43 protein-coding genes and 1 tRNA gene (2 of these 44 running past the window's edge) are annotated in these 57671 nt (G+C 39.5%); 23 read left to right on the forward strand and 21 right to left on the reverse strand.

Features of this window, described 5'->3' with window-relative positions; translation table 11 throughout:
* The 7 genes in view from murD to mraZ are tightly spaced (at most 15 nt apart) and all read right to left on the reverse strand, a layout consistent with a single transcriptional unit that may run on beyond the window.
* On the reverse strand, positions 1-1193 hold the 5' portion of the coding sequence (murD, locus tag QE382_RS19825; RefSeq protein ID WP_307187444.1) for a UDP-N-acetylmuramoyl-L-alanine--D-glutamate ligase. The gene continues 181 nt to the left of window position 1, outside the view; 1193 of the gene's 1374 nt are visible here — the first part of the coding sequence; it begins with the start codon at positions 1191-1193; its stop codon lies beyond the left edge, outside the window.
* A 2-nt stretch (positions 1194-1195) separates the two neighbouring features.
* Complete coding sequence (mraY, locus tag QE382_RS19830; protein WP_307187445.1) at positions 1196-2440, reverse strand: phospho-N-acetylmuramoyl-pentapeptide-transferase; 1245 nt, start codon at positions 2438-2440, stop codon at positions 1196-1198.
* Between the two features lie 4 nt (positions 2441-2444).
* The gene (locus tag QE382_RS19835; protein WP_307187446.1) at positions 2445-3905 is read right to left on the reverse strand and encodes a UDP-N-acetylmuramoyl-L-alanyl-D-glutamate--2,6-diaminopimelate ligase; all 1461 of its coding nucleotides are present in this window, start codon (positions 3903-3905) and stop codon (positions 2445-2447) included.
* Positions 3905-6022, reverse strand: a complete 2118-nt coding sequence (locus tag QE382_RS19840; protein ID WP_307187447.1) for a PASTA domain-containing penicillin-binding protein — start codon at positions 6020-6022, stop codon at positions 3905-3907. The genes QE382_RS19835 and QE382_RS19840 overlap by 1 nt, the downstream gene beginning before the upstream one ends.
* 8 nt (positions 6023-6030) lie before the next feature.
* Entirely contained in the window at positions 6031-6444 is a 414-nt protein-coding gene (locus QE382_RS19845) for an FtsL-like putative cell division protein (RefSeq protein WP_209576664.1), read from the reverse strand.
* A 15-nt stretch (positions 6445-6459) separates the two neighbouring features.
* Positions 6460-7374 (reverse strand): 16S rRNA (cytosine(1402)-N(4))-methyltransferase RsmH, encoded by a 915-nt coding sequence (rsmH, locus tag QE382_RS19850; protein ID WP_307187448.1) that lies wholly within the window; start codon positions 7372-7374, stop codon positions 6460-6462.
* A 4-nt stretch (positions 7375-7378) separates the two neighbouring features.
* Positions 7379-7840: a division/cell wall cluster transcriptional repressor MraZ gene (gene mraZ, locus QE382_RS19855; protein WP_205399503.1), complete on the reverse strand. Its 462-nt coding sequence runs from the start codon at positions 7838-7840 to the stop codon at positions 7379-7381.
* A gap of 434 nt (positions 7841-8274) precedes the next feature.
* Here mraZ and aspS point away from each other — a divergent pair, with 434 nt between their 5' ends.
* Together aspS and QE382_RS19865 are read left to right on the forward strand one after the other, a co-directional pair.
* Positions 8275-10026, forward strand: coding sequence for an aspartate--tRNA ligase (aspS, locus tag QE382_RS19860; protein WP_307187449.1), 1752 nt, complete (start codon positions 8275-8277; stop codon positions 10024-10026).
* Positions 10027-10122: 96 nt separating this feature from the next.
* Positions 10123-11511, forward strand: a complete 1389-nt coding sequence (locus tag QE382_RS19865; protein ID WP_307187450.1) for a LutB/LldF family L-lactate oxidation iron-sulfur protein — start codon at positions 10123-10125, stop codon at positions 11509-11511.
* An 83-nt stretch (positions 11512-11594) separates the two neighbouring features.
* On the opposite strand, the gene QE382_RS19870 is transcribed toward QE382_RS19865, so the two are convergent.
* Together QE382_RS19870 and QE382_RS19875 are read right to left on the reverse strand one after the other, a co-directional pair.
* The gene (locus QE382_RS19870; protein ID WP_307187451.1) at positions 11595-12101 is read right to left on the reverse strand and encodes a hypothetical protein; all 507 of its coding nucleotides are present in this window, start codon (positions 12099-12101) and stop codon (positions 11595-11597) included.
* A 127-nt stretch (positions 12102-12228) separates the two neighbouring features.
* Entirely contained in the window at positions 12229-13137 is a 909-nt protein-coding gene (locus QE382_RS19875; protein ID WP_307187452.1) for an energy transducer TonB, read from the reverse strand.
* A gap of 71 nt (positions 13138-13208) precedes the next feature.
* On the opposite strand from QE382_RS19875, the gene QE382_RS19880 reads away from it, so the two are divergent.
* Positions 13209-14030, forward strand: a complete 822-nt coding sequence (locus QE382_RS19880) for a hypothetical protein (protein ID WP_307187453.1) — start codon at positions 13209-13211, stop codon at positions 14028-14030.
* A 68-nt stretch (positions 14031-14098) separates the two neighbouring features.
* Here the strand turns inward: QE382_RS19880 and tsaD are convergent, their stop codons facing one another.
* Positions 14099-15100: a tRNA (adenosine(37)-N6)-threonylcarbamoyltransferase complex transferase subunit TsaD gene (tsaD, locus tag QE382_RS19885; RefSeq protein WP_307187454.1), complete on the reverse strand. Its 1002-nt coding sequence runs from the start codon at positions 15098-15100 to the stop codon at positions 14099-14101.
* A 52-nt stretch (positions 15101-15152) separates the two neighbouring features.
* Here tsaD and QE382_RS19890 point away from each other — a divergent pair, with 52 nt between their 5' ends.
* Entirely contained in the window at positions 15153-19532 is a 4380-nt protein-coding gene (locus QE382_RS19890) for a translocation/assembly module TamB domain-containing protein (protein WP_307187455.1), read from the forward strand.
* Between the two features lie 27 nt (positions 19533-19559).
* Here the strand turns inward: QE382_RS19890 and QE382_RS19895 are convergent, their stop codons facing one another.
* The 3 genes from QE382_RS19895 to QE382_RS19905 all read right to left on the reverse strand — a co-directional run bounded on the left by QE382_RS19895 (position 19560) and on the right by QE382_RS19905 (position 21363).
* The gene (locus QE382_RS19895) at positions 19560-19751 is read right to left on the reverse strand and encodes a hypothetical protein (RefSeq protein ID WP_307187456.1); all 192 of its coding nucleotides are present in this window, start codon (positions 19749-19751) and stop codon (positions 19560-19562) included.
* Between the two features lie 136 nt (positions 19752-19887).
* Positions 19888-21213: a trigger factor gene (locus tag QE382_RS19900; RefSeq protein ID WP_307187457.1), complete on the reverse strand. Its 1326-nt coding sequence runs from the start codon at positions 21211-21213 to the stop codon at positions 19888-19890.
* A gap of 68 nt (positions 21214-21281) precedes the next feature.
* Positions 21282-21363: transfer RNA gene (locus QE382_RS19905), tRNA-Leu, on the reverse strand.
* A gap of 149 nt (positions 21364-21512) precedes the next feature.
* Between QE382_RS19905 and QE382_RS19910 the strand changes: the two genes are divergently transcribed.
* The 4 genes from QE382_RS19910 (at position 21513) to QE382_RS19925 (ending at position 25312) form a co-directional block, all read left to right on the forward strand.
* The gene (locus QE382_RS19910) at positions 21513-22124 is read left to right on the forward strand and encodes a V-type ATP synthase subunit I domain-containing protein (RefSeq protein WP_307187458.1); all 612 of its coding nucleotides are present in this window, start codon (positions 21513-21515) and stop codon (positions 22122-22124) included.
* Positions 22121-22423, forward strand: a complete 303-nt coding sequence (locus QE382_RS19915) for a winged helix-turn-helix domain-containing protein (protein WP_293886333.1) — start codon at positions 22121-22123, stop codon at positions 22421-22423. The genes QE382_RS19910 and QE382_RS19915 overlap by 4 nt, the downstream gene beginning before the upstream one ends.
* Positions 22424-22476: 53 nt before the next feature.
* Positions 22477-22968: a hypothetical protein gene (locus QE382_RS19920; RefSeq protein WP_307187459.1), complete on the forward strand. Its 492-nt coding sequence runs from the start codon at positions 22477-22479 to the stop codon at positions 22966-22968.
* Positions 22969-23230: 262 nt separating this feature from the next.
* The gene (locus QE382_RS19925; RefSeq protein WP_307187460.1) at positions 23231-25312 is read left to right on the forward strand and encodes a S9 family peptidase; all 2082 of its coding nucleotides are present in this window, start codon (positions 23231-23233) and stop codon (positions 25310-25312) included.
* 415 nt (positions 25313-25727) lie between these two features.
* On the opposite strand, the gene QE382_RS19930 is transcribed toward QE382_RS19925, so the two are convergent.
* On the reverse strand, positions 25728-26675 hold the full coding sequence (locus tag QE382_RS19930; protein WP_307187461.1) for an MlaD family protein: 948 nt from the start codon (positions 26673-26675) through the stop codon (positions 25728-25730).
* Positions 26676-26736: 61 nt separating this feature from the next.
* Entirely contained in the window at positions 26737-27537 is an 801-nt protein-coding gene (locus tag QE382_RS19935; RefSeq protein ID WP_307187462.1) for an N-acetylmuramoyl-L-alanine amidase family protein, read from the reverse strand.
* Positions 27538-27694: 157 nt separating this feature from the next.
* Between QE382_RS19935 and QE382_RS19940 the strand changes: the two genes are divergently transcribed.
* From QE382_RS19940 to QE382_RS19950, 3 genes are all read left to right on the forward strand, one after another.
* Positions 27695-30370, forward strand: coding sequence for a putative LPS assembly protein LptD (locus QE382_RS19940; RefSeq protein WP_307187463.1), 2676 nt, complete (start codon positions 27695-27697; stop codon positions 30368-30370).
* 332 nt (positions 30371-30702) lie between these two features.
* On the forward strand, positions 30703-31962 hold the full coding sequence (locus QE382_RS19945) for a competence/damage-inducible protein A (RefSeq protein WP_307187464.1): 1260 nt from the start codon (positions 30703-30705) through the stop codon (positions 31960-31962).
* Positions 31963-32074: 112 nt separating this feature from the next.
* Positions 32075-33424 carry a dihydrolipoamide acetyltransferase family protein gene (locus QE382_RS19950; protein WP_307187465.1) on the forward strand — a complete coding sequence of 450 codons (1350 nt, stop codon included), beginning with the start codon at positions 32075-32077 and terminating at the stop codon, positions 33422-33424.
* A gap of 77 nt (positions 33425-33501) precedes the next feature.
* Here QE382_RS19950 and QE382_RS19955 read toward each other — a convergent pair whose 3' ends face one another.
* Positions 33502-34878 (reverse strand): MATE family efflux transporter, encoded by a 1377-nt coding sequence (locus tag QE382_RS19955; RefSeq protein WP_307187466.1) that lies wholly within the window; start codon positions 34876-34878, stop codon positions 33502-33504.
* Positions 34879-35118: 240 nt separating this feature from the next.
* Here QE382_RS19955 and QE382_RS19960 point away from each other — a divergent pair, with 240 nt between their 5' ends.
* From QE382_RS19960 to QE382_RS19990, 7 genes are all read left to right on the forward strand, one after another.
* Positions 35119-35640, forward strand: a complete 522-nt coding sequence (locus QE382_RS19960) for a Sec-independent protein translocase subunit TatA/TatB (RefSeq protein WP_307187467.1) — start codon at positions 35119-35121, stop codon at positions 35638-35640.
* An 85-nt stretch (positions 35641-35725) separates the two neighbouring features.
* Positions 35726-37963 carry a Tex family protein gene (locus QE382_RS19965; RefSeq protein ID WP_307187468.1) on the forward strand — a complete coding sequence of 746 codons (2238 nt, stop codon included), beginning with the start codon at positions 35726-35728 and terminating at the stop codon, positions 37961-37963.
* A 174-nt stretch (positions 37964-38137) separates the two neighbouring features.
* The gene (locus QE382_RS19970) at positions 38138-38851 is read left to right on the forward strand and encodes a hypothetical protein (RefSeq protein ID WP_307187469.1); all 714 of its coding nucleotides are present in this window, start codon (positions 38138-38140) and stop codon (positions 38849-38851) included.
* A 5-nt stretch (positions 38852-38856) separates the two neighbouring features.
* Entirely contained in the window at positions 38857-39135 is a 279-nt protein-coding gene (locus QE382_RS19975; protein WP_307187470.1) for a hypothetical protein, read from the forward strand.
* Positions 39136-39664: 529 nt separating this feature from the next.
* Positions 39665-40009: a PadR family transcriptional regulator gene (locus QE382_RS19980; protein ID WP_307187471.1), complete on the forward strand. Its 345-nt coding sequence runs from the start codon at positions 39665-39667 to the stop codon at positions 40007-40009.
* Between the two features lie 49 nt (positions 40010-40058).
* Complete coding sequence (locus QE382_RS19985; protein WP_307187472.1) at positions 40059-40616, forward strand: hypothetical protein; 558 nt, start codon at positions 40059-40061, stop codon at positions 40614-40616.
* The gene (locus QE382_RS19990; RefSeq protein WP_307187473.1) at positions 40613-41932 is read left to right on the forward strand and encodes a serine hydrolase domain-containing protein; all 1320 of its coding nucleotides are present in this window, start codon (positions 40613-40615) and stop codon (positions 41930-41932) included. The genes QE382_RS19985 and QE382_RS19990 overlap by 4 nt, the downstream gene beginning before the upstream one ends.
* A gap of 620 nt (positions 41933-42552) precedes the next feature.
* Here the strand turns inward: QE382_RS19990 and QE382_RS19995 are convergent.
* On the reverse strand, positions 42553-43164 hold the full coding sequence (locus QE382_RS19995) for a zinc ribbon domain-containing protein (RefSeq protein ID WP_307187474.1): 612 nt from the start codon (positions 43162-43164) through the stop codon (positions 42553-42555).
* A gap of 427 nt (positions 43165-43591) precedes the next feature.
* Between QE382_RS19995 and QE382_RS20000 the strand changes: the two genes are divergently transcribed.
* From QE382_RS20000 to QE382_RS20020, 5 genes are all read left to right on the forward strand, one after another.
* Positions 43592-46774 (forward strand): SusC/RagA family TonB-linked outer membrane protein, encoded by a 3183-nt coding sequence (locus QE382_RS20000; protein ID WP_307187475.1) that lies wholly within the window; start codon positions 43592-43594, stop codon positions 46772-46774.
* A gap of 141 nt (positions 46775-46915) precedes the next feature.
* Positions 46916-48463, forward strand: a complete 1548-nt coding sequence (locus QE382_RS20005; RefSeq protein WP_307187476.1) for a SusD/RagB family nutrient-binding outer membrane lipoprotein — start codon at positions 46916-46918, stop codon at positions 48461-48463.
* A gap of 96 nt (positions 48464-48559) precedes the next feature.
* Positions 48560-48985 carry a tetratricopeptide repeat protein gene (locus QE382_RS20010; RefSeq protein ID WP_209576724.1) on the forward strand — a complete coding sequence of 142 codons (426 nt, stop codon included), beginning with the start codon at positions 48560-48562 and terminating at the stop codon, positions 48983-48985.
* Between the two features lie 419 nt (positions 48986-49404).
* Entirely contained in the window at positions 49405-51735 is a 2331-nt protein-coding gene (locus QE382_RS20015; RefSeq protein ID WP_307187477.1) for a TonB-dependent receptor, read from the forward strand.
* A gap of 1 nt (position 51736) precedes the next feature.
* On the forward strand, positions 51737-52918 hold the full coding sequence (locus QE382_RS20020; RefSeq protein ID WP_307187478.1) for a PepSY-associated TM helix domain-containing protein: 1182 nt from the start codon (positions 51737-51739) through the stop codon (positions 52916-52918).
* 141 nt (positions 52919-53059) lie between these two features.
* Here the strand turns inward: QE382_RS20020 and QE382_RS20025 are convergent, their stop codons facing one another.
* The 4 genes from QE382_RS20025 to QE382_RS20040 all read right to left on the reverse strand — a co-directional run.
* A complete protein-coding gene (locus QE382_RS20025; RefSeq protein WP_307187479.1) occupies positions 53060-53785 on the reverse strand; it encodes a LytR/AlgR family response regulator transcription factor in 726 nt (241 codons plus the stop codon).
* Between the two features lie 74 nt (positions 53786-53859).
* On the reverse strand, positions 53860-55179 hold the full coding sequence (locus QE382_RS20030) for a RagB/SusD family nutrient uptake outer membrane protein (protein WP_307187480.1): 1320 nt from the start codon (positions 55177-55179) through the stop codon (positions 53860-53862).
* Positions 55180-55199: 20 nt separating this feature from the next.
* Positions 55200-55529 (reverse strand): hypothetical protein, encoded by a 330-nt coding sequence (locus tag QE382_RS20035; RefSeq protein ID WP_307187481.1) that lies wholly within the window; start codon positions 55527-55529, stop codon positions 55200-55202.
* Positions 55510-57671, reverse strand: the 3' portion of a protein-coding gene (locus QE382_RS20040; RefSeq protein ID WP_307187483.1) for a SusC/RagA family TonB-linked outer membrane protein. Its footprint extends 868 nt past the window's final position; the window shows 2162 of its 3030 coding nt (coding positions 869-3030); its start codon lies off the right edge, out of view; the stop codon is at positions 55510-55512. The genes QE382_RS20035 and QE382_RS20040 overlap by 20 nt, the downstream gene beginning before the upstream one ends.

Raw genomic sequence — 57671 nt, forward strand, 5'->3', positions numbered from 1 at the left:
AATGCCGTATGAATTGCAGCCGTATCTTTACCCAAGCAAACAATAGCGCGCACTTTGTTTTTCACCAAATCAGCAAGCATACTGTAATCATTTCCTTTATCCACACCGCCCAACAACAATACGATTGGTGTAGAGAAACTTTCTAAAGCATACCATACCGAATTAACATTCGTTGCCTTTGAATCGTTAATGTAATTTACACCGCCGATACAGGCTACATGTTCCAGGCGATGTGGAATATTCACATACGATCCCATGCTTTCCTTCATCACTTGATTTCTCAATTCCTGCACTTTCGCAATTAACCCAGAAGCCATGCTATTATAAATATTATGCTTCCCCTGCAATGACAATTCCTCAGCTCTCATAGTGAATGTATCGTTATTTGGTGTATTAATAATTATTGTCTTATTGGCATTCAAATAAGCGCCCAATTCAACAAGTTGTTCTTGCGTAAAAGGCAAATAAGTCCCTTTACTATGATGTCTTTCTAACCCTTTGACAGTCTCGGGATCATCCAGGCAATAAATAAAAAAATCCTTCTCGGTTTGATTTTGTATCATCCTAAATTTTGAATCCACATAATTTTCCATTTTATGGTCATAGCGATCCAAATGATCAGGAGTAATATTCAATATAACAGCAACATCTGCTCTAAAGTGGTACATATCGTCCAGCATAAAGCTTGATATTTCCAGTACATAACAATCAAACTGTTGTTTAGCGACCTGAAGCGCAAAGCTCTTTCCAATATTACCTGCCAATCCAACATTTAAGCCGCCATGCTTAAGCATCTCATAGGTCAACATGGTAGTCGTTGATTTCCCATTCGATCCTGTAATACAGATTAATTTTGCATCGGTATATTGTGCTGCAAACTCGATTTCGGCAATTACAGGGATATTCTTTGCTTTCAATGCGACCACCAATGGCACCGTCTCCGGAATACCGGGGCTCTTCACAACCAAAGCGGCATTCAAAATCCGTGCTTCATCGTGATTACTTTCTTCAAATGCTATCCCCTCAGCTTTCAACTGTTCCTTATAATGATCCGCTATAAGCCCTTTATCTGACACAAATACATCAAATCCTTTTTCTTTTCCGAGAATCGCCGTTCCAACGCCACTTTCGCCTGCGCCTAAAATGACCAAACTTCCAGATTGAGGATAATATGTTGTTGCAATGTTTGACATCGTTATCTAATTTTCAATGTTACAATAGTAAGAATGGCCAATATGATTCCTACAATAACAAAACGTGTTACAATTTTCGCTTCATGATACCCCTTCTTTTGAAAATGGTGATGTAATGGCGACATCAGGAAGATTCTTCTACCCTCGCCATATTTCTTCTTCGTGTATTTGAAATACGACACTTGAAGAATAACCGAAAGGTTTTCCAACAGAAATACACCACACAAGATCGGAATCAACAATTCTTTCCGGATCAGGATAGCGAAAGCAGCAATGATACCTCCTATAGCCAGACTTCCCGTATCACCCATAAAAACTTGAGCAGGAAATGTATTATACCATAAGAAACCTACACAAGCCCCTACAAATGCTCCGGCGAATATCACGAGTTCTCCCGAATTAGGGATATACATAATGTTAAGGTAATCCGAAAAGATCACGTTACCAGACACGTACGCTAAAATGGCCAAAGTAACACCAATGATAGCGGAGGTACTCGTGGCCAGACCATCAATGCCGTCCGTTATATTTGCACCGTTTGATACTGCCGTTACGATGAAGATTACCACAACTAAAAAAACAAAAAAAGTTAAATAGTCACTCTGCAATCCAAACATCTTGAACACTTTCGCATAATCAAACTCGTTGTTTTTATAAAAAGGTATATTTGTCTTTGAAGATTTGACGTTTTCTGCATAGGTCTTCTCTCCAGTGCCTTCGTTGATAACCACTTCAACGGGCTTCGTAGAGGTTGGTTTATCCACCCCTTTTCGAACAACAATATCGGGGTGAAAGTACATGGTACAAGCAATTATGGCGCCCAAACCAACTTGCCCAACAACTTTAAACTTACCAGCTAAGCCCTCTTTATTATGTTTAAAAACCTTAATATAATCATCCAAAAAGCCAATTGCGCCCATCCAAAGTGTTGTCACAATCATGATAATCACATAGATATTGGTCAATTTCGCAAATAACAAGGTTGGGATTAGTATACCTGCAATGATGATGATCCCGCCCATTGTTGGCGTACCAGCTTTCTTTTTTTCTCCTTCAAGCCCCAAATCACGAATTGTCTCTCCAACTTGCTTATTATGCAAGAATTGAATCAATTTTCCCCCAAAAACCGTGGTAATAATTAGTGAAGCGATTACAGCCATAGATGTCCGGAAAGAGATGTACTGAAACAACCCCCCTCCTGGTATATGAATGTATTCGCTAAGCCACGTAAAAAGATGGTACAACATATTTCTATTTTTCGTTAAATGTATTCTCTAAAACTTCTTTATCATCGAAATGATGTTTCACACCATTTACATCCTGATATTTCTCATGTCCTTTTCCTGCCACCAGAATAATATCCCCGGGATTAGCCAGCTGATAAGCGACCCTTATCGCTTCCTTACGATCCGCTATAGAAAGCGTCTTCGCCTTTTGGTCTGCTGCCACACCAGCCTCGATATCTCTAATTATCTGATAAGGATCTTCCGTACGCGGATTATCAGATGTAATTAAAAAACGATCACTATAACGCAGCGCCGCCTGCGCCATTTCAGGCCTTTTGGTCTTATCCCGATCTCCTCCACATCCTAAGACTGTAATGATTTTTTGTTCTGGCCGTCTCAGGGCGCTGATCGTTTTGAGTACATTTTCCACAGCATCAGGCGTATGTGCATAGTCTACAATTCCAAAAATGCCCGTAGCCGATTGCATTGTTTCAAACCGTCCTTCTGCTCCTTTCAATGTGCTGAGTGCAGTCAACACTTTCACAGTCTCCTGTTCAAGTAAGATGGCAGCAGTATATACCGCCAAAAGGTTATATGCATTGAAATCGCCGATCAATTTTACCCACACTTCTTGCCCGTCAACACTCATCAGCATACCATCAAAATGGCTTTCAATCACCTTTGCTTTAAAATCTGCCCCTGAACGTAAGCCATAGCTTTTCCGATGTGCCACCGTATTTTGAAGCATGACCTGGCCATTTCTATCGTCAGCATTCGTCAACGCGAAAGCATTTGCATCTAAGTCATCAAAGAACTTCTTTTTTGCTTTAATATAATGATCAAACGTTCCATGAAAATCCAGGTGATCATGCGTAATATTCGTGAATATAGCACCCGAAAACACTAATCCTGCGATACGTTCCTGAACTACGGCGTGCGAGCTAACTTCCATAAAGGCATAATCACAGCCATCTTCAACCATATCATGCAGCAATTTATTCAGTTGAATAGGATCTGGGGTCGTATGCGTAGCTGGTATAATTTTCGTACCAATCTGGTTTTGCACAGTAGATAAAAGTCCCACGTGGTAGCCCAATTCAGTAAACAACTGAAACAGCAAAGTAGCTACGGTCGTTTTACCATTTGTGCCGGTAACACCGACCAACTTCAGCTGTTCCGAAGGATTTCCGTAAAAATTAGCTGCAGCCACACCCAAAGCGTAAGCCGAATCGGCTACTAAGATGTAGGCAACAGAGTCTAATGTCTCTTTTGGCAACTCCTCTACAATAACGGCTCTTGCTCCTGAAGTAATTGCCTTATCTACAAATAAGTGACCATCTGTCTGAACACCCCGCACTGCGATAAACAAACTTCCCAACTCCACTTTCCTGGAATCAAAGCACAAAGAGTGCACATCAACCTCCTCAAGGTTTCCTACAACCTGTTGTACAGGGATAGCATGCAATACTTTTTTTAAATCCATCATTACTTAAGTTCTAAATTTATCGCCGTCCCAAAAGGCAGTTTCTGTCCAGCAACGAGTGACTGCATCCCCACTCTCCCTTTTCCAGTCACGTGCGCTTTAAAGCCTGCATTTTCTACCACATATAAGGCATCCATCAATCCCATTCCAACAACATTCGGAACAATTCCTTCTCTATATTTCAAATCTACAAACGGCACTCCCCGCGTCGACGTATCCACTTCTCCCCGTGCAATTGTATCCCAATTCACCGTATTAATCCCCAATCTATCGTACACTTTTTTACTCGCTTCTCTCGACCCTTGTAAAGTCAACGGCATTCTTCCCCCTACATTGACCGCTTTAAACGTCTTTTTTCCTTTCATCTCCATATCGTTCGCGTATACCATATCGGCAAGCTCTTTAAAGACAGGCCCCGCAACTGATCCGCCATAATATCCATTTCTCGGGTTACGGATCACCACTATGATGGAATATTTCGGATCCTCGGCTGGAAAATATCCTGCAAAGGAAGATTGGTAGCGTCGCGCACCATATCCTCTCGAGCCATCTGCCATCTGGGCTGTACCAGTTTTTCCACCAGAACTATACAGCGGACTGGCAACACTTTTACCTGTCCCTTCAATCATCACCCCTTCCATCATTCCCCGCACCTCTGCTAAAGCGTGGTCTGAAGCTATCTTTTCATTAAGGACCTTAGCCTTAAACGTTTGAATCGTATTCCCCAAATGCCTAATTTCCTTCACAAAGAGTGGCGCTATCAATTTACCATTATTCGCAACAGCATTGTAAAAAGTCAACGTTTGCAACGGTGTAATCTTCATCTCATAGCCGTAAGCCATCTGTACCAAAGACAATCCACTCCAGCTCTTGCTCTTCGACGATTTTACCAGAGGCACCCCTTCTCCCGGAATCTGCAAACCTAATGTTTTCCCGAAACCGAAAGAATGCAGCTTCGAGGTAAATTGATCTGGATTATCTTTATATGCCTGGTAAACAAATTTTGTAACCCCCACATTCGACGATTCCTCAAAAGCCCTTTTCGCTGAAATTATAGACTTCTTGGGCGCATGTGAATCCCGAATGGTATGTTTGTAAATCGGCCAATTACCATTACCAATATTTACAGTTGTACTCGAGTCTATTTTCTTATCATCAATCAAAGCTAAATAAGAAGCTAACTTAAATGTCGACCCCGGATCCGCACTTTGCGCAATGGCAAGATTGAACTTTTCACGATAGACTCCATCCTTATCACGCATAAAGTTAGCCACCGCACGTACCTCGCCTGTTTTCACCTCCATCATCACAACACAGCCCTCATCCGCATTACTCGTAATCATCTGCTTCTCTAGCGCCCTTTGCGCCATATCCTGCATATTTACATCAATGGTCGAGATAATATCAGACCCATCCACTGGAGCAACCTCGATATCTTTGTTAACCGGAATCCATACTCCTCCTGCGATGCGCTGCATCAATCTTTTCCCACTTTTTCCGTCGATATATTCTCCATATGCACCTTCCAGTCCAACATGAATATTTTCTTTCACATTTTTATAACCGATAGTTCTTGCAGCAAGATTGACAAAAGGCAAAATACGTTTGTTTTGGCGATCTGTAATCAAACAACTTGGAAAACGCTCTTTATTGACGCGAGCAGATTTAAGCAGGGGAAATTGCTTTATTCGTTTCAAATCCTGATGCGACACATTACGTTTGAGCAACAAATAGCGCTGCTTTTTATTCCGCGCTTGTTTTAATAATGTCAAATACTGCCGAGACGATTTATCTTTAAAAAAATCAGCAAGCTTAATCGCTAATGAGTCGACTTTTAAGTTAAAATACTCTTCATCCTCTTCCGGAATAGCCATGGCGTCGAAACGAAGCTCATACTCAGGCACAGAAGTAGCCAGCAAACTCCCGTCATTTGAATAAATATTCCCACGAGCAGCTTCCACCTCCCGTTCCTGAATAGAAAGGCTATCCGCTAAAGCTTTCCAATGCTGTCCATCGACATACTGCAATTTTGCCATTTTTCCAAACACCAAAAACGCAAGCAATACGATAAGCCCAAAAGCAAAGTAGACACGAACAAGAATCGTATTTCTGATACTCATAACTCTTCCTATTTATCTTCTTTATTCTCTATAACTTCGATCTTGATCGGTGGTTCCACTCGCTCTTTCAAACCCAAAGAATCGACACGCTTAGCAATTTCTGTTTGCGTAGACATTTTCATCAGTTCAGCAGAGAGAGACTTATGATCCCACCCCAATTCTTTCACCTCTTTACTCACTTTATCGATACTCCGAATAGTTCGCTCGGCAAAATGACGATTGGAAATATACAACAGCATCAGAAAGGCTATAAATGCTCCAAATGGCAGATAATGCAATATTCTGTTTAACGAAAGGTCTCCAACGGTAAAAAGCGTTTTGATAAACGCTTCTGTTTGTTCGGCCTTTTCTTCGACAGTTTCTTGCAGTTCCTCTTGAACTTCTTCACTCAACTCTTTCTGTCTTATCGTATTTCTGCTCATCCTCTCGCTCCATTTTTAAGACACACCCAACTTTTCAGCAATGCGCAGTTTCGCACTGCGCGATCTATTATTTAAAGCCAGTTCCTCTGCAGAAGCCGTAATCGCTTTACGGCTAACCACAAGAAATGGCTTAATTTCATTTCCAAAAAAATCTTTCTCAACCGCTCCTTTGAACTTACCTTTGGCCATAAAATTTTTAACCAAACGATCTTCCAACGAATGATAGGACATAACAACCAATCGCCCCCCCACATTGAGCACGTCCACCGTCTGCAACAAAAATTCCTGTAAAGCATCTAACTCACGATTCACCTCGATACGAAGCGCCTGAAACACCTGCGCATGGTACTTATGTTCTTTACCCTTTGGAACCATACGTTGAATCACCTCTTTCAATTCAGCAACAGTCTGGATCGGCTGTGACAAACGCGCAGTAACAATTGTTTTCGCAAGCGATTTAGCGTTCATGATTTCACCATACATACCAAAAATACGATGCAGATCCTCCTCCGAATAGGTTGCCAACAGCGACTTCGCATCCAAATCACCAACTTGATCCATACGCATATCCAAGTCTGCATCAAATCGAATAGAAAATCCTCGATCTGCAGCATCGAATTGATGCGAAGAAACTCCTAAATCTGCCAAAACCCCATCCACTGCACGCACACCTTGCAAACGAAGACTATTCTTTAAAAACCTAAAGTTCTGATGTATCAATGTAAAGCGAGGATCGTCGATTGCATTCTTCAATGCATCCGGATCCTGATCAAAAGCAAACAGCTTCCCTTCTGGCCCCAATCTCTTTAAAATCTCTCGAGAATGACCACCACCACCAAAAGTCACATCCACATAGACACCATTCGGCTTAATCGCCAAAGCATCCATGCATTCTTGTAACATAACCGGAACATGATAGACATTTTCCATACGCTTATAGTCCAAAATTAATATCTCCCATTACCTCTGCCGCCAAAGATGATATATCCTCTACTCCGCCATCGCCCATCAATTCCTCATACCCTTCTTTTGACCAAACCTCAATCTTATTAAACTGACAAGCCAAAACCAATTCAGTACTTATACCCGCAAATTCCAACAGACTTTTGGGTAACAAAACACGACCCGCAGCATCCAATGCCAATTCCGTAGCGCCACGCGTAAAAGCACGAACAAACGCCCGTACTTTAGGATCGAATTGATTCAATTTCGCCAGTTTGGCCGTCATCAAATCCCACTCTTCTCTTGGATAAAACACCAGATGCTTCTCAAAACCGCGATTCACCACAAGACCATCCCGCTCTACATGAGGCATTTGCCTCTTGAGCGCAGCTGGCAACACCATTCTTCCCTTGGCGTCTAACTTGCATTCAAATTCACCGATCAACTGAGTCATGTCGTCAATTATCCTATTCTAATTTAAATGTAAAAGTATACACTTTCTCCCACTTTCCCCCACTTTATAACATAAAAAAGTTTTCCACATCGATAAATAGCTACAACAAATAAAATCTCCCTTTAAAAAAAACGTTTAAAAAACCTTATTTACAGGCAGTTAAACCCCAATTCACATATAAAATACCGTTAATTAGAACACTTTATTTTCCATACGTTTCGCTAAAAAATTAGAAATGGATTGTAAAACTTCCAGGCTTATTAACTTAATTTCAACTACTTTTTTAGTAAAAAGGGGATAAAGTGGGAGCCATAAAAAAAACCAAAGAGTATTGTGGAAGAAAGTGGGAGAAGGCTATTCAAATAACCAAAGTAGAATTCGTTATTGTCGACTAAAACCAATAATTTTGCGTCAAATATAATTTTCATAACGATATGCACAGAACACACACTTGTGGCGAATTAACACTAGCTGACTTAGGGAAGACGGTTACCCTAAGTGGATGGGTTCAAAAATCCCGCGATTTAGGCGGTATGACTTTCATCGATGTTAGAGACCGATATGGTATCACACAATTAACGTTCAATGCAGATGATGATGCTTCCTTGCGCGCAAGCGCCCGTGAGCTCGGAAGAGAATATGTCATCAAGGTAACCGGAGAAGTTATCGAACGCTCGAATAAAAATGCTAAAATCTCGACTGGAGATATTGAAATCAAGGTTTCAATTCTTGAAATATTAAATGCCGCTAAATTACCCCCTTTTACAATAGAAGATGAAACAGATGGTGGTGATGACATCAGAATGAAGTTCAGATACCTGGATTTGCGTCGTAACCCCGTACGTGAAAACCTTATTTTACGTCATAAGACCTCTCAAGAGGTACGCCGTTATCTTGACTCCCAAAACTTTCTGGAAGTAGAAACCCCCTATCTGATCAAATCAACTCCAGAGGGAGCACGCGACTTTGTCGTACCTTCCCGTATGAATCCTGGAGAATTTTATGCGTTACCACAATCCCCACAAACCTTCAAACAATTATTGATGGTTTCAGGTTTTGATCGCTATTTCCAAATTGTAAAATGTTTCCGTGATGAAGATTTGCGTGCAGACCGTCAACCAGAGTTCACGCAAATAGACTGTGAAATGTCTTTTGTAGAACAGGAAGATGTTTTAAATATCTTCGAAGGGCTTGCAAAACATATTTTCAAAACAATCAAAGGTATTGATCTAGGTAACGTTCCACGCATGACATACGCAGACGCGATGCGTCTCTACGGATCCGACAAACCGGATATCCGATTCGGAATGCAATTTGTCGAACTTAACGACCTGACCAAAGGAAAGGGTTTCCCAGTATTCGATGCAGCGGAATTAGTCGTAGGTATAAATGCTGAAAACTGTGCCCATTACACCAGAAAACAATTAGATGCACTGACAGAATTCATCAAACGTCCACAAATAGGCGCAACCGGATTGGTTTATGCGCGTGTGAATGAAGATGGTTCAGTCAAGTCCTCTGTGGATAAATTCTTCACCCCAGAACAACTTAGTGCAATCGCGACAGCGTTCCACGCGAAAACTGGCGATTTATTGCTAATTATGGCAGGAGGAAAAGACAAAGTTCGCAAACAACTCAATGAATTACGCCTTGAAGTTGCGTCACAATTGGGTTTCCGTAATAAAGAAACCTTTGCTCCTTTATGGGTCGTTGATTTCCCGCTATTGGAATGGGACGAAGAAAACGGTCGTTACCACGCCATGCACCACCCGTTCACCTCGCCAAAACCGGAAGATATACCGCTTTTAGATACCAACCCCGGAGAAGTAAGGGCAAATGCTTATGACTTTGTATTAAATGGCGTAGAAGTAGGTGGTGGATCAATCCGTATCCACGACAGAGAACTTCAATCGCTCATGTTCAAGCATTTAGGATTCAGCCCTGAAGAAGCAAAAAAACAATTTGGATTTCTGATGGAGGCCTTCACCTTCGGTGCTCCTCCACATGGCGGATTGGCTTTTGGTTTTGACCGACTGGTATCCTTATTGGCAGGCTTAGATTCTATCCGCGACGTCATCGCCTTCCCAAAAAATAACTCGGGAAGGGATGTTATGATTGACGCCCCGTCAACCATTCATCAAGAGCAGCTGGATGAGCTAAGCTTAAATATTGCGAGAAAAGCATAAATTATGTAACTCGATTTTCGAGAAACAATTTATTAACAGTATATTTAAAAGTTGGTAATTTTTACCAACTTTTTTTGTGAAAAATTAGCAGATTAGATGGCAGAGAGTACCGCTAATGCATTTATTGAGGAAAGTGCGCGAAAAGCATTTGACACCAAACACCGCGATATTATCAATTACAATATCGACAAATACAGCATGGCTTTCGAAAAAGGCAAGAGCAAATTTGCAAATCTTGAAAATAGCAAGATAAAAGCTAATTTGATTAAGTGGAAGGTTATGGAAAATCTCGACCGCTACCTATTACAGTTTGAAGCCAATTTCACTGCCCGAGGTGGAAAAGTCATCTGGGCAAACGACGCTACAGAAGCACTGGAAGAGATATATGCAATTATTCAGCGTAAAAAGGCAAAGTCTGTAGTCAAGTCTAAATCGATGGCAACAGAAGAGATTGAGCTTAATCATTTTTTGGCTTCCAAAAATATTGATGCAATAGAAACCGATCTAGGGGAATATATCATTCAGCTGCTCGATCAAAAACCCTATCATTTTGTTACCCCAGCCATGCACTTGAGCCTGGAAGATATTGCTAAGCTTTTTCACGAAAAATTTGACACCCCATTAGATGCTTCCGCAGAACAACTGACAATGAAAGCGCGTGAATTACTTCGTGATCGCTACTTATCAGCAGAAGTCGGAATTACTGGGGCAAATTTTCTGATTGCTGAAACCGGTAGCCTAGCGATTACCGAAAATGAAGGAAATGCACGATTGACGTCGACGTTTCCAAAAACACATATCGCTGTAGTTGGAATAGAGAAAATAATACCCAACTTACAGGACTTAGACCTATTTTGGCCGCTTTTATCAACACACGGTACTGGTCAGAATTTAACGGTTTACAATACACTACTTACAGGGCCTAAACAAGCTTACGAATCCGACGGTCCCGAAGAGATGTATGTTATTCTGCTGGACAATGGCCGAAGCAAACTGCTTGCTCAAAAAGAACAGCGTCAGGGCTTGTATTGCATCCGTTGCGGCGCCTGTCTAAATGTATGCCCGATCTATCAGAACATTGGTGGCCACACTTATGAAACAACTTATCAAGGCCCAATAGGATCCCTCATATCGCCGCATTTAAATGGAATGAAGGAATTTAAACACCTGAGCTACGCCTCTACACTTTGTGGAAAATGTACTGAGGTCTGTCCGGTCGGTATTGACATACAACGCATGCTTCTTGTGAACAGAAAAGATTCAGTTGATCAAGGTCTAGCTTCAAAAACGGAGCAAAAAGCTTGGCAGTGGTTCACTTATGGAATTATGCGAAGAAAATTCGTCGATTTTTTCGGTGGAAAATTCAAAATTTTTTTCATCCGAAAGCTCTTTCAAAAAACATGGGGAGATCAACGGGAGTTACCAAAATTGGCTGACAAATCGTTCTCCAAACAGTGGAAAGAACAACAAAAAAATAAAGAATAAAAAAAAAGAAAGAGGGAACCAACGGTTCCCTCCTCTACTAACACTCACCAATAATTAATATGAAAACTATCGTTGTTTACTGTTTATGATGATTTTACGTCGGCGTGATTTGATTTATTCACTTCTCCCTTTTTAAAGTCCTTTCTTTTGAGCTGTCTGTCTTTTTTCCAATGCTCTTTGTGCATTTTTCGATTTTCAACGTAAGAATCCTTTAACGTTTTTTGCTGCTCTGGGGTTAACATTTCCATCATTTTTTCATGCTCTGCAACACGCTGCTTTTTCATTTTTGCACGATGTTCCTTCCGTTCAACGGCTATTTTTTGATGTTCCTGTGCTTGCTTCAAATTAAATGCATAGATATCTTTACGCTGTTTATCCGTAAATTTTAGCTTTTGATCCATCCGATCAGTTTTCATCTTAGCTACTTCCTCAGGAGTTTTATTTTTAAAACCATCTTGCATCCTTCCGCTTTTATGTTTACGCATGGAAGTTTGCATTTCTTTCAATTCTGGTTTAACATCTTTTTTTTCTTGAGCGAAACCGGCTAACATCAATCCAGATAAAGCCAAACTTAACATCAATTTTTTCATTTCTTTATTTTTTAAAACCAACAATCACTTTTTTAATAAGTACTCTTTTTCAACTTATTTATTAGTAAGAGCCGTATCGGCTATCAAAAGTTTAATTGATGATCTGTTAAATAAAGTTAAGAACCATTTATTGTGAGACGGCACTTAAACGGATCGGTAACGTATAGGCCACACGCACTTTAAGTCCATTTTGTACCCCTGGTTTCCATTTTTTCGCTTTCTTCAATAAGTTTATAGCAGCATCTCCTGTACCAAATTTCATATCACGTTTAACAGCAATATCTGTCAATGACCCATCTTTCTCAACGACAAAAGATACCTCTATAACCCCCGAAACTCCTTGGTCTAAGGCCTGTTGTGGAAAGTTATAATTCTCGGCGATCCACTTCATAAAGGCAGGCAGTCCCCCCAAAGGTGTTGGCATAATTTCTACCGATGTAAATGTACTGTTAGCATCAGCATCGGTTCCACTGCCGGATACCGAACCAATCCCGGAGCCAGTAATATCACCATCTCTTTTCGAAGAACCAAATTCACCGCGCGCAATATATGTACCCGATGGACTTGCCTTCAATGTAATCCTTGAAGTCATCGTATTTGGATTTTTCAGCTCATCCTGACTCACAAGTTCTTCCGTAACTTGATTTGCTTTGGCCACTTTTATATCAGGCATTCTAACCAGATCAAATTTGGATACATCTTGGGCAACCTGCTGCGGGGCTTTCTCCTGCATCATGACAGGTTCTTCGGGGACCTCCTCTTTCTCCTCTACCTTCTTTTGAATTTCTTCCAGCATGTCGGGCCCAACATCTTGTACTTTATAAATGACGGGCGGAACAGGTTGCTTTAAATATGTATTATATGCATAGGATCCTGCAATCAGCAAAACTGCAAAAGATACAACAATTCCCAAACCGACATTTGTTGCTTTGTCAGAGAGATTTCTCAACTCGTAAGCGCCGTACATTTTGTTGCGACCAGCAAAAATAACATCCAGCCATTCTTTGCGGTAAATATTCAATTTAGAGTTCATCATAATATTAAAGTTTAAATCTTTTCATTATGATGCACGAAAGCCTTATATTTCACAAAAAAATATAGATGCTTATGAAGTCATTTTTTTCAGCTATTTTTCTACTTACATTATATGCTTGTGGCAACAATCAACAAGAATCAAAGACTGCAATTAAGCATGAAAATACGGAAGAAGCAATTTCACCCTATTTTGGTTTTTTAAACCAGCAAAGAGACTCACTTATCGCTCTTCCGATGGATCAGGCAATGGAAAGTCCCGAAAAATATAATTATGTTATCGTAGAAGACCAAGTAAGCCCCCTTGAGTTTGTGCAGAATAAAACAGATAATAAGGGGAGCAACGGTAGACAGACCGCACAGAACTTTGCAAATAGTGAAGGTTCATTATTTAAAATTAGCACTGCAATTAAATCCGGCGAATTCGGTATGCTTGTCAACAAGGCTTTTATAGATCAATATAAAATCGAGAAGTTTACACAAGTTCAAAGAGAAACTTCCCAAAAAATTAGGGAGCAACTTGAAAAAAAATACAACAGAAAGATTAACAAAAGTACAACTGTTGCCACCCTTAGCGACGGGTCCGAGTTTAACCTTACCGTGTTTGAAAATCAACAAGACTCTGCTTTAGCTGTATTTTCCTACGCAAAGGATGAACAGCTGATCAATTTGGATTTCCCAGCTTTATACGATGATATCAGCACTTGGCGTGTTGATGACGGAGGTCAGTTTGATAACGAGGCTTTTCAAATACTAACAGTATTGCGCTCTAAGCAAGGAATTGGTTTTATCAGTATCTTTTGGGGAGCTGAAGGTTATGAACTGAATTTCTACCAACCGAAGACAAACGTATTTACCTCGGCAGCACAAGCCTATGGATATAGTTCGCCATTATAAAATTGTAACTATGCTAAGTTTCCCATGAACAATGAAATTGCCGTGGGAAACTTGAAGCACCTACTTGATTATAGATGCATCCTAGCCATAGGAGCCACATCCTGACCTACAAAATCCTTCTTTAGAAATTTATGATAGCCTGCAATCGCAATCATCGCTGCATTATCCGTACAATAGTCAAATTTTGGTATGAAGACCCTCCAATTGTATTTTTCACCCATTTCAATCAAGCTCTGTCGGAGACCAGAATTAGCCGAAACGCCCCCTGCGATAGCGATATCTTTCACGCCAGTTTCCTTTGCCGCTTTCTTTAATTTATTCAGCAGAATAGATACAATACGCGATTGTACACTGGCACACAAGTCGGCCATATTGTCTGTCAGAAAATCTGGATTCAGCTTCAGTTGGTCTTGAACCAAATAGAGTATTGCTGTTTTCAATCCTGAAAAACTGAAATTTAAACCGGGGATCTGTGGTTCAGGAAGCCTATAAGCGTTCGGATTTCCATCTTTAGCATATTTATCTATAAGCGGTCCACCCGGATAAGGAAGATTTAAGATTTTAGCTGTCTTATCAAAAGCCTCCCCCGCTGCGTCATCCAACGTCTCCCCTAAAAGTTCCATTTCAAAATAATCTTTCACCAATACAATTTGTGTATGACCACCTGAAACTGTAAGACATAAAAAAGGAAAGTTTGGCTTCGGATCTTCAATAAAATGAGCTAAAATATGCGCCTGCATGTGGTTTATATCAATTAAAGGAATATTTTGCGCAAGTGCAAATGACTTGGCAAAAGACGTTCCTACCAAAAGTGCACCTAATAATCCCGGCCCCCGTGTAAAACTCACTGCATCTATCTGATTTTTGCTTACTTTTGCTTGGCGAATGGCTTCGTGCACTGTTGGAATAATATTTTGTTGATGAGCGCGAGAAGCCAACTCGGGAACTACTCCACCATATTTCGCGTGGATGGCCTGAGTGGCGATAACATTTGAGCGAATTTCACCGTTTATACAGATAGAAGCGGAGGTTTCATCACAAGAGGATTCGATCCCTAAAATAATAGCCATAGCTGGAGGTAATAAATTTTAATACAAAAGTATCAAAAAAATAATTAAAATAGTGTCAATAGTCCTGGGTAGTATAGTCATTATACTGCTTGCATTGGCATTGTCCCTGCAGTTGAAGCCCGTACAAAACTATCTTGCACAAAAAGCTGTAGACTATTTATCAAAGGAACTCAATACCAAAATAAGTCTCAAGAACATCTATTTCAAGCCCTTCAAATCTATTGTAGTAGAAGATTTTCAACTCTATAGTCCGCAAGGAGAAAAAATAGTACATTCAGGCAAGCTAGAAGCTAATGTCAACCTTTCTGAGTTCATCGAGTCGAACAAGATTGTAATCAATAAATTAACCATTGAAGACACTGAAGCTTCATTTGAACAATTTCGGGACAGCAGTAATATTTCATTTTTAATTCGGTATTTCACCCCACCAAAAAAAGAAAAAAAGAAAAGTTCAAAAAAACTCATCTTTGCGATCAAAGAAGTTATTATCAAAAACAATGCATTCAACTACATTGACCACAAACGTAAGCATTACAATAAAGTGGTTGATTTTGGAGATTTAGGAATATCCAAATTAAACGCTCATCTCGATAATATTAAAATGGATTCCAATCAATTTTCAGCAGATATTAAGACATTTAATCTGCATGAAAAGAAAGGGTTGGTTATTAAAGGTCTTCTTGCACGCACGACGATAAGCAATACAGCTATTGAACTCAGTGAACTGATGTTGGCAACCAACCGTTCGACATTCAAGAATTATATCAAACTTAGTTATAAAAGCTTTGATGACTTTTCTGACTTCATCAATAAGGTTCACATACAACTTCGAGCACGGGATTCCCGGATTCATTCGGAAGACATTGCTTTCTTCTCCTCCCCCATGCACCAAGTCAAATTTGATGTCCATATTAAAAAAGCAAATTTGGAAGGTACAGTGTCGGCAATCAACGCCAGTCAGGTCGATTTAACAATCGGTAAGAAAACAAACTTAGCAGGTGATCTACAAATTATTGGGCTACCTGACATCGATAAAACAGATTTCATCATTCCACAGATAGCAATTTCGTCCGAACATAAAGACTTAAATCGGGTTATTGCCGATTTAGGAAATCTAAAAAACTTTAAACTCCCTGAAATTGTTCAGCTTTTCAATAAATTTTCTTTCAAAGGAAGTCTAAATGGCCTATACAATAAATTTAAGACCGAGGGAGTATTCACAACTGCAATCGGTAATGTTGAAGCCGACGCCTTATTGAATATCCAGAAGGAAATAAAATACGCGGGCAATTTTCAATCTAAAAAGTTCGATATAGGAACGATTACAAAAATAAAAGATTTAGGAACAACAGGGTTCAATCTACAAATAGACGGAACAGGCACCGAACCAAAAAAGCTCGCATTAAAAATAAAAGGAAATCTGACAAACTTCAACTTCAAAAATTACAGTTACCAAAGTGTTCAGATTGAAGGAAATACAGCCAAACAACTGTTCCTTGGCTCCGGAAAAATATCCGATCCAAATTTAAAATTACAGTTTACAACAGATATTGACTGGTCCGCCACACCCAATTATCATCTAGATGCTGATATTCAGCAAGCTAATCTAAAAAAAATCAACTTCTTTCAAGGAGATTCCATCAACATTACGAACACAAAATTCCATACCAACTTAATTGGGGATAATATTAATAACATTACCGGTGAGTTTATATCAGACAGTTTAAGCTTCACCTCGTCGAAGGGGCAATTTGTTATACGAAACATCAATTTTCTAGCAGAAGGAGATGAAAATGCTCGATCGTTAACCTTGCAGTCCGCTATCGGGCATATCGACCTCAAAGGAAGAATAGACCTTAATACGATAGTTCCTTATTTTAAAGCTTTAGCGATGCGCTATGCCCCAGCTATCGGTTTTGAGAAGGACAAGTTTACCCGTCAAGACTTTGACCTCAATATTAATATTACTTATTTTAAGCCTATCGCAACGTTCTTTAAAAAAGATATCGCGCTGGACAGCGGTGCAACATTGAACGCCAAATTTGAAAGTGAAAAACAAACGGCTAATTTTAATTTTTACGCGCCTGAGTTGAAGTACAATGGTATTCGACTCACTCACCTGATTATCGATCAAAATGCCAATTTGAAAAATATGGAACTGCAGACCTCCATTGATCGAATTAACTTTACCGACAGTACTTATATTAAAAACGTCAATATTTCAAACACGCTGGCAAACGATAGTTTACAATTCAACATCAAAATGTCGGAACTAGAGGCAAGTAACAGCCTAGATTTGAATGGAGTCATCCGTTTCGCTCATGCCAAACCTGCCTATATCAATTTCTATCCCTCGAATATTTTGATCAATAGAGAGAGCTGGATAGTCAATAATGATGCACAGCTGAAAATATCGAAAGGAAAATGGTACTTTGAAAAACTAACGCTAAGTCATGATAACCAAAAGGTCCACATTGACGGTATACTTTCCAATGAAGAAAGTGATCAGATCAATCTCAAATTTCAGGACTTTAACCTCACCTCCTTAAATGGTATAACCAAGCCTTACGGCATCAATCTCTCCGGAAATATGAACGGAAATATTGAAGTTAACGCTGTGTTTAAATCTCCCTTTGTGGTAGCCAATATAAAGACTTCTCCTATCCTCTATAACAATATTCCCATCGGTTCACTGGCGCTTAGTGCTAATTACGACCCCGAAAATCAACACGTAAAACTAGATAGCAAGATCGAAGAAGGTAATAAATTGATTCAGCTACAAGGTTCTTATAATCACTTAAATGAAAATAATAAGCTTAATCTTAAAGCCAAACTCGCAAATACAGATGTATTTATTTTCCAGCCATTTTTACGAAGCTTAGTATCCAATATTCAGGGAAAAGTGAACGCAGATCTTACGATTGAAGGTGACATTCTAAATCCCAAAATTACAGGCGACGGCAAATTAGAAAATGCTTCGATGGTTATCAATTATCTAAAAACCCCCTATCGGCTTTCTGATAAAATTGAGCTTACCAACAATCGAATCTTTCTAAAAGGATTAAAAGTATATGATCCAAAAAACAATATAGCGACCATTGATGGGGTTGTCGACCTCAACAAATTAAGTGACCCTGATATCGATATCACTGCAGAAGCCAAGAATTTTTTAGTATTAAATACCACAATTAAAGACAACGACATCTATTACGGAACGGCTTACGCCTCAGGGAATTTCAAGTTTAAGGGACTTACCTCAGCAATGAATATCAACATCCGTGCTAAATCCGAAGAAAATACTGTTATCAATATCCCTTTCAACAACGCGAGCACCATATCAGATACCGACTTTATTTACTTTATCGAGAAAGACTCTACAAAAATCAAGAAAACCACACAAAAAAGAGATTTCAACGGTCTGACCATGAATATGGATCTCCTAATCAACCCCAATGCAGAGATCAATTTATTCTCCAGTATGGGCGAATTATCGGGACGTGGAAATAGCAATCTTAATATGCGAATATCCTCTTTGGGCGATTTTGAAATGTTTGGGGATTTTATCATCAACAGTGGAAAATTTAATTTCACAGCCCAAGATTATATCAATAAAATCTTTGATCTCAAAGAAGGTGGAACAGTGCGATGGGCTGGAAATCCCACAGAAGCCAATATCAATATCAACGCCATCTATCAACAAAGAACGAGCTTAGCACCGCTTTATAATGCAGCCGGACGTGAAGAAAATCCCGAACGCATATTGGCACAGGCCGACATGATCTTAAAAGGTCAATTAAGTCAGCCTGAGATCACCTTCGACATCAATTTCCCACAGAACCCCGGCGTTAAGGATGAGTTGCAAGGTTATTTTTCAGATGCCAACAATGTCAATCAACAAGCACTTAGTCTGATCGTGCGAAGGAGTTTTACCCCTGGTACACAAACTGACTTCGGTAAAGAAGTGAACAATACTTTGTTATCTGCGGGAACTGAGATAGCATTCAACCAAATCAACAACATCATAGCCCAATCGCTTAACATCAACTTCTTTGATATTAATATTAAATCTTTAAATGATGCTTCTGCCTCGCTACGTTTATTTAATGACAGACTTGTCTTGACCGGAGCGATCTCGGATCGCAGAAGTCAAGCCCTTACGGATTTAAATGTTTTTTCAGATCGGGTCTCTACAGATGCCGAAGCGATGTTTTATTTAAGAAAAGATGGGCGTTTAGTCCTCAGGGCCTCAAACAGATTAAACACCCGAAATTTTCTTCTTAGCCCCAACGATGGCGAGTATATAAGCGCTTTCGGATTACTGTATCGACAGGAATTCAACAGCTTCTCCGAGTTCTTAAAAAGGCTATTTCCATTTGGCAAGAAAACGATTACGACAACTCCTGCTGAAACAAATAAAGGCAAGGTCAATTAACCCTTTCCGTCTAATTCTTTGGGTAGTTCAACCGGTCTCTTCAAACGCAAGAAAACCTCTTTCAATTCCGGAATACCTCTTTAAGCTAAGACAGACCTCGTCCATCTCAATCGGACCCTTTTCATCTCCTAATAGCCCAACTCCCATTCCAACGGCATTCTCCCCATTCCATGAATTCATGTCGATTTCAACAGCAGCGCTTTTGTATTTCAGCTCCATATAACTGCCGACTCAGGCGATTTGTGGAAGATCTGAACAACAAAAAAATAGTGTAAAAGCTGCGGCCACGCTGCGATGAAAATAAAAAAAGTCCCTTCAGTAGATTGAAGGGACTTCCTTTTTATTTAAAAATCGCTTAGGATAATTTCTCGAATTCTTTGTATTCGATTTCTTCCGAATTCAATTTAACTAAACCCTTCAAGTGATCAAATACCTTCAAAGCTTTAGCTTCTTCAAACAAACGATTACCTTGTTCGCGGTCTTGCAATAATTGAATTGCAAATTGGTTCAACTGCTCATCAGAAGGCTCTTCATTGATGTTATACATCTTGATTTGCGCATAGATGCGTTCCTTCGCTAAATTGATCACTTCATCATATTTAACTTCAAGACCGTTTTCTGTAACCACACGATTTTCAATGATCGTCCATTTCAAGTTGTTTAAGAAATCGGCAAATCCTTCGTTTAATTCTTCTTCAGAAATACTTGGATTAGTTGCTTTCAACCATCTTTTTAAGAACTCTTCAGGGAAAGCTACATCAACCTTTTCCATACCAAAAGTATACATGTCATTACGTAACTTTTGATCAGAATTTTGTTTGAATAAGTTTTCAACTTCTTCTCTCACTTTTTCTGTGAATTGAGCTTCTTCCGTCACTTCACCTTCAGTGAATAACTTATCGAAAAATTCTTGATTAAGATCAGCTTCCTCTAAACGGTTGATATTCTTAACAGTCAATTCAAATTTAGTTACGTCTAAAGCGGTTGCTTCCTCTTCTATAATACCTAATATCCGTGCTAAATCTTCAGTTTTAAATGCTTTTTTAACGTCAATCTTAACAACATCGTCCTTCTTAAGACCAACCAATGATTTTTTGACCTTAGCATCTTCTACGATATCAGTACGTATAGAAGTTGTTTTCTCTAAACCATCCTCTTTATCTTGCTTCAATGTTGCATACAATACATCACCTTCTTCAGATACTTCTGGATTAGTCATTTTTCCATAGCTACGACGCAAGTTCTTGATACGATCTGCCAATGTTTCTTCATCAGCTTTGATTTCGTAAGAAGTAAATTCAGTCTCAGCAGTGAAAGGCAATTCAAACGCCGGAGCAAGACCAATTTCATATTTAAAGTTGAAATTGTCTTTATAATCCCAGCTATACTGCGCGTCATCTTCCAAAGGAAGAGGCTGACCTAAAACTTCTAATTTATTTTCAGTAATGTAATTGGTGATTTTTTCATTCACTAATTTATTGACCTCATCAAATAAAATAGACTTACCATAAGTACGTCTGATATGTCCAACAGGAACTTGACCTGGACGGAACCCTGGCAATTTTGCTTTTTTAGCTTGCGCTTTAATCTCTTTGTCGACTTGAGGATTATAATCTTCAGGTGCTAATGCGACGTTGACTACCGCATTGATTGCATCTACATTCTCGTGTGAAATATTCATACTCTTTTTAGCTATATCGCATTCATAAAAAAATCCTCCCGAGGTTTTAAGTTCGGGAGGACATCAAGTGCGGAAGAAGGGACTCGAACCCCCACGCCTTGCGGCGCCAGATCCTAAGTCTGGTGCGGCTACCAATTACGCCACTTCCGCATTAGGATTTCTTTTGATGCCACAAAGATAGAAACCAAACGTATATCCTGCAAGTATTTTCTACTCTTTTTTTTATTTTTTTTCAATACTCGCCTAGGCTCTTGCATAATTCATTATTATTCATTTACTTTGAATATCAAAGTACTTTTATGGAACAGAAAGATTTATATAAAGAGCTTGGGCAGATCAGATCATTAATGGAAAAATCGTCCAAATTTGTTTCAATAAGCGGATTATCGGGCGTCCTTATGGGTTGCTATGCGCTCGTGGGAACACTATTAGGATACTATATCATATATCAACCTCAAAGTGACGTGCTATTAGGGGGCAATAATTTGGAAAGATCCCAAGTGCTTTTGATCATTGCGCTGACCATTTTATTCTTATCCTTAGTGACTGGTTTTGTCATGGCGCGTAGAAAGGCGAGAAAAAACAAACAGTCCATTTGGAACATGACAAGCAAATCACTTTTATTTGCAGTTTCAATTCCATTGCTTGCAGGTGGCTTCGTATCAGCGCTGTTTTTTATCCAAGGATACTACCAGCTGGTTGCCGCTATGCTACTCATATTTTATGGACTAGCACTGACCGCAGGGAGTATTTATACATTTGCCGAAGTAAAAGCACTAGGCATAATAGAAATCTGCCTAGGCCTGCTCGTGCTAGCTTTTCCAGATAAAGGATTACTTTTGTGGGGATTGGGATTTGGTGTGTTACACATCATCTATGGTTTTATCGTTTACAAAAAATACGAATCGTGAAATTAGATCTTTCTCTATATGACAAAATATTTGAAAACAGAGTACGACTCCAGATAATGAGTGTTCTCGCGGCAAATGAGGAATACGATTTCAATTCTTTGAAAGAATTGTTGGAGGTAACGGATGGTAACCTTGCCTCCAATCTGAAAACGTTGGAAAAAGAAGAATATATTGTTGTCGAGAAAAGCTTTGTCGAACGAAAGCCAAATACCCGATATAAAAGAACTGCTAAAGGACTAAAAGCATTTGAAAATCACCTTGCTGCACTGGAAAATTTAATAAAACAACAATACAAATAATTTTTTTATCCATTTACTTTGAAAAACAAAGTACTTTTAAAAAAAAGAGAAAAATGAAAGAAATCAGATTAAAACTCATGTTACACCTCTACAATTCGTCCTCCAAAGTGTATGCGAACATCTTCAAATGGAACAAAAAGCCATGGGGAATCTCAAAAGCAGATTTCATGAACTATCCAATTGGAAGCATTGGCCATAACTTAGGGCTTTTCTATAAAAGCAAGGGTTTCGATGTCATGCCCAAATTGGAAAATCACGATGTCTTTCATATCTTGACTGAAACAGGAACAGAAATACAGGATGAAATTGCCATGCAATTCCTTCTACTAGGTAATGGAAAGATCAGCTTATATCTTATTGCGATGCTTTTTATTGGCGGGACTTTATTCCCCGAACATTTCGGTTACTATAAAAGACACTTTCAAAAGGGACGATCGCTCCAAAGCTTTCACCATTTAGAATTTAAAGAAATTCTGCATTGGCAATTAACGGAAATCCAAGTTGCCTTATACAGTAAAAATATTCAAATCAACTTAAACAGCTGAATTATGAACTATGGTCACTTGCCCAGCTTTCCTTAATAAACGATTTTATTGAAAGCACCAAAACAGGGAATAAGATCGGTCGGTATGAATACATAACAACATCATCTTTATAGGGTATTGATCCAAATGTGGCGTAAAAAAAATCAGGCGCCCGAATAGCGCTATCAAAAAGAGATCCTATTTTTATACTACGTCTCACAATTATTGCCAAATTCTGTAACTTGCGAAGAAATTTTTCAGCGGCATAGAGACTTTTAAATAGATGAAAAAACTTACAATACTTACAATAGCAATTATGGCTTGCAACCTAAGCAATGCACAAGAAGGCAAAGACGGAAAAAAAGATAATAAATTGACATCGGAATCGTCGCAACCAATTACTCCCAGCACACTTTGGGATCTTGGACGTGTTTCGGCTGAAGGACTTTCTAAAGATGGTAAAACACTGGTGTATGGGGTTTCAAATTATAACCTGGAAAGTAATTCAAGTGAAAAAAATCTATATACGGTTTCACTCACCAATGGAGCCGTTAGCCAGTTCACCGACCAAAAAGGGGGCGAAACAGTTGTTCAGATCGAGCCTAATGACGACGTCATTTATTTGTTGAAAGGCCAGTTATGGAAGAAGAACCTATCTAAAGGTGAGGCACTACAATTGACAAATGGCGATAGTGCCTTAGAAAATGTTAAATTTTCTCCTGATGGAAAACAAATACTCTTCAGCCAGTCCGTTCTTGTAAAAAAATACCACAGCACGGATAAATACCCCGAATTGCCAAAGTCAGACGTTTATATCTATGACAACTTAGATTTTAGACATTGGGATACCTTCAACGATGGTAAGTTCAGTCATCCTTTTGTAGCGAGTTTTGTTGATGGTAAAGTTGGAGAGCCGGTAGACCTGTTGAAGGACCAGCCCTACTATAGTCCGCAGGCGCCATTTGGTGGCGCTGAAGATTTCACTTGGTCTCCAGATAGCAAGGCCGTGCTGTATGTCTGTAAAAAGAAATTCGGAACAGATTACGCCGTTAGTACCAACACCAATATTTACAGGTATGATATCGCGACTGGAACAACATCCAACTTAACTGAGGGAATGAATGGGTATGATACCTCACCAACATATTCTCCCGATGGAAAGAGCCTAACTTGGCTAAGCATGAAGACCGATGGGTATGAATCAGACAAAAATGACATCATATTATTTGACAAAAATAGTTCCATCCGTCTTAACCTAACAGCGCATTGGGACGGTACAATCAATAGCTTTATTTGGAGCAACGACAATCGAAAAATCTATTTCACCGCTGCGACGAAAGGAACCGTACAATTATTTGAACTTGAAGTCCCTACCAATATCCAAACAAAAGCCTTACCTAAGATCCATCAAATTTCAGCAGGCGACTTTGATATCACGGGCATTGTAGGCCAGGTAACTGATAAATTGATCGTCACCTCCACAAAATTCACCCGCGCAACCGAGATCTTCAGTTTTGACCTAAAAAGCAAATCCTTAACTCCGGTCACCAGAGTCAATGACGCCAAGTATGCAAGGATTAGCGAAAACAAAATTGAGAAACGCATGACCAGGGCATCCGATGGAGCGGATTTGTTTTCATGGGTCATTTATCCACCAAACTTTAATCCCGCAAAAAAATATCCAACTATACTTTATTGTGAAGGTGGCCCTCAGTCTGCCCTCACACAATTTTATTCATTCCGCTGGAACCTACAGTTAATTGCATCGCAAGGTTATATTGTGATCGCGCCAAACCGTAGAGGGATGCCTGGTTGGGGTGTAAAATGGAATGAGGCTATTTCTCAAGACTGGGGCGGTCAGCCTATCCGGGATTACTTAGCAGCCATAGACGATATCTCCAAAGAATCTTACGTGGATACCGCACGTCGTGCGGCCATTGGAGCAAGTTACGGTGGATATTCGGTTTACCAATTAGCGGGCGTACACCAAAACCGTTTCAAGACCTTCATTGCCCACAATGGTTTGTTCGATATGAGAAGTTGGTATGGAACCACAGAAGAACTATTTTTTGCTAACCATGAATTAGGGGGGGGATACTGGGATAGCAAAAATGAAAAATCCTACACAGCATTCAATCCGATTGAAAAAGCAAATAATTGGCACACCCCGATTTTAATCTTTCAAGGTGGAAAAGATTATCGTGTTCCAATCGGACAGGGGCTGGCAGCATTCCAATTGGCTCAGCTCAAAAGGATTAAGAGCCGTCTAGTCTACCTTCCAGATGAAAACCACTGGGTACTGTCTGGACAAAATGCCCAGGTTTGGCAAAACGAATTTTTCATCTGGCTGAAAGAAACCCTTTAGGGGGGAAGGTGAGATCCTCCATCAAGTTTTAATGTTGTTACCGAAAACGCCACGCCATGCGTGGCGTTTTTGTTCCCACTCAATTGGCCTTCTCATTGTCCTAATCGCTATGGCTCAATACCACGTTATTGCTTATCCAGGTGTTTACAGGGGGTTAACAGGGGGTCTACAGCGGTTTACCCCTATTAACCCGGTGTTACTACCTTGTAAAAATGGTGCTAAAACGGTGTTAATAGATAATGTGGTATAACCTTGCTAACTAGAAGGTATTGGTCAGCAAGCATACAATGCAAGGAAGCAAATGTAGGGTATTGAATCGGCCGACGAAATACAATGCCAAAAGTCAACCGCTTGAAAACAAAAAAGCCTGCAATATGCAGGCTTTCGCTATAATATTATTTGTGTTTTCTAAATGCTACTTTTCTCCCTTTTTTCCAAAAATAGAAAGCTTGATATATTTTCCAGGATTCTCTTTAACATCCTTCATCAAATAATCCATTTCTTTTGAAGCATTATTCAGATTATTATATAAAGCTTCATCATTAAGCAATAATCCGATAGAGCCCTTCCCGCTGTTAATCTTCCCAGTAATCTCCTGAAAATCATTAACAGCGGTATTCACTTTGTTCATGGTGTGTTCAAAATCCAATCTGGCCGCTTTGTCTGTGATATTATTTAAATTGGACATAATCGCATTGATCCTCTCTCCATTTTGTGAAAAGTTGGATGTAATTGATTCCATGTTGGCCATGATGCGATTGAGTCTTCCCTTTTCGTTTCCAACTAGACCTTCTACGTCTTTTGTGATTCCTTCCACATTTTTCAATGAGGTAGATATACTATGAATACTGTTTTTAAAGTCGTCCTGAAACTGCTTATCTAAAACATTATTCACAACGGACAGTGTTGAATCCAGTTTAATGGTAATGGTTTCGATCCTCTTTTGAATAGGCTCAACCTTATCCATGATATTCGCTTGCACACCCGAAGCTAAAAAATCGCCATCCTTTGCCAATTCCTTACTGTTGCCCATTTCAAAGACAATCGCTTTACTTCCCAACAAATCTGTACTTGAAATTCTAGCAATTGTATTCTTCGGCACAGCGTAATCGGAGTGAATTTTAAATTCCGTTTTAATTTTACCATCAGGCTGAAGAATCATTTTGGATACACGTCCGATTTGATACCCATTCACTAAAACAGGCTTGGATGGAGTTAATCCATCAACAGTCTCGTAGGTTGTGTAATAGGTGTTATCGCTACTAAAAACATCATTCCCTTTTAGAAAGCTATAACCAATAAATAATAAAACTATTGCAACCGTTGCTAATATGCCGACTTTCGTCTCGTTTGATATTTTCACAAATAATCTATTTAGTAATGATCATTAATTTAAGTTTAAAACAGCACAAAAGCAAATCTGTTTAGCGTTCTACTGAATTTTTATAGATTTTTATAGCAGAAACCAGATTATCAACAATTTCTTGTTGTCCCGCATCAGACAATAAGTAGCTCTCCTCTTCTCTATTACTTATAAATCCAATCTCGGTCAATACCGCTGGCATACCCGCTTCCGATAGTACAGCTAACCCTTTCTCCCAGAAGCCTCTACTGTATCGGCCAGCTTTCACATACTCCCCCTCTATCATTTGCGCAAGACGTATACTTTTTTCACGAAATCGATTTTTCATCAACGAGAAGATGATCGCACTTTCGGGATCTTTGGGATCAAATCCCTGATAATTTTCTTTATAATTGGATTCCAATAATAAGGATGCATTTTCACGAACAGCAGCATCCTGTTGGCCTAGACGATGCGAACCAGAAACCAATGTCTCGGTACCGTGGGCACTAGAACCACTGGAATTACAGTGGATTGATATAAATAAATCTGCTTTATTAGCATTTGCTAAACGTATACGTTTATAAAGCTCTACAAATTCATCAGTCGTCCTCGTGTAGATGATCTTAATACCGGGAATGTCTTTCTGAATCTGCTTTCCTAATTTCAAAGCGACATCTAAAGCGACATTTTTTTCCAAAGATCGCCTTCCCTGTGCACCGGTATCCTTACCACCATGGCCAGCATCAATTACAATTGTCCTTATTTGGTAGTCCGGAGGCTCGGGCTGCCCATTGTTTAATTTGAAAGAATTCAATAAAAAAAATCCCAAAGTAGCCAACATGACGCTACACCATTTTCTAATTCTTAAATCTGATTTCATTGAATAATTATTTGCTCTACTATAAACGAATCAAAATGAGTCAATATTATTTGTTGAATAGATAACGATAATTTAACATATTTTCTATTGCTTTTTTGACTAATTTTGTCTCTCGAAGTTTAACATTATTTCACAAAAATAACATTTGTCTTTAATTTTGAAGTCGTTAATCAACATTTTAACACTATTTATCATTCTTGCGGTGAGCACTGCTAGTCATGCTCAAAGTAGTATTCCATTAAAACAGAACGGACTTCAAAGTAAGAATCCTACTTCGGCGACCAATAAGTTGCAAGATACCAGTAAGACTAAAGCGGGCGACACGACCAAATCTGTCCGGGATACCACCAACAAAAAAGGAAGTGGCCTGCAGGCAGAAGTCAGCATTATTGCTGTGGATTCGCAAAAATCTGAAGTTGCAAAAAACATCAGTCACCTTTATCGTGGTGCAAAGGTTAAATATCAGGATTTTGAACTTTCTGCTGATTATATCCGTCTTGACCGAAACAAGAAAAAGATTTTTGCTTCCGGAATTTACGATAAAACCGGCAAATATGTAGGGCGTCCTATCGTTATTATGGGAAATGGCGAATCACCTAAAACTGTGGATTCACTCTATTATGATTACGAGAAACAGGAAGGAAATACCTATGGTATTATGACCGAGGTGGATGGTGGATATATCCAGGCCAATATTGTTAGAAAGAACATTTACGACGAAATGTCTATCTATAAGGGGCTTTACAGTACTTGTAATTTGCCCTACCCACATACCCATTTTGGTATCCATATTACAAAGGGTATTGTCACTAAAAACCAGATCATTTCAGGACCAGCTTATCTAGTGGTCATGGGCGTACCAATGCCTGTGGCATTTCCCTTCGCTTTCTTTCCAAAACCGGATAAAAGGGCTTCTGGCTTTCTCTTTCCTTCTTTTGGAGAAGATTACACCAGAGGGTTTTCCATGCGTGATATAGGTTGGTATTTGGCCTTCAATGATTATTGGGATAGTGAAATTCGAGGTTCCCTATATTCAAAAGGTTCCTGGGAAGCGTCCATCAATACGCGCTATACCGTCAATTATAAATTTAACGGTGGTTTTAATATCCGTTATGCCAATACCAAAACAGGTACCGAAGGAACACAAGATTATGGTTCTAATAAAGATTTTAATGTGACCTGGAACCATACCCAGCGCCAAGAAGCCAATCCCGGAACGTCTTTCTCCGCCAGTGTAAACTTTGGTACATCATCATTCTATAGAAATACCGGTACAAGTAGTAACCAGACAACCTATCAGAACCTGGCGCAAAACAGAATGGCTTCCTCAATCAGTTACGGGAAAGTATTTGCAGACGGTAAGGTAAACCTGACAGCCAGTTTAACCCATAATCAAAACATGGCGGATAGAAGTATACAAATGAGTTTACCGAATATCAGCTTAAACGTTTCTTCTTTCAATCCATTTGACAGCAAGGACCGTGTCGGTGAACAAAAATGGTATCAGCGTATCAATGTAGGTTATAGTTTTCAGGCACAGAACTCGGTGAGCACTAAGGATACGTTGTTATTTAAACCGGGGGGCTTCAAAAAATTCCAAAATGGTTTCCAACACAACATCCCGATCAGTTTGTCGCTAAACGCGTTTAAATATTTTCAGTTTAACACCAGTGTCAATTATACAGAGCGTTGGTATTTGCAAAGCACCAGACAACGCTTTGATAACACAGCTGCCGGTTATACACAACGTATTGACACCGTACAGGGATTCAATCGTGCTTACGATTACTCCGTATCCACCGGACTTTCGACCAAGATCTATGGTATGTATCCTAAGATCGGTAAAATTCAGGCCATCCGACACGTGGTTACACCGTCGATCAACCTGAACTATAGGCCCGACTTTTCCGATCCAAAATATGGCTTCTATCAGCAGTATAACGACCAATATGGAAATAGAAATGTATACTCCATTTTTAGTCAGGGTGTGTACGGCTCTCCTTCCGCAGGAAAATCAGCAGGAATAGGTTTTTCCATCGACAATAATATCGAAGCTAAAGTCAAAAGTAAATCGGATACCACGGATGGTGGGTTTAAGAAAATCCCTATTCTTCAGGGTCTGACCTTCAGTGGAAATTACAACTTCGTTGCCGATTCGCTTAAATTGTCCCCTATTACTTTTTCTGGCCGTACCGCTTTTTTCGACCAAAAGATGAATGTCAACTTCAACGGTACTTTTGACCCCTATTCAGTGAATGAAAATGGTGTTCGAGTCAATCGATATGCGATAAAGGATGGTAGCCTTGCGCGTCTGACAAATTTCGGTCTTTCTTTTGACTATAGCCTGAATCCCAAAGCTGCAAAATCACGTAATAATAACATCGATTCGTTAAGAAAAGAAATGTCCGGCGCAGGTATGACTCCCGAACAGGCACAGGCCTTAGCTCGAATCAGCTCAGATCCAAATGCATTCGTAGATTTTAATATTCCGTGGAACCTTGCGGCATCGTTCAGTTTCAATACGTCCAAATCATTCAACTCGAGCACGCGAAGAATGGAGAGCCAAATTACAAGTACGTTAAACTTGCATGGTGACTTTAGCGTTACGCCAAAATGGAAAGTTACTTTTCAATCGGGATACGATTTTAAACAAAAGGAAGTGGTCATGACCTCTTTCAATATCTATCGAGATCTGCATTGCTGGGATATGTCGTTCGGCTGGATGCCTTTTGGGCGATACCGAAGTTATAATGTGACGATCCGGGCTAAGGCCTCGATCTTACAAGATCTTAAGCTTACAAAAAGAGCAAGTTCAGGAGGCAGTTATTTTTAAAATAGCTGCTTTTTTTTGAAAATATCGAATCCTATTCACCAGAAAAAACTTTCTCACTTTCTTAGCTGTGATGCTTTCGATATCATGAAGGCCGTATTTTATTCCCTAGCTTTTACCTTTGCGTTTGCATACAACTGCCCATATCAAATGCATATTAATCGTTCCGCGGAATCGCAATTTTATGTAAGTTTATATCCTGAATCGTCCGATGTTGATTTTTTATTTTTAAGCCTTGGCGTAAGGAAACTGTACGCTGAAAGATTAGGAAGATCAAACAATATACCCATATGTATATGATCAATGATGGCGACGTGTGACATAATTATAACAAGATGAAAGCAGAGATTATTACCATAGGCGATGAGATCCTCATCGGTCAGATCATTGATACCAATTCGGGCTGGATTGCCAAACAACTGCTCCGATTCGAAGTGGATATCGTTCAAATGACATCGATCCCTGATACAGAAGAAGCTATTTCAAAAACGCTGAAAGACGCCTCTTCCCGGGCAGATTTAATTTTAATCACCGGAGGCCTAGGTCCAACCAAAGATGATGTTACGAAAAAAACAGCTGCAAAATATTTTGAGACGACCTTGGTTCGCGACGAAAATGTACTTCGTCATGTGACGAACATCTTTGAATCGCGTAAGTTACAAATGCTTGACATCAATCTGCAGCAGGCCGATGTACTCGCAAATTGTGAAGTCTTATTTAATGACTATGGTACTGCGCCCGGCATGCTCGTAAACCAAGGCGAAAAGCGATTTATATTTATGCCCGGAGTTCCCTTTGAGATGAAATTTCTGATGGAAAAACACGTACTCCCTTTATTAGCAACACAAGACCCAGACCTATTTATCTGTCATGAAACAATCTTGGTTGGAGGTATCGGTGAATCCTATTTAGCAGAAAAAATAAAAGATATCGAAAGCGAGCTGCCACCTAGCATAAAATTGGCCTATCTACCTACATTGGCATTTATCCGGTTAAGACTATCCGGAAAAAGTAGAAACAAGTCTGATATTATGCTTCAGGTTGCTCTTTTCAAAAAGAAACTTATCCATCGTCTACAGCAGTATGTTGTAGCAGATTATGATACGGGCATAGAGTCCCATCTGATTAAAGAGCTTACTCATCGGGGCAGTACCCTGACTACGGCTGAAAGTTGTACTGGTGGTAGCCTCGCCGCTTCGATCACTTCAGTAGCGGGAAGTAGTGCTGTATTTCTTGGTGGCACGATTCCCTATTCCAACAAATTAAAACACCAACTGCTCAACGTCAATGAAGAAACATTGGCTCAATATGGTGCTGTCAGCGAACAGACCGCAGTCGAGATGGCCTCGGGCTCAAAAGCAGCGTTCTCTTCAGACTATGCCATTGCAACGACTGGAATAGCAGGTCCGGGTGGGGGCACAGCTGAAAAACCTGTTGGAACGATCTGGGTGGCTGTCGCCGGAAAAAAAGAAATTATAACCAAAAAGTTTCAATTTGACAATGACAGGCTCATCAACATCGAACGCACACGAATGAATGCCCTTTTATTATTATGGCAATTGTTATTAAAAGAAAAAGAACAAGAAGCGCAATAGGATAAAATAATGTTTTAAAAAAACCGCTATTTAAGGAATAATATTTTAAATTGTTGAAAGTAAACCACAATTTAATTAACTTCGTTTTTCTATAACGAGATTGCTAAAAAATATGGCTTTATATAAACTCTTACTCCCAAAAATGGGAGAAAGTGTATCCGAGGCAACAATCACAAAATGGTTAAAACAACCTGGTGACCGGATTGATGAAGATGACACTTTATTGGAAATCGCAACTGACAAAGTTGATTCAGAGGTACCTTCTCCCGTAAAAGGCGTTCTAAAAGAGCAACTTTATACCGTAGACCAGACCGTCCAAGTGGGTGAAGTCGTTGCAATTATAGAAATTGAAGGCGAAGAGGAAGAACCTACGCCACCTCAGCAAGAAATTACAATTCCTTCAGCGACAAGCTCGGAAGAGCCTACAGCTCTTAACATACCAGGTATCGAACAGTTGCCCAATGTCGGTGTTGACACTTCTTCTGCTCAGTACGAGAGCACGCTTCGTTTCTATTCACCTTTAGTAAAGAATATTGCTCGTCACGAAGGATTGTCTCAAGATGAACTTGACCGTATACAGGGTACTGGAGCAGAAGGAAGAGTGACGAAGGAGGATATCTTAACGTATGTAGCGCATAGGGATTCGTCATCCAAATCTGAAAAATCTCTTCAGACCGATCAGGCTGAAACACGCACGGAATCGCCCAAAATGATCGTAACAGCTCCATCCCATGTTCATACCGTTGCAAATGGCAATGATGAAATCATTGAAATGGATCGCATGCGAAGAATGATTGCAGACCATATGGTCAAAAGCACGCAGATTTCTCCCCATGTATGTTCGTTTGTCGAGGCAGATGTAACGAATTTGGTTTTGTGGCGGAATAAAGTTAAAGATGCTTATAAAAAACGCGAGGGAGAAAATATTACGTTTACCCCTTTATTTATTGAGGCTATCAGCAAGGCACTTAAAGATTTCCCTTTGGTCAACATCTCGATTGATGGTTACAATATCATTAAGAAGAAAAACATCAATATCGGTATGGCCGCTGCATTGCCTAATGGAAATCTGATCGTACCAGTAATCAAAAATGCGGATCAATTGAGCTTAGTCGGATTGAGTAAAAGCGTAAACGACCTTGCTCAACGGTCGAGAGCAAATAAGTTAAAACCAGACGACACACAAGATGGTACATTTACCTTCACCAATATCGGCGCTTTCGGTAATATAATGGGTACGCCCATCATTAATCAGCCGCAAGCTGCAATCTTGGCAGTAGGTTCAATAACAAAAAAACCAGCAGTCATAGAAACGGAATATGGGGATATGATTGGCATTAGACATATGATGTATCTATCCCTCTCCTATGACCATCGCGCAATCGATGGAGCACTTGGAGGTACATTCTTAAAACGCGTTGCAGATTATTTGGAAAATTGGGATACGAATAGAGTAATCTAACATCCAAAATCGATCAATGGAAAAGGCTCTGTCAGTAACAACTGACAGAGCCTTTTTTTGATGAGTATTTACTTTTTCTATCTAAACAAACTTTTTTCAAACTGTATTTTCTTCTTTTTGATTACCCGTTGAAATCGCAGATAGAGTAAAAGAGAAGAGGTCAACAAACCTAACGTCAGCCCATACCATATCCCCTGAATGCCCCAGTTGAATACTATTCCCATTAAATAGCCGCTTGGCAAACCAATAATCCAATACGCAACAAATGTAATAATTGTGGGAATATTAACATCACCCATGCCCCGTAATACCCCAAGACCGACCACTTGTGTGCCATCAAACAATTGGAAAAGTCCCGCTATGATCAACAGTTGAGAAGCAATAACGACGACGGCATGATCTGATGTAAAAATATAAGGCAGAAAATTGTTCAGCAATGCAAACAAAGAAGCCGTAATCAACATAAAGATCAATACCAACTGGTATGAAGTAATCGCAAATCGTTCAAGACGAAAAAGATTTCTATTCCCATAGCTATTCCCCACCTTGATCGTGGCAGCAGCTGCAATCCCGCTTGCCATCATGTACGTCATGGCAGCCAGTTGTATGGCTACCTGATGGGAAGCTTGTGCCGTAGCACTTATTGTGCCGGCTAAGAGGGATGCCCCGGCAAAGGCTCCAATTTCAAAAACATATTGCATCGCTACTGGTGCTCCAATCCGCAATATTTTAAGCAGTCGATCCCAATCGATTAGGGTCACTTTGAAATATTGGATATACCCCTTGAATTTCTGCGATCGCAACACATAGGTCATCATGACAGACATCATGAGCACACGGTCAATCAATGTACTATATCCAACCCCTTTGACCCCCATTGGACTGATGCCAAACATCCCTTTAACAAAGACGATTGCCAAAATAATATTCAGTACATTTCCCCAAATAGTTACATTCATGGCTTGCTTGGTAAATCCTAATCCCTCGGCAAATTGCTTAAATGTACTGAACACCATCAGTGGAAGCATCGATAAGCTAAGGATAAGCAAATAAGGCTTCGCTTCCTTTACCACCGCCGGATCTTGGTCGAGGTGATCGATAGCCAACATAGAACCAAAGTAAACTAAAGCAAACAGTAAAAGACCCGATAGAAGATTTAACCAAAAGCTATTTGATAATAAGATGGCACACTCTTTTTTATTATCACGACCATTCTCTTGCGCAATCAATGGCGTGATGCCATACGCGATACCCAATCCGATAACCATAACAACCATGAAAACAGCATGCACTAATGAAACTGCTGCCAGTGGAATAGTGCCTGCAAAATGTCCTACGATCACACTATCTGCGGTATGGACCAATGTATGTCCTAATTGTGATATGACGACCGGCCCCGCCAATACCATGGTACTTTTGTAATACGGCTTGAAAGTTTTAAATTTTCCCAACATAATCGATTTCTCAAAAAATAGCCACAAAAGTACGAAGATATTTCTGTCCTATCGTCATATTATAAAATATTTAGCAAAAATACAACAATTTACAGGTGCTAGACACGTATCGCGTGTTAAGTAATTTTTATGTTTAAAATACCTTAAAAATATCTTAAATTTACTTTCGGGTCTAAGAACTATAGAAATATAAATGTAACTTAGCATCTAGTTAGTAATCAAAAGAAGAGGAAAAAGAGTATGTACAATCCAGTAATAGCATTTCTAAACATCGGCACACAAGAGATGATCTTAATTGTGTTTGCAATCTTGTTACTTTTTGGAGGCAAGAAGCTTCCTGAATTGGCGAGGGGTTTAGGAAGAGGGATACGTGAATTCAAAGATGCGTCAGAAGGTATAAAACGTGAGATTTCAGATCAAATCAATAATTTCGAAAAAGACATAGACGTTAAGCCAGAAGTAAAAGAAGAAACTGTTCCTAATGACGTACGTTTGGCTGAAGAAAAGGTCCAGACGGCGCACCAGGAAGAGGTTAGACCAGATGAAGGTGCACAGGGATCAGAAATAGAACAGCCAAAGAAAAAATATGAGTTCACCACACCCGCCGGTGTCGTCGAACACAACCCCCATAAACAACCGGATTACGGAGAAGAACCATCTCATATCACTTACGGATATAATGATCATTTTGCTGAAACTAAAAACAACGAAGTAGAAGATAAAAAAGTTTCTGAGCAGGACAATACCCATAAACCTGCCTAATTTTACTATTTTAGTTTATAATTAGATATACTTAGAGCTGTTGAATCACCATTCAACGGCTCTACTTTTTAAGATTAAACCATCAATGAGCTTACCAACACACGAAATTATTATTGCTAACGAGCTTTCTATTAGCGAAAAACAAGTTCGCACGACTATTGCACTATTAGACGAAGGCGCCACCGTTCCCTTTATCTCGCGCTACCGTAAGGAAATGACCGGAAGTCTAGATGAAGTTCAAATCACCGCCATCAGAGATCGTTTCCAGCAGTTGCGGGACTTAGATAAACGCAAGGAAGCAGTTCTGAAATCAATAAACGATCAAGGGAAATTGACCCCAGCACTTGAACAACAAATATTAGGTGCCGAAACCATGGCCAGCTTGGAAGATATTTATCTCCCTTACAAACCTAAGCGCAAAACGCGCGCAAGTGTGGCTCGTGAGAAAGGGTTGCAACCCTTAGCGGATCTTATTTTAGCACAAGAATCTGGCGATTTCCTTGCACTTGCCGAAAGTTTAGTGGATGCAGAAAATGGCGTAAAAAATACGGAGGACGCGTTGGCAGGTGCTCGCGATATTATCGCGGAAATCATTGCAGAAGACGCTACTGTAAGAGCTAAATCGAGAGCTATTTTTCTCGAAAAAGGCTCATTTGTTTCAAAAGTAGTTCCTGGAAAAGAAGAAGCTGCAATAAAATATAAAGATTATTACGACTGGTCTGAATCCTTAAAAGATGCTCCATCGCATCGTGTACTGGCCATGCGTCGTGGTGAAAAAGAAGAATTGCTCTACTTGGACATTGCTGTCAATGAAGAGGAGATTCTACCGCGTATCGAATCTATCTTTGTGAAGAGTGGCAACGCTGCAGCTGCTCAGGTAAAACTTGCCCTGATAGACAGTTATAAACGTCTCCTCAAACCGTCCATGGAAACAGAAATACGTGTATTAACCCGTCAGAAAGCAGATGAAGAAGCTATCAAAGTTTTTGCAGATAACGTGCGTCAATTGCTTTTAGCCGCTCCATTGGGACAAAAGAGATTACTTGCAATCGACCCCGGGTTTCGCACCGGCTGTAAAACAGTCGTATTAGATGAACAAGGCCAGCTTAAAGAAAATACAGCTATCTTCCCACATACTGGTGCCAATGGATTGGCAGAAGCCCAAAAAACCATTAAGTATTTAGTATCGAAATATGATATCCAAGCCATCGCGATTGGAAATGGAACTGCTGGCCGCGAAACTGAAGATTTTGTACGGAAGCTTGGATTAAACAATGTGACTATTGTAATGGTCAATGAAAGTGGAGCTTCCATTTATTCTGCTTCCGAAACTGCCCGAGAAGAATTTCCAGATCAAGATGTTACGGTACGTGGAGCAGTATCCATCGGCAGACGATTGATGGACCCACTTGCTGAACTGGTTAAGATTGATCCAAAATCCATTGGTGTCGGACAATATCAGCATGATGTCGATCAAAACAAGCTACAAACCTCTCTCGATGATACGGTCATCAGCTGTGTAAATGCCGTAGGAGTTGAACTGAATACAGCATCCAAACAAATTTTATCTTATGTTTCCGGTCTAGGTCCATCATTAGCGCAACAGATCATTAAATATAGAAACGAGAATGGCCCCTTTGCTTCAAGACGTGAACTGAAAAAAGTACCTCGTCTTGGCGATAAAGCTTTTGAACAAGCAGCTGGCTTTCTTCGCATTCGGCATGCAGCAAATCCATTGGATTCGTCGGCAGTACACCCCGAGCGATATGCATTGGTTGAACAAATGGCCAAAGATTTAGGAAAAAAAGTCGACGACTTATTGAAAGATGCGGATCTCAGAAAATCTATTCCCTTAAAAAACTACATTTCAGAGGAGGTAGGCCTACCGACATTAAACGATATTCTAAGTGAATTAGCAAAACCAGGATTAGATCCACGCGAAAAATTTGAAGCATTCTCATTCACCGAAGGTGTTAACAGCATTGGGGATCTAAAGGTCGGTATGAAACTTCCAGGAATCGTCACGAACATCACCAATTTTGGGGCTTTTGTTGATATCGGTGTCCACCAAGACGGTCTTGTACATTTAAGTCAATTATCCAATCGTTACGTATCAGATCCTCAAGAGATCGTGAAAGTACAGCAGCATGTGATGGTTACAGTGACGGAAGTCGATGAAAAACGTAATCGCATTGCTTTATCTATGAAGACTGAAGAAAAGTCCGCTCAGCCAAACAACAGGAGAAAGGATAACAAAATACAGGTCGAACCACAAACGGATATGGCAAGTAAGCTAGCTACCTTGGCTAGTAGGTTCAAATAGATACGTTTAATTTACCTAAAAGAGCTGATCTTTGCTGGACTACCTCCCATTAAGTATATACACTTTTGGAAGCGTTCGAGTAATGGTCAGCTTTTTTGTTCCATTAAATCTGATTTTAATGACTCTTAGCGACTCTTTATTCGTATCTTTAAAGAAAACAACGATAAGCCCATTATGAAAAATTGCACGCTATTATTCTTCCTTTTTTTTGGGATCTGTTTTTCTAAAGCCCAAGCTCAACAGCAACTTCATGACGGAGCATATCTGTATCAGGATGGCATGAATAAGCATTTAATGCTTGTTAAAGACCATTATATCTCCTTTATAAGTTACGATGATGTGAGGAAACGTTTTCAACATACTTGGGGTGGCACACTTGATAAACAGCAGAATCTGATCAATATCGTTATCGAATATAACTCACAGGATTCGACTACTGTCGGTAAAACGATGCAATTGCCGTATCGGGCTGAAGTAGATTCTCTCCATCTAAAAACAGCCGATAATTACCATCTCTATATGAAGCAGAAAAAGATTCCGCAGGATCTTGATGCACTTTGGCGAATTAGTGGGCGTCAACAGGAGGGAAAAATGAATAATGTTCCAAAAGCAGATCGCAAAACAATCAAAATATTAGTTGATGGATATTTTCAATGGGTAGCGATTAATCCTGCACAAAAAGGTCTTTATGGTACTGGCGGGGGATTGTATCAATATGCTCATAATCGGTATACTGAAACACTACAATTCTTTTCGAGAGACAATAATCGAGTTGGGCAAGAACTAGCCTTTGATGGTGAAATTGTGGCTGGAGCATGGCATCATAAAGGAAAAAGCTCAAAAGGAGACAAAATTTATGAAATTTGGAGTAAAGAAATAACAGAATAAAAAAAATGACAATAGAACAATTTCAATCTCTTGAAAGCCCAGTTCAGCACTGGACGGCAGTACAAAAATCACTTTGGTATGATCTAAAAGGACATTGGAAAACAGCCCACGATCTAATTGATCAATTAGGCGGAATTGACGCAGCACACGTTCATGCATACTTACACCGAAAAGAAGGCGATCAATGGAATGCAGAAGATTGGTACCGCCGCGCAAAACAGGATGTTTACAAGGGTAGTCTGGAAGAAGAATGGAAAGAGCTCTTTAAACGCTATGTAGGATAATAGACAATTTTCCACAAGTCTGTTCACTTTTTAATACATTCCCCAACGACATTGCGACAATACTATTAAAAAAAATATATTTTTAACTCAATAGCACTCAAGTCCGCCACATACTAACAAAATATTACCAATTAAGAGAGCTTTGCGAAGAAAAATCGATAATTTTACGTAACAAACCTATCACAAAGAAAAATATTATAAGGCGAACAAACAGAATGGCACAGATATTGAATAACAGATACTATACTTGAGAAAGTATACTTTTCATAAATTTAGGTTAATAATTGGTTAGGTTAAACACTTGAAGTTCCCCACTTCAAGTGTTTTTTTTGTAGAATTCGCTTGCATCAAATACTTTCTATTCCGCTTCTGGTGTGACTTCTATGTACAACTTCACTTCCTTTTCTAATAACACTTCTAAGCTAAGCATACCTTCTATTTATAGCACGGCAAATCATTTATCGAGGTCTGTAATGAAACTTTAAAATAAATACATTGCATTACTATGTATTTTGTTATATTTACCTCCATGAACAAAGTATTTATTGACAAATGGATTTCACAGCTAAAAAAAGGAAGCCTCTCCTTTGTTATACTAGGTGTCCTCGCTTGCGAGCAAGAATACTACGGTTACGATCTTATCCAGGAGGTCAAGAAGAAAACCACCATTGATATTGCTGAAGGAACATTATACCCCTTATTAATTCGTTTAAAAAACGAAGGCTTGGTCGAATCGAAGTGGGTTCCACAGAAGACCGGGATTCCAAGAAAATATTATAAAATAACAAAGGAAGGCCAAAGTACCTTTTTAGAAATGAGAAGTTACTGGGCAGGCTTAAACCAACACTTAACCACCTTGACTCATGCATTATAACCAGATACATTTTACCAATAGATCATCGGCTCAGCTTTATAAAAATTACATGTCAATAGCAACAACTCTTGTCAAAAAATTAGCGTTGGAGCAACGTCAGGATATATTATGCGAAATTAATAGTCACATATTTGAGGCGTTGCAACAGCAATTTCCTCAGCAGTTAATCCAGGATACGACGCCTATGCAGCTCGAAGATATTTTGGAAAAGCTAGGTTTACCTGCGACCTTTATCTTAGAAATGGTCTCTTCAGCCTCCTTAGGTCAGGCAGTAGCGCCTTCAACTGAACCGACATCCCTCTTGCAGATCCCCATCATGCTTGCACGAGCGATAGTCAATTTGGTTTATTACACCACCTATACCCTGATGCTTATTGCTATATTTTTAGTAGTGGCCAAGTTTGTTGATCCACAGGGAGTAGGCTTTTTCTATGCGCCCAATAAGTTTTTCATATTCGGAAAACTTATTCTACAGCACGAAGAGGCCATACGGTATGAACAATTGGGCAATTATTTTATTCCAGTTCTTCTATTTATCATCATTGGGCTGTACTATTCTTCAACGCTTATTCTAAAAATCAAGAAATCTATATACCATAAATTATGAAAAGAACCCCACTTTTGCTCTTGCTATTAGGCAGTCTAATCAGCCCTATTTTAAAAGCCCAACAATTTAGTCCTATCCGGATGGACAGTCTGATGTCAATATTAGAAAATAACCAAGTATGGATGGGCAGTATTGCCATCAGCAAAGGCGATCAATTACTCTATCAAAAAGCAATTGGATTTGCAGACCTGGCGCAGAAAAAGAAAGCGACCATAGATACCCGCTATGGTATAGGGTCGATTTCAAAAACTTTCACAGCAACCCTTGTTCTGAAAACAGTTGAGCTTGGAAAACTCCGGTTAAACCAGACATTAGCAACATACTTTAAGAACATTCCAAACGCAGAAAAGATCACAATTCATCAATTGTTAAATCATAGTAGCGGTGTTCATAGCGTCACCAACGACAAAGATTACCTGACATGGAACACTCAACCTCAAATTGAACAGGAACTTGTTGAACGCATTATCAAAGGTGGTGCTGAATTTACCCCTGGAAGCAAACATGAATACAGTAATTCAAATTATATTTTACTGACATATATCCTAGAAAAAGTATGGAAAAAAGATTACGCTGCGCTCCTGAAAACGTATATCTGTGGACCATTGAAATTGGAACAGACCACATTTGGGCGTCCACAAAATAATAGCGGTGCTGTTAGTGAATCCTATCGATTTACGCAAGAATGGATCCTTGAACCACACACCCACAACTCGGTTCCCCTCGGTGCGGGGGCAGTTTGGTCAACGCCAACAGATCTAGACAAATTTTTCAATGGTTTATTCAGCCATAAAATAATCAATGCTGCGAGCCTCGACGCCATGAAAAAAATAGATCAAGGTTATGGACTTGGCTTATTCCAGTTGCCGTTCTATGAGCATATGGGTTTCGGACATACAGGCGGAATCGATGGCTATTCTTCTGTAGCTGGGCATTTCGATGATGGTAATTATAATGTCGCTATCATTAGTAACGCCAACAATTATAATAATAATGAAATCCTAAAGTTCAGTTTAGGTGAACTTTATAAAAAGTCCTTCCCACTACCGGATCTTACGGAAGTACAATTGACAGACGAAGAAATTACTAGTCTTGTTGGCGAATATAAAAGCGAACAGCCTCCAATCCAGATAAATATTACCCGAGAAGGAAACAAAGTGTTCGGACAGGTCATTGGTCAACCGTCGTTTCAGCTGAAAGCAAAGGATAAAAACACGCTGATTCAACCGCAATTTGGTGTAAAAATAGTTTTCGAGCGCAACGAAAACAAAATGACACTTTACCAAAATGGACATACACTTGTTTTGAAGAAATAAGGAGACATTGTTGCTAGTGCGCGTAGCTATACGACTTGATTAATGAATATAACCCCATTTGCTATCCATATCTTCCCTATTCATCAAATTGTACAATCTAAAAAGCAGGATTTTATTTAAATCTTGCTTTTTAAGTTTCATATTTCACGATTTGTCTAAACAGAAATTATTGTTACACGGGGAATTCAAAATAACTGGGTTATATTCATAATTTAATATTGTAAAAACAAAGAAGTAGCTCATTTAACATCCAAACCGTGTCTACAAGATATATTCTTGGGAATTAAATCAATACCTTCTCTTTTGCAAATGAGGTAATTTGAGCGCTGGTTTAAACCTTGTTGTATATCCTTTGGGTTTCCTTGATAACAGCTATGCTATAGCGTTGCTATCTATTTGGTCTTTCGTTGCTATCTAATTACTATAATACCAAATAATAGGTAACGAAACAGCAAAGGATAGGCAAAGAAACAGCAACGAAATAGCAGAGAAACAGCAAAGGATAGGCAAAGAAATGGCAGAGAAATGGCAGAAAAACAGCAAACGATGGGTAAAGAAATAGCAAACCAATACGCCAGTAGTACCAACGAAGGTAGCAATAAGAAACAAGAAAATGCTCGTTAAAATCTTTCAATATTTGATATCCTTCTTTTCATTTCTTCAAGTTCAGAACGTGACAATTTTCGCTGTTCAGCATAACTATCAGCATACTGCTCTTTCAATTTGCGCAGACCCTTTTGGCTATCCGCTTCATAATCGTTAACATCAAAAGTCACTGAATCTGCTGTTAAATTGGCTATACGATAGAGTGTACGCATCGTTTTACCATCCTTTGGATAAGAAACCTCATACACATCGCCTACTTTTGGATCTTTCAGGTATTTTTCTTTCTTTTTTGCAGCTGAAATCCCAGCTATAACAATAGCAGCTACTAAAAGTCCAATTAGCATTAAACCCATAAAATAACCGATAGGTGTTTTACGGATAGTTCCTGAAGACAGGGATTGAAGTGTCTGTGGCTTAATTTCAGATTGGTAGCTCAACTTTTTGCAATGATTGCAAATCGTAATAATCTGTGCAGAATAGGGAAATATGGGTATCCAAAAAATATGAAAATACTTAATCTGTCTATAGGCAAAGAGAGACTGAGCCGTGCCACAATAATCACAGTCGCCTACTGCCGATTGCGATTTGTTAGTTAATACCTTGGTTCGTGTGCCAAAAATAATCATAGTATGATGCATTTTAATTCTGTATAATCGAAATACAAGAATCCTGCCCAATTCCGAGCATAATATACAAGGATTTACAATTCGCAATCCGGCGTTTACGATTCGCACCTACCCATCAATGTGCTAATAGGCGCCATATTGCAAAGTCCAGATGAAAGCTTTCCGCAAAAAAGCAGCTTCCGTTTTTTATCCATACTATATCAGCTCGTCTATATTTAATCATTCTGACTCAAAAATTACAAAAAAGCTAAAAATAAAGTATAGTTATCAGGTGGATTTTATATATTTGCATTAACATTTTTTAACACATGAAACAGCATATACAGTATACCCTTGAAAAACGAATGTCCTAAGGGGATGTTTTACAAGTAAATTCAAATATCTCCGATAACCCATCTCAAACAATACACTCACTATTATAATTAGTATGACAAAAAACAACATAAATTTTGTCGTAATGGCCGCGCTTTGTCTAAGTTCTGGCGCACTATACGCACAAAACACTATAAAAGGAAAAGTAGTTGACAATAACAACAATCCTATTCAAGGGGCTACTGTCACCGAAACGACCAGTAAAAAACAAGTACAGACAGATACAAATGGTCTATTTGAGTTACCTTCTTCTGGCAGCTCGCTAAATATCAATATACAATATATAGGCTTTGAAAGCAAAACGGTTCAAACTAATCCGACAGGCTTTACCACAGTTCAACTTGTGCCGACTACATCTCAGTTGGACGAAGTCGTTGTGACAGCATTAGGTATTTCGCGCGAGAAGAAATCACTGGGTTACGCTGTACAGGAGGTTAAATCTATTGAACTGCAAACACGCCCTACCAATGCACTTAGTGCGCTTTCTGGAAAAGTAGCAGGACTTCAAGTAACGACTTCTGGCGGAAATATGGGCGGATCTTCCCATGTTTTATTGAGAGGGATTAATTCAATCTCGGGTAACAACCAACCGTTATATGTCATTGATGGTACCCCTATTGATAATACCGATTTAAACTCTTCTTCTACGATCAATGGAAGTGCCGGTAAAGACGTTGGTAACATGATACAAGATATCAACCCAGATGATATTGAAAATATTTCTGTGTTGAAAGGACCATCTGCTGCTGCTCTCTATGGTTCTAGGGCAGCTAATGGGGTTATATTGATCACTACAAAACGTGCATCAAAAGGCGAAAAAGTGGATATTTCGTTAAATACTGGGGTTGATTTTGAAAATATAGTTCGATTACCTAAAAGACAACATCTATATGGCCAAGGATATTCCACAAGCTTTCAAACGCAAAACATCAATGGAACAGACTACAAAATAGTCGATTACGCCGCAGACGAAAGCTGGGGACCAAAACTGGACGGCACGCCAGTGCTTCAATGGTATAATCTGAACCCTGAAGATGAGGCCAACTATTTAAATCCTTCACCGTGGATTTATCCAAAAAATGATGTTAGTTATTTCTTTCGGACAGGTGTGTCCAACACCAATAATTTTGCCATAGCAGGCAACAGCGGAAATACAAATTATCGTTTTTCCTACACCAATAAAAATGTCACAGGGACAACACCCAACTCCAGTTTGGGACGAAATACGTTTAACTTCTCTGGGGGGACACAATTAGGTAAACTGAAGATTAACTCAAATTTCAACTATATCCGTAATGCATCGGTAGGTCGTCCATGGACGGGCGCTTCCAATAGAAACATTATCCTTGAGGCATTCCAATGGGGTGCTGTACAAGTAGATTACAAAATATTGGAAAACTATAAACGTGAAGATGGAACTCCGCTAGCCTGGAACCGCACCGGATGGCAAAATACACCTGCCGCCGAGGCGACCCGATTTATTGATAATCCTTATTGGTCTGCCTACGAATCGTATATGGAAGATAATAGAGATCGTTTCTATGGTAATATCGGTTTACAATATGACTTAAACAGTTGGCTAACTATAGGGGCTAAAGTGCACGGAGACATTTATTCATTCCAATCTCAAGATAGAATTGCAGTCTATTCGCGAAGTACTTCTCAATACGAAGAGGCAAGTAATAAACTAAATGAATACAACTACGAATTTTTAGCTACTGCCAAGAAAAACTGGGACAAATTCTCTTTGATCGGAAACATTGGTGCCAACCTTCGTGACCAAGAGCGCAAACAAGACTATGCAATTACACAGGGTGGATTGATTATCCCCAATTACTATAATCTAAAAAATGCCAATTCAGTTAAAATTGACAACTTCCGATACCATAGACGCATTGCATCTATCTATGGAAGCTTTTCTTTGGGATACAACGATTTTCTGTACTTAGACGGAACAGTACGTAATGATTGGTCATCTACATTACCGACCAACAACAATTCATTTATATATCCATCCCTCACAGGTAGTTTTGTTTTTAGTCAACTGGATGCATTTAAAAAATTGGATTGGCTCAGCTTTGGTAAAATCCGTCTTGGATGGGCTCAAGTCGGAAATGACACCGATCCTTATCAATTGTATAAAGTTTACGAGCCCGAGCAATCTTTTGAAGGCCAAGCATCATATGGACTTCCAAGCACGAAACCAAATGCTAATCTGAAACCCGAAATCACCAGCTCTTGGGAGACAGGTTTAAATTTACAATTATTCAAAAATCGTTTAGGTTTTGATATAACCTATTACAATAACAATTCCAGGAATCAAATCCTGCCAGTTCCTGTTTCATCGTCTTTCGGATATGCCGGAAAAGTATTCAATGCCGGAAAAATTAACAATAAAGGTATTGAAATTGTCTTAACCGGTACACCTGTAAAACAGGAGAATTTTACTTGGGATGCGACAATTAACTGGGCAAAGAACAAGAATAAAGTCATTAAATTGGACGATCAGGTCAACACACTAAGTTTAAGCAATTCCTTAGTCGAACTTGTTGCACGTGAAGGAGAATCCTATGGTCAGTTTTTGGGATACGATTTTGTCTATGCTCCGGACGGACAGCGCGTAGTCCAAGCAGATGGTACCTACATGAAAACATCACAGTTAGTTCCTTTGGGATCTATACTTCCTGATTTTACATTCGGTATTCAAAATAGTTTCCGATACAAAAACTTTAGTCTTGGCTTCTTAGTATCAGGGCGTGTGGGCGGAAAATTCTTCTCACAAACCTATAAAGTTGGTATGTATTCTGGTATTTTGGATAAGACGGCTGCGAATAATATCCGTGAAACTGGTGTTGTTCTTGATGGCGTTAAGGGAGATGTTGCCTTCCATAGTGATGGCTCATATGATGTAAGTAATATCCAACAGAATACCACTAATATTACAGCGCAACAATGGGCGCGCAATGAATATAACGGCCCAACAACATTTTCCATTTTCGACGCGACATATATTAAGTTAAGAGAAGTTACGCTGGGTTACAATTTCAAATTAACCAATCCCAAAATCATCAAAAACATTGGCTTAAATGTATACGGACGTAATCTTTGGAATATTTATACCAAGAGTAAATACATTGATCCAGAATTTACATCCAGCGGTGGTAACGTACAGGGAATTGAAGGAGGTAATATTCCCCTACCCGTTACTTATGGCTTTAACGTTAATCTTAAATTCTAGAACAATGAAACCCATCATGATTTATTCCAACACTATTTTGAATGGGTAAATCTGATTATTCATCAACTCTAAAAGATAAACCAAGTGCAACAGATTCATTGACAATAATCAAAACAAGCACTCATAAATAAATATACACAGATGAAAATATCAAACATATTATATACTTCATTAATTGGCTTATCCTTTATTGCTACTTCGTGCTCCAAATCCACGTTTAGTGATATCAACACAGATCCAAATAGACCGGCTTATGTCACAACACCTACGATCTTAGTGACGGCCGAAAAACAAATGGTCAGCGCATTGCGAAGTGAAGAAATCAGCCTACGAGGTGCACAGTTATTTACGCAATATTTCAGTCAAAACATCTATACAGATCAATCCCGTTATCAGATACCAACAAGCTATTCAGACAACTATTGGACAGCAACGTATAAATCCCTCAATAATTTAAATGAAATTATTAAGCTGAATACAAATGAATCAACCAAAGCAATTGCTGCTGCGGGAACTGCTGGTACAAATGCCAATCAAATTGCTATAGCAAGAATACTCAAAGCCTATGCCTTTCAATCTTTGACAGACGTTTTTGGAGATATTCCATACGAATCCTATGGGAATAAAGATGCAGATTTTGAAGCTCTGCAGCAGGATCCAGATAATCTGACACCAAAATATGCAAGTCAGGAGAAAATCTACAAAGATATTCTCAATGAATTACAGCAGGCCGCTGACACATTAGCCAAATATCCAACAGCTACGACTTTCGGAACAGCCGATATTATATATAAAGGATCAAATAGCAGCTGGGCGAAATTCGCCAATTCGTTACGTCTACGTGTTGCTAATCGTATCAAAAGCAAAGACGCAACTTTGGCAATAACACATATCGCCGATGCCATTAAAAAAGGTGTTTTTACCTCCAACATCGACAACGCGGTATTTAAATACTCCAAAACGTCACCAAATGAAGCACCATTGTTTAGAGCAACAGTAACAGCCAATCGAAAAGATTTTGCCATTTCCAATGTCCTCATTGAAACTTTACAGGGTAGCCGTGGTCCCTTTAAAATTGTAGATCCGCGTCTTTCAAAATTTGCTAAACCAACAAGCTCAGGAAATGCTTATTTCGGGCAACCGTATGGTCTTCCCCTCGCCGCAGGAAATCTATTTCCCGTTGACAAAATATCATTACCTAGTGAAATTATCAACGCCGCAGATTATGGAGAAGTACTTTTAGAATACGCGGAAGTTTCTTTTATTTTAGCGGAAAACAACAACTGGGATCAGGAAAATTACGAGAAGGGGGTTCGAGCTTCTCTTGAAAAATGGTCGGTGCCTGCTAATGAAATTGCAACCTATTTGGGTAAACTTCCCGCTGCAAATATGGAAAATGTACTTTCTCAAAAATACCTCGCACTTTTTAACCAAAGTATTGAATCTTGGTCCGAAATTAGAAGAACCGGTTATCCATTATTTCTAATCAAAAAAGGTGACATTACATGGAGTGGAACAGTAGAAGGTAAACCAGTTACATATAATTTTACTCCAGAGGTTGGAAATACAATACCTAGCCGCCTAGTGTATCCGTTGAAGGAGCAAAGTACTAATAAAACAAATTATCAAACTGCACTTGCCCGACAGGGGGATGACGTAATCAGCACCAAATTATGGTGGAATAAATAAACTCAACATTTTTACTTACACCTGACGCATATGCTTCAGGTGTTTTTTGTTATTTTATTTCTTACCTTAGTATAGGACTTTAACGATTTAAATGCCATGGATGATCAAACATTAGACAGAATAGACCAACTCAGCGAAGAAGGAAACATTCAATGTGACGAAGGCAACTATCAGGAAGCGATCCGCTTGTGGACCGAAGCACTTGATTTGGTACCAAGTCCGCAAAATGTTCACGCAGAAAGCCTCTGGCTCGAAGCCTCGATAGGAGATGCTTTTTTCTTACTCGACGACTTTACCAATGCGCTCTCCCATTTTGAAAAAGCAAAACAAAATATCATCGAAAATGCTTACGAAAATCCGTTTATTATGTTGCGGTTAGGACAATGCTACCTACACGACAATAATAGTGAGCTGGCTCAGGAATATCTCCTCCGGGCTTATATGATGGAAGGAAAAGATATTTTCGAGGATGAATCCCCCAAGTACCTTACATTCTTAAGTAATAATATCGATTTAGATTGATAATTATCAATCTAAATCGATGGCTTCTTCACCTTTCATCGGCACACCAGATGCCATAACTGCAGCGTCGACAGCAAATACAGCTTAGTATTTTTGGCCTTTCTGCTTTGTTTCACTTTATCGTTAATAATCTCGTTCTCGAGAGGTCCTGCTTCAATGGTCCCGATGCCAATTTCGTTACCTTTAGAATAAGTAAAATCTCACACATCGCCTGATCAAAGTAAATCTAGCGAACAGATTATTTTTGCAAAAAATAATGATCTAATTTGATAGCAGACAGCAGTGCATTGGCTACTAAATTAGCCTTAAAATCCAACAATAACCACTAAAAAAATCAAAAAAAGAGCACATTGATGTTGTCACAATTATAAAATAACTATATTTGCACATTAATTTATATTTGATCTAAATAAATTACCATGAAGAATAGAACACGCTATATGATGTTCAATTGTGGAATCTTTTTGCTTCTAAGTGCTAAGCTAAATGCACAAGAAATATCCCTTGTTGTAAAAGACCGAGAAAATAAACCATTAAGGCAAGCGAATATCAAAGTTGATGGAAAGAGCGTAGGATATTCCAATCAATTTGGGCAATTCAATTTTGCAAAAAAAAGTTTAAGCAATACTATTCAATTACGGGTATCCTATACAGGCTTCTCTCCGGTTGAAAAAATGGTGAATTTAGATACCGTTCAACACCCCTTAATCATTCAGCTTAATTCTACCCAAGTTTTAGATGAGATCATTGTAACAGCAGGACGTAAAGCGGAAAGCATCTCCACAGTTCCTTCTTCAGTAACGATCTTGACCACAAAAGAAATTGAAGCCCAAAGCCAAATCAGCACCAATCTTTCCGCTATTTTAGGTAATACCATTCCTGGACTTGGAACTGCGACAAACAAAGCAACCAACTCCGGCCAGACCCTCCGTGGACGATCTGTATTGGTATTGATTGATGGAATTCCACAATCCACCCCCTTGATGAATGGACAACGCGATCTGCGGACCATCGATCCGAGTGTTATTGAGCGGGTTGAAGTTATCAAAGGTGCCACATCAATATATGGCAATGGATCTGCTGGTGGTATTATCAATTACATTACACGCAGTCCATCAAAAGACGCGACTCCTATCCAAGGAATCACAAGTTTGCGAACAACGTTCAACCCCGTCCATAGTTCAGGCACGATGGGATATCGTCTAGGACAGACATTTTACGGACAAAAAAATAAATGGAATTATACCGTCAGTGGATCCGCCGATTACGTTGGACTGCAACGCGACGGCGACGGTGTCCCCCTTGGTCAGACTGACGGTCTTTCGAACACCTATCAATACAACGCATTCTTAAAGGCTGGTTACCGCATCGATAGTAATTCTAATATAACGGCAGTGTACAACTTCTACAGAAGCAATCAACACAACAGATACATCAGCCAGGCAGGTATATATGGACAGACTCCTACGATAGGAGTAAAAGGCGAAGATCCAGGTAAACCGGCTGGAACTCCCTACAACCACAATGCCATGCTGACCTACAACAAAAACAATCTCTTTGCCTCCACATCTTTAACGGCATCAGCGTACTACAATACGTTTCGCTCCATGAATCGTTATGTCGAGAAAGCTTCTGCATGGTATGGTCCGGGACAAACACAAATCAATTCGGAGAAAAAAGGATTACGCGTTAATCTCAACACGCCATTTCAGCTATTGGGATCCAATGCGGACATTACCTATGGTATAGACTTATTAAATGATGTGACAGATCAGAATCTGACTGATGGAAGGGTTTATATCCCCTATATGAATATGTTAAACATTGCTCCATACGCCCAAGTTAAGATTGATTTCCTAGAAAATTTAATCTTTAAAGGCGGTGTACGCTATGAAAATGCAACCGTAAAAATCAAGGACTTCAATACCATTGCTACGGGTCCCAACAACGAGGGAAGTATTGCTGTAAAGGGTGGAAAGATCCCTTACAAAGGAGCAACCTTCAATGCAGGCTTACGTTATAACAAATATGCAATTTTTAACCCCTTCATTAGTTTCTCACAGGGTTTCGCGATTAACGAACTGGGTCGTATCGTCCGCAGAGCAACAGATAATGACCTAGACAGCCTAAAAACTGATCCGATCATTACCAACAATTATGAAATAGGATTTTCAAGTAATTATAGTATTTTCCAACTATCCGCCGCCTACTACTACAGTACATCTAAAATGGGAGTCGAACTTGTTGATATCGGTGGTTACCTGATGCCCCAACGCCTGCCAGAGGATGTATATGGATATGAAGTTGCATTAAGCGCTAACATTTCACAGCAATTGACCATTGGCGGAACTTATGCCTATGTAGAAGGGAAATCCAAAAAGGATGACGGAACAAAGTCCTACCTCAATGGCTCACGTATTTCTCCCAAAAAAGCAACGGGATATATTTACTACACGCCAATCCAACCCCTTACCTTTCAGCTTTTTTGGGTACATACAGGGTCACGGGACAGATTCCTTCCCAACGAAAAAGGAATATACAAAAACAGCGAGGGACCGGTCAAACCTGTTGATGTATTTAATTTAAATAGTAACTACCATATCAATAAACAATGGTCTATTGGTATGGGAATAGAGAACTTATTTAATAAAAACTATTATCCTGTGGTTAGTCAATACCGTGCCCTAAATGAAGAGTATGTAAAAGGACAAGGGATGTTGGCTTCGTTTAACATCAACTATAAATTTTGATATGTTTAAAACTGTCACCCTTTGGTTGCATAAATGGCTCGGAATCATTACCGGTGTTGTCGTCACCATCCTAAGCCTGACAGGCTGTATATACACCTTTCAGGATGAGCTCAAACTAGTGGCTTATCCTGAAAAATATTTTATCTCCGGCACCACCGGCCATCCAACCATTCCACTTCCTTTAAGCACGCTTCTTCACAATGCACAGAAAAGCCTTCCAACGGATGAGAAAATTACGCGAGTTGACCTTTATCCAACCAAGAACCGTACTTGGGTGTTTCGTGCTGTAAAAACTGACGAAAACGCATTTGGTCACTGGAATTATTACAAATACTATAAACGCGTATTCGTCAACCCATACAGCGGGCAAGTACAACACGTTGAAAATTCAAAAACAGAATTCTTTCAGCTGACACTTCAGCTTCACCTTAACCTACTTTTGGGTAAGCGATTTGGCCATCCTATCGTCGCCTGGTCAACCGCCATCTTTATTATTATCCTACTGAGTGGCATCGTTCTTTGGTGGCCAAAAAAATGGAAAGGCAAGAATCTCAAGCGAAGTTTTTGGATTGATACCAAAGTTAAATGGAAACGACTCAACCACGATCTGCACAATGTCATCGGTTTTTATAGCCTATTCATAGGATTGATTTTTGCCATAACTGGACTCGCCTTTGCTTTCCCCGGCTTTAAAAAATCATACATCGCAACATTCAATGTATTGCAGTCGACAACTGCATCTTCTGGGCGCATTTCACCTGTGCCATTACCTACGGCAGAAAATCAGTTTCAGGACAATGCGTTGCGGTATGCACTGACAAATTATCCCACCGCTGAAATGATGTCTATACGATTGAAAAAAGATACGCAAACAGGAATGGATATTCAGGTACGCCATGATGAAAAACGAAGCGGGGTGTTTGATTGGCTCTATTTTGACAGAAGAGGCAATAATCTATACGAAATCAAGTCTAGCGAACAACTACACTACGGTGATAAGTTGGGCGCCCTTAATTATGATATCCACACAGGTAGCATAGGTAACATCTCAACAAAAATCATTGCATGCCTAGGTAGTTTGTGTTGTGCGTCGTTGCCGATTACCGGATATATCATCTGGATGAACAAAAGCAAAAAGAAGAGAAAGAAAGGTTATCAACAAAATGTTAATAAATACTGTTAATAAATGTATTTTTCTTATAAACAGGTTTTCAACAACGTTATTAACATTATGTGGAAAAGTTAACCCAACATACTTATCGGAATCAACAGCTCGTTTCGAATGAATATATCGGGTAGTAAGCTAAATTGATCCAAATCACCATTATTGATCAAGCCATTTTTGAAACTTCGGGGACCGTTCCTCACTAACAATGACGACAATTCCTTCTGGGGTTGAAGGCATTAGCTCTAATTTGATTCGATTTCGACTAATCTTTAACATGGACTGGATGGCATCTATCCGAACAAGGAATTTCCGATTGATCTGAAAGAAAACTGTAGGATCCACCTGTGAAACGAGATGTGTAATGGTATCTTCAATAATGTATGCAATTCCCGATCCTTTTTCTACGGCATACAGCTCTTTGTCTTCTGCCATAAAATACGCAATATCAGCAATGGCCAGCGACTTTAAAAAATTACCGTATTTCACTAGAAAACGCTGTTTGAGCCGAGGTTCTACGTTGGGTAGTAGCGGTTCGATACGTTTCATGACCTCCGCCAACTCGTCGCTATCGTAAGGTTTTAACAGATAGGCATAACCCTTATTTTGGAAGGCCTCCAATGCATATTGTTCGTAAGCAGTCGTAAAAATCAGTGGTACATCGATAGATACCTGCTTAAAAATTTCAAAGCTCAGCCCATCCATGAGGTGAATATCCATAAAAATCAGGTCGAATTGATGTCTATTGATCGTCGTCACCGCTTCCTGAACCTCTTTTGCATTTGTAAAGGTTAGTTCACTTTCTCCATAGAGCGCAGTCAACATCTCTTTCAAGCCTATAAAAGCCCAGTCTTCGTCTTCGACAATCAGTATTTTCCATCCCATGGGTTGAATGTAATAAAAAATCCATTTCCTTAAAAAGAAAATGGATTAATATATATAGGATTTAAAAAAATCAATTATTTCAACAGATCGGGATTATTATTGATCGCTTCCTGTGGATAACGAATGACATAACGAGGATCATTCTGCTGTAAGGTTACCGTTCTACCGAAACTACTGTGCGTGATCGCAGGGCGTGTCGTCCGTTTTAGATCATACCAACGTAATCCCTCTAGCGCCAGTTCACGTTTACGCTCCAGTAAAACCGCATCCAGCAACTGTGCTGTTGACAAACTTGCGTCAGCCTTAGTTTCTTTGGCACAGGCATCTGCTGTGAATCTATTTTTCTTTAAAGCAGATAGGTATTTCAACGCTTCTGCAGTATTCCCCAAACGTACATAACATTCTGCTAAAGTCAAATAAAGTTCAGCATTTCTAAAACTCACGTTAAAACGGTTGTCTCCACCTTTGAGGGATACAAAATCGCCCCCACTTTTTTGGAAGTAACGACCTTTCCTCAAGTCACCATCCGAATATGCAGACAATAAAGAAAACGAAATAAATGAGCTCGAGCGAACTTCAGGAACAGACACTTTTTCCAGGGCCATAATCATCTCGGCAGATTCAAAATCATTCGGAAGTTGACTTCCGCCAACATTCAAGTCAACCAATTTATCGTTTATAGTGAGTGCCTTTTTTGCCGCATCAACCGCTGCTTGCCATTCTCCACGATATAAACGAACACGTGCGGCCATTGCATAAGCGGCACGTTTGCTAAAGCGATAATTAGCACCTTTAACCTGATCATCCACTGTTAATAAACTAGTCCCCTTCTCCATATCAGTTAGGATCTGCGCATAAGACTCTCCGATGGTCGTGGGCACAAAACGCTGTTCCAGGTCAATCTTCGTTGACAAAGAGACACCGCGAAGCCCTGCATTATTAGCCGAATAGACCTCACTGTAAAGATTTAATAACTCAAAATGTGAATAGGCGCGCATCAGATAGGCTTCCCCTTTAATCTGATCCACCGTCGGATTGCTAGCCAACTTATCATCAATAGTACTGATGACCTGATTGGTATAAAAAATACTGCTATAAAATGTCAAGTAAGGATAAGGAATCGTTGTCGGATCAGGGTTTTGATCGTTCCAAAGATAGATATCTTTGGTTCTAGCAGCATCGGTCGAACTTTCATCTAACACTAACTCATCCGTACGCAAGGACAAATAGGACTTATGTGCAGGAAAGTTTGCATAGCTACTTGTCATTAACCCCCTAAAATCACTTTCCGAAGCAGGAATGACAGTCCCTACCGGTTTTATATCTAAATATTTATCACAGGATGTCAATGCACTAGCGGCCATGATCATTCCAAAATAAATTATTTTTTTCATGTTATTATCAATTAAAAAAATTAAAAACTTGCTGACAGACCAAAGGCAAAAGATTTACTGATCGGTTGCGCATAATAGTTACCATAGGTCTCTGGATCAAAATACCCCTCGTAATTAGCACCGATAACAAAAAGGTTACGTCCTTCTACATTCACACGCAAATTGCCTGCGCCAATTTTTTTGCTTAGTGCGGCCGGTAAGGTGTAGCCTAAACGTATACTATTGATGCGGACATAACTCATTTTCTTGGCCCAGATATCATATAGGTTGAATGATTTGATCGGATCGTTGCTTTCCATCCAACCAAAGGCCATCCAGCGATCATTGAATTCAGAACTTATACTTCCCAATGCGGGCATATTTAAGTCCTTTTGAACCGCCTTCAACAGATCTACAGTGTAATTCTGCCCCCGATCTACCAAAGCCGGGGTTATAGGTGGGTGTACGGGTCACCCAACGTTCCAAATTAAATACCGCAGAGATCGCAAGATCAAAGTTAGCATAACGGAAACGGTTGGTCATACCGCCAACAAACTTAGGATCTTTACTGCCTTTATATTTAAATTTAGCGCGGTATTCTGCGGCTGTCATATCGGTTTGTGAAATATACCCCGGCAGGAACTCTGCCCAAGGATCATATAATCCATAGAATTCCTCAAAGCTTGAAACCGTTCCATCTTGATTTCTAAATTGCATCACCCCATCTTTATCCAATCCGGCTGTTTCCAACACATATAAACCATTAATTGGGCGTCCTACCTGTGTTTCAAGGGAATAAGCTTTTGGATTAGCCAGCACCTTTAATAGTTTGTTGTTATTATGTGCAATATTAAAATCTGTTGACCAAGAAAATTTATCAGTTTGGATTTGACGGCTTGAGATAGTCAATTCAACACCTTGATTTCTTGCGGAAGCCCAATTAACTTTTACATTTTGGAAACCATTTTCTAATGGAATTGCGCTATAGTCGATCAAGTCTGTGCTTTTTCTGTTATAATAATCAACAGTGATATTTAATCTATTTTTCCATAAGCCCAAATCAATTCCGGCATTATATGACTGTGTCTTTTCCCAGCGAAGTTTATCATTGGCAGGCATATCGACAAATACTGTTCCTTCATTATTACCTGGTAACATGGTAATGTTATTATAGTATCCAACAATAAAAGGATAGGTATTGCGATCAATATTTCCTTGCGTACCATAAGAGGCCCGCACTCGGAGATCAGACAAGGCTGTTTTTCCTTTTATAAACTCTTCTTCCAATACATTCCATGATCCAGAAATAGACCAAATCGGAAGAAAGCGGTATTTAGGATCTACACCAAACATATTCGAACCGTCTTGTCGAATACTTGCATATAGGTTGTATTTCCGATCAAATGTATAGGTTGCATTCCCATAGAACGAGGCATAAGAACTTTCCACAAATCCTTTTCTATATTGCACGAACCTTGAATCATTTTGGTATGTACTGTTTGGAAAGATAAGCGTTTGAGTCGTCAATGTGGCCGGGTTGTATCCAAAGCCTTTAGTCGTTACAATCTCACTCTTGCTCCGTCTCAGTTCTGTTCCGCCCATTACATCCAGTTCGTGGCGATCGTTCCAAGTTTTATTGTATTTTAAGTACGTTTTCCAATTGTATTGAAACACGCTATTATTGGAATTCTCGATCGTTCCACCTACAGGTAAGAAATACTTATTTGTCTTACTAGCGGCATCATAGTAACGTGTAGCAGCGCGCAATTTGCGGGTATTATAGCTTTCCTGATCAGCAAATTTTTCTGTTTTATTTTCATCAAATTGCAAACCAAGCTCTGTTCTCAAGGATAACTGTGGTAAAATAGCGTATTCTAAATAACTGATTGCTTTTAACGCCTTATTCGTCAATGTATATTTGGTATTCTCACGTTCCTCTATTGCATTAAAAGGAATATAGGTATCTTTTTCAAAACCCTCGATATCTGGGTCATAGTTAAATTTCCCAGATTGATCATAAATAGAAAGATATGGGTTGACTGAACGGACATAATAACTTGGGTTCGTAAAAGCATCCCGATCCTGAATTGGATTTTGTCTATTCGAGACCGAGCCCAATAAATTAATACCGGCTTTAAATCGATCGTTGATTGTAAAGTCATTATTTAGCGTGAGGGAATAACGACGGAGATCTACCGCTTTTGTAGCTCCTTTTTCATCATAAAAACCACTGGACAAATAATAGCGATGTCCATCATTACCACCAGAGATGGATGCCGAATATTGTTGATTAACTGCCTGACGGTACAATTCTTTCCCCCAGTCTGTTTGTTGTGTGCGCAATTGATTGATTGACTGTTGTACTTCCGGTGACAGAGCTGCTAAACCACCAGAACGATAAGCATCCAATGCATTTGCTTTGTTTAATATCCGCATAACAGCCCCCTTATCTGTACGATAATTTAAATCGGTACGGTCGGCCATCAAAAGTTCGAAATCTATTTTTTCACTGG

It is taken from the genome of Sphingobacterium zeae (assembly GCF_030818895.1).
Taxonomy (GTDB): Bacteria; Bacteroidota; Bacteroidia; order Sphingobacteriales; family Sphingobacteriaceae; genus Sphingobacterium; species Sphingobacterium zeae.

Coding starts and splice junctions, on each gene's coding strand:
- QE382_RS20025 (WP_307187479.1), bottom strand. CDS start 53,785: ATGGGATGGAAAATACTGATTGTCGAAGACGAAGACTGGGCTTTTATA.
- QE382_RS20000 (WP_307187475.1), top strand. CDS start 43,592: ATGACAAAAAACAACATAAATTTTGTCGTAATGGCCGCGCTTTGTCTA.
- QE382_RS19895 (WP_307187456.1), bottom strand. CDS start 19,751: ATGGAGCTGAAATACAAAAGCGCTGCTGTTGAAATCGACATGAATTCA.
- QE382_RS19925 (WP_307187460.1), top strand. CDS start 23,231: ATGAAAAAACTTACAATACTTACAATAGCAATTATGGCTTGCAACCTA.
- QE382_RS19950 (WP_307187465.1), top strand. CDS start 32,075: ATGGCTTTATATAAACTCTTACTCCCAAAAATGGGAGAAAGTGTATCC.
- QE382_RS19960 (WP_307187467.1), top strand. CDS start 35,119: ATGTACAATCCAGTAATAGCATTTCTAAACATCGGCACACAAGAGATG.
- QE382_RS19995 (WP_307187474.1), bottom strand. CDS start 43,164: ATGATTATTTTTGGCACACGAACCAAGGTATTAACTAACAAATCGCAA.
- QE382_RS19845 (WP_209576664.1), bottom strand. CDS start 6,444: ATGAGCAGAAATACGATAAGACAGAAAGAGTTGAGTGAAGAAGTTCAA.
- QE382_RS19970 (WP_307187469.1), top strand. CDS start 38,138: ATGAAAAATTGCACGCTATTATTCTTCCTTTTTTTTGGGATCTGTTTT.
- QE382_RS19980 (WP_307187471.1), top strand. CDS start 39,665: ATGAACAAAGTATTTATTGACAAATGGATTTCACAGCTAAAAAAAGGA.
- QE382_RS19990 (WP_307187473.1), top strand. CDS start 40,613: ATGAAAAGAACCCCACTTTTGCTCTTGCTATTAGGCAGTCTAATCAGC.
- QE382_RS19875 (WP_307187452.1), bottom strand. CDS start 13,137: ATGATGAACTCTAAATTGAATATTTACCGCAAAGAATGGCTGGATGTT.
- QE382_RS19985 (WP_307187472.1), top strand. CDS start 40,059: ATGTCAATAGCAACAACTCTTGTCAAAAAATTAGCGTTGGAGCAACGT.
- QE382_RS19965 (WP_307187468.1), top strand. CDS start 35,726: ATGAGCTTACCAACACACGAAATTATTATTGCTAACGAGCTTTCTATT.
- QE382_RS19900 (WP_307187457.1), bottom strand. CDS start 21,213: ATGAATATTTCACACGAGAATGTAGATGCAATCAATGCGGTAGTCAAC.
- rsmH (WP_307187448.1), bottom strand. CDS start 7,374: ATGGAAAATGTCTATCATGTTCCGGTTATGTTACAAGAATGCATGGAT.
- QE382_RS19865 (WP_307187450.1), top strand. CDS start 10,123: ATGGCAGAGAGTACCGCTAATGCATTTATTGAGGAAAGTGCGCGAAAA.
- QE382_RS19955 (WP_307187466.1), bottom strand. CDS start 34,878: ATGTTGGGAAAATTTAAAACTTTCAAGCCGTATTACAAAAGTACCATG.
- QE382_RS20005 (WP_307187476.1), top strand. CDS start 46,916: ATGAAAATATCAAACATATTATATACTTCATTAATTGGCTTATCCTTT.
- QE382_RS19945 (WP_307187464.1), top strand. CDS start 30,703: ATGAAAGCAGAGATTATTACCATAGGCGATGAGATCCTCATCGGTCAG.
- QE382_RS19920 (WP_307187459.1), top strand. CDS start 22,477: ATGAAAGAAATCAGATTAAAACTCATGTTACACCTCTACAATTCGTCC.
- QE382_RS20010 (WP_209576724.1), top strand. CDS start 48,560: ATGGATGATCAAACATTAGACAGAATAGACCAACTCAGCGAAGAAGGA.
- QE382_RS19835 (WP_307187446.1), bottom strand. CDS start 3,905: ATGATGGATTTAAAAAAAGTATTGCATGCTATCCCTGTACAACAGGTT.
- aspS (WP_307187449.1), top strand. CDS start 8,275: ATGCACAGAACACACACTTGTGGCGAATTAACACTAGCTGACTTAGGG.
- QE382_RS19870 (WP_307187451.1), bottom strand. CDS start 12,101: ATGAAAAAATTGATGTTAAGTTTGGCTTTATCTGGATTGATGTTAGCC.
- QE382_RS19935 (WP_307187462.1), bottom strand. CDS start 27,537: ATGAAATCAGATTTAAGAATTAGAAAATGGTGTAGCGTCATGTTGGCT.
- QE382_RS20015 (WP_307187477.1), top strand. CDS start 49,405: ATGAAGAATAGAACACGCTATATGATGTTCAATTGTGGAATCTTTTTG.
- QE382_RS19880 (WP_307187453.1), top strand. CDS start 13,209: ATGAAGTCATTTTTTTCAGCTATTTTTCTACTTACATTATATGCTTGT.
- QE382_RS19910 (WP_307187458.1), top strand. CDS start 21,513: ATGGAACAGAAAGATTTATATAAAGAGCTTGGGCAGATCAGATCATTA.
- QE382_RS19840 (WP_307187447.1), bottom strand. CDS start 6,022: ATGAGTATCAGAAATACGATTCTTGTTCGTGTCTACTTTGCTTTTGGG.
- mraY (WP_307187445.1), bottom strand. CDS start 2,440: ATGTTGTACCATCTTTTTACGTGGCTTAGCGAATACATTCATATACCA.
- QE382_RS20030 (WP_307187480.1), bottom strand. CDS start 55,179: ATGAAAAAAATAATTTATTTTGGAATGATCATGGCCGCTAGTGCATTG.
- QE382_RS19975 (WP_307187470.1), top strand. CDS start 38,857: ATGACAATAGAACAATTTCAATCTCTTGAAAGCCCAGTTCAGCACTGG.
- tsaD (WP_307187454.1), bottom strand. CDS start 15,100: ATGGCTATTATTTTAGGGATCGAATCCTCTTGTGATGAAACCTCCGCT.
- mraZ (WP_205399503.1), bottom strand. CDS start 7,840: ATGACTCAGTTGATCGGTGAATTTGAATGCAAGTTAGACGCCAAGGGA.
- QE382_RS20020 (WP_307187478.1), top strand. CDS start 51,737: ATGTTTAAAACTGTCACCCTTTGGTTGCATAAATGGCTCGGAATCATT.